Source organism: Curtobacterium sp. APC 4022 (assembly GCF_030407555.1).
GTDB lineage: Bacteria > Actinomycetota > Actinomycetes > Actinomycetales > Microbacteriaceae > Curtobacterium.
The window spans coordinates 57672-115342 of sequence record NZ_JASDDD010000005.1; the positions used below are offsets into that span (position 1 = coordinate 57672).

51 protein-coding genes, 1 tRNA gene and 1 riboswitch (2 of these 53 cut by a window edge) are annotated in these 57671 nt (G+C 71.5%); of the genes, 28 read left to right on the plus strand and 24 right to left on the minus strand.

What is annotated here, in order from left to right; genetic code table 11:
- The 4 genes in view from QL987_RS02705 to QL987_RS02720 are tightly spaced (at most 5 nt apart) and all read left to right on the plus strand, a layout consistent with a single transcriptional unit that may run on beyond the window.
- Positions 1 to 648, plus strand: partial view of an ABC transporter substrate-binding protein gene (locus tag QL987_RS02705; RefSeq protein ID WP_290156147.1) — the 3' portion only. 495 nt of this gene lie to the left of the window's left edge; 648 of the gene's 1143 nt are visible here — the last part of the coding sequence; its start codon lies off the left edge, out of view; it ends in the stop codon at positions 646 to 648.
- Positions 649 to 653: 5 nt separating this feature from the next.
- Positions 654 to 1664, plus strand: coding sequence for an ABC transporter permease subunit (locus QL987_RS02710; protein WP_290156148.1), 1011 nt, complete (start codon positions 654 to 656; stop codon positions 1662 to 1664).
- Positions 1661 to 2608: an ABC transporter permease subunit gene (locus tag QL987_RS02715; protein ID WP_290156149.1), complete on the plus strand. Its 948-nt coding sequence runs from the start codon at positions 1661 to 1663 to the stop codon at positions 2606 to 2608. The genes QL987_RS02710 and QL987_RS02715 overlap by 4 nt, the downstream gene beginning before the upstream one ends.
- Positions 2605 to 3684, plus strand: a complete 1080-nt coding sequence (locus tag QL987_RS02720) for an ABC transporter ATP-binding protein (protein WP_290156150.1) — start codon at positions 2605 to 2607, stop codon at positions 3682 to 3684. Before QL987_RS02715 ends, QL987_RS02720 begins: the two co-directional genes overlap by 4 nt.
- 43 nt (positions 3685 to 3727) lie before the next feature.
- Here the strand turns inward: QL987_RS02720 and QL987_RS02725 are convergent, their stop codons facing one another.
- Positions 3728 to 4207: an NUDIX domain-containing protein gene (locus tag QL987_RS02725; protein ID WP_290156151.1), complete on the minus strand. Its 480-nt coding sequence runs from the start codon at positions 4205 to 4207 to the stop codon at positions 3728 to 3730.
- 74 nt (positions 4208 to 4281) lie between these two features.
- On the opposite strand from QL987_RS02725, the gene nagB reads away from it, so the two are divergent.
- Entirely contained in the window at positions 4282 to 5067 is a 786-nt protein-coding gene (nagB, locus tag QL987_RS02730; RefSeq protein WP_111073850.1) for a glucosamine-6-phosphate deaminase, read from the plus strand.
- A gap of 3 nt (positions 5068 to 5070) precedes the next feature.
- Here the strand turns inward: nagB and QL987_RS02735 are convergent, their stop codons facing one another.
- Entirely contained in the window at positions 5071 to 6240 is a 1170-nt protein-coding gene (locus QL987_RS02735; RefSeq protein WP_290156152.1) for an aminotransferase class I/II-fold pyridoxal phosphate-dependent enzyme, read from the minus strand.
- Between the two features lie 159 nt (positions 6241 to 6399).
- On the opposite strand from QL987_RS02735, the gene QL987_RS02740 reads away from it, so the two are divergent.
- From QL987_RS02740 to QL987_RS02755, 4 genes are all read left to right on the plus strand, one after another.
- Positions 6400 to 8865: a GH92 family glycosyl hydrolase gene (locus tag QL987_RS02740; protein ID WP_290156153.1), complete on the plus strand. Its 2466-nt coding sequence runs from the start codon at positions 6400 to 6402 to the stop codon at positions 8863 to 8865.
- 34 nt (positions 8866 to 8899) lie between these two features.
- A complete protein-coding gene (locus tag QL987_RS02745; RefSeq protein WP_290156154.1) occupies positions 8900 to 9301 on the plus strand; it encodes an SRPBCC family protein in 402 nt (133 codons plus the stop codon).
- A 47-nt stretch (positions 9302 to 9348) separates the two neighbouring features.
- Entirely contained in the window at positions 9349 to 9579 is a 231-nt protein-coding gene (locus QL987_RS02750; RefSeq protein WP_290156156.1) for a hypothetical protein, read from the plus strand.
- Between the two features lie 171 nt (positions 9580 to 9750).
- Entirely contained in the window at positions 9751 to 10554 is an 804-nt protein-coding gene (locus QL987_RS02755) for a Sua5/YciO/YrdC/YwlC family protein (RefSeq protein WP_290156157.1), read from the plus strand.
- Here the strand turns inward: QL987_RS02755 and nagA are convergent.
- Genes nagA through QL987_RS02775 form a run of 4 tightly spaced genes read right to left on the minus strand, consistent with a single transcriptional unit; the run spans position 10548 to position 13453 of the window.
- Complete coding sequence (gene nagA / locus QL987_RS02760) at positions 10548 to 11702, minus strand: N-acetylglucosamine-6-phosphate deacetylase (RefSeq protein ID WP_290156158.1); 1155 nt, start codon at positions 11700 to 11702, stop codon at positions 10548 to 10550. The genes QL987_RS02755 and nagA overlap by 7 nt on opposite strands.
- Complete coding sequence (locus QL987_RS02765; RefSeq protein ID WP_221850039.1) at positions 11699 to 12106, minus strand: YrdB family protein; 408 nt, start codon at positions 12104 to 12106, stop codon at positions 11699 to 11701. The genes nagA and QL987_RS02765 overlap by 4 nt, the downstream gene beginning before the upstream one ends.
- An 8-nt stretch (positions 12107 to 12114) precedes the next feature.
- On the minus strand, positions 12115 to 12984 hold the full coding sequence (purU, locus tag QL987_RS02770; protein ID WP_111073844.1) for a formyltetrahydrofolate deformylase: 870 nt from the start codon (positions 12982 to 12984) through the stop codon (positions 12115 to 12117).
- 4 nt (positions 12985 to 12988) lie between these two features.
- Complete coding sequence (locus QL987_RS02775) at positions 12989 to 13453, minus strand: MarR family transcriptional regulator (RefSeq protein WP_290156161.1); 465 nt, start codon at positions 13451 to 13453, stop codon at positions 12989 to 12991.
- 103 nt (positions 13454 to 13556) lie between these two features.
- Here QL987_RS02775 and QL987_RS02780 point away from each other — a divergent pair, with 103 nt between their 5' ends.
- A complete protein-coding gene (locus tag QL987_RS02780; RefSeq protein WP_290156163.1) occupies positions 13557 to 14432 on the plus strand; it encodes an NmrA family NAD(P)-binding protein in 876 nt (291 codons plus the stop codon).
- Between the two features lie 96 nt (positions 14433 to 14528).
- Here QL987_RS02780 and QL987_RS02785 read toward each other — a convergent pair whose 3' ends face one another.
- Positions 14529 to 15005 carry a DUF2017 family protein gene (locus tag QL987_RS02785; RefSeq protein ID WP_290156165.1) on the minus strand — a complete coding sequence of 159 codons (477 nt, stop codon included), beginning with the start codon at positions 15003 to 15005 and terminating at the stop codon, positions 14529 to 14531.
- Positions 15002 to 15289 carry an ATP-dependent Clp protease adapter ClpS gene (gene clpS / locus QL987_RS02790; protein WP_111052343.1) on the minus strand — a complete coding sequence of 96 codons (288 nt, stop codon included), beginning with the start codon at positions 15287 to 15289 and terminating at the stop codon, positions 15002 to 15004. The genes QL987_RS02785 and clpS overlap by 4 nt, the downstream gene beginning before the upstream one ends.
- Positions 15290 to 15327: 38 nt before the next feature.
- A riboswitch (ZMP/ZTP riboswitch) is annotated at positions 15328 to 15413 on the plus strand.
- Positions 15414 to 15488: 75 nt separating this feature from the next.
- Between clpS and glyA the strand changes: the two genes are divergently transcribed.
- Together glyA and QL987_RS02800 are read left to right on the plus strand one after the other, a co-directional pair.
- A complete protein-coding gene (gene glyA / locus QL987_RS02795) occupies positions 15489 to 16772 on the plus strand; it encodes a serine hydroxymethyltransferase (protein WP_290156219.1) in 1284 nt (427 codons plus the stop codon).
- Positions 16769 to 17701: a tetrahydrofolate dehydrogenase/cyclohydrolase catalytic domain-containing protein gene (locus QL987_RS02800; RefSeq protein WP_290156167.1), complete on the plus strand. Its 933-nt coding sequence runs from the start codon at positions 16769 to 16771 to the stop codon at positions 17699 to 17701. Before glyA ends, QL987_RS02800 begins: the two co-directional genes overlap by 4 nt.
- 532 nt (positions 17702 to 18233) lie before the next feature.
- Here the strand turns inward: QL987_RS02800 and galK are convergent.
- Both galK and galT read right to left on the minus strand, forming a co-directional pair.
- On the minus strand, positions 18234 to 19376 hold the full coding sequence (gene galK / locus QL987_RS02805) for a galactokinase (RefSeq protein WP_290156168.1): 1143 nt from the start codon (positions 19374 to 19376) through the stop codon (positions 18234 to 18236).
- Positions 19373 to 20470, minus strand: a complete 1098-nt coding sequence (gene galT / locus QL987_RS02810; RefSeq protein ID WP_111073839.1) for a galactose-1-phosphate uridylyltransferase — start codon at positions 20468 to 20470, stop codon at positions 19373 to 19375. Before galT ends, galK begins: the two co-directional genes overlap by 4 nt.
- 63 nt (positions 20471 to 20533) lie before the next feature.
- On the opposite strand from galT, the gene QL987_RS02815 reads away from it, so the two are divergent.
- Together QL987_RS02815 and QL987_RS02820 are read left to right on the plus strand one after the other, a co-directional pair.
- A complete protein-coding gene (locus QL987_RS02815; protein ID WP_290156169.1) occupies positions 20534 to 21379 on the plus strand; it encodes a DeoR/GlpR family DNA-binding transcription regulator in 846 nt (281 codons plus the stop codon).
- The gene (locus QL987_RS02820) at positions 21376 to 22323 is read left to right on the plus strand and encodes an aldose 1-epimerase family protein (RefSeq protein ID WP_290156170.1); all 948 of its coding nucleotides are present in this window, start codon (positions 21376 to 21378) and stop codon (positions 22321 to 22323) included. The genes QL987_RS02815 and QL987_RS02820 overlap by 4 nt, the downstream gene beginning before the upstream one ends.
- Positions 22324 to 22349: 26 nt before the next feature.
- Here the strand turns inward: QL987_RS02820 and QL987_RS02825 are convergent, their stop codons facing one another.
- From QL987_RS02825 to QL987_RS02845, 5 genes are all read right to left on the minus strand, one after another.
- The gene (locus QL987_RS02825) at positions 22350 to 22670 is read right to left on the minus strand and encodes a hypothetical protein (RefSeq protein WP_290156171.1); all 321 of its coding nucleotides are present in this window, start codon (positions 22668 to 22670) and stop codon (positions 22350 to 22352) included.
- A gap of 162 nt (positions 22671 to 22832) precedes the next feature.
- Positions 22833 to 23471, minus strand: coding sequence for a hypothetical protein (locus QL987_RS02830; RefSeq protein WP_290156173.1), 639 nt, complete (start codon positions 23469 to 23471; stop codon positions 22833 to 22835).
- A 90-nt stretch (positions 23472 to 23561) separates the two neighbouring features.
- Positions 23562 to 24332 (minus strand): SGNH/GDSL hydrolase family protein, encoded by a 771-nt coding sequence (locus QL987_RS02835; protein WP_290156175.1) that lies wholly within the window; start codon positions 24330 to 24332, stop codon positions 23562 to 23564.
- A gap of 10 nt (positions 24333 to 24342) precedes the next feature.
- Complete coding sequence (locus QL987_RS02840; RefSeq protein WP_290156177.1) at positions 24343 to 25515, minus strand: acyltransferase; 1173 nt, start codon at positions 25513 to 25515, stop codon at positions 24343 to 24345.
- A gap of 72 nt (positions 25516 to 25587) precedes the next feature.
- Positions 25588 to 25660: transfer RNA gene (locus QL987_RS02845), tRNA-Lys, on the minus strand.
- A gap of 43 nt (positions 25661 to 25703) precedes the next feature.
- Between QL987_RS02845 and QL987_RS02850 the strand changes: the two genes are divergently transcribed.
- The 3 genes from QL987_RS02850 (at position 25704) to QL987_RS02860 (ending at position 28539) form a co-directional block, all read left to right on the plus strand.
- Positions 25704 to 26333: a DNA-directed RNA polymerase subunit beta gene (locus QL987_RS02850; protein ID WP_221851244.1), complete on the plus strand. Its 630-nt coding sequence runs from the start codon at positions 25704 to 25706 to the stop codon at positions 26331 to 26333.
- Between the two features lie 761 nt (positions 26334 to 27094).
- Positions 27095 to 27670, plus strand: coding sequence for an ECF RNA polymerase sigma factor SigK (gene sigK, locus QL987_RS02855; RefSeq protein WP_253464965.1), 576 nt, complete (start codon positions 27095 to 27097; stop codon positions 27668 to 27670).
- A complete protein-coding gene (locus tag QL987_RS02860) occupies positions 27667 to 28539 on the plus strand; it encodes an anti-sigma factor (protein ID WP_290156181.1) in 873 nt (290 codons plus the stop codon). The genes sigK and QL987_RS02860 overlap by 4 nt, the downstream gene beginning before the upstream one ends.
- Positions 28540 to 28823: 284 nt before the next feature.
- On the opposite strand, the gene pstB is transcribed toward QL987_RS02860, so the two are convergent.
- The 6 genes from pstB to QL987_RS02890 form a co-directional block, all read right to left on the minus strand.
- On the minus strand, positions 28824 to 29603 hold the full coding sequence (pstB, locus tag QL987_RS02865) for a phosphate ABC transporter ATP-binding protein PstB (protein ID WP_111073831.1): 780 nt from the start codon (positions 29601 to 29603) through the stop codon (positions 28824 to 28826).
- A 55-nt stretch (positions 29604 to 29658) separates the two neighbouring features.
- Positions 29659 to 30738 (minus strand): phosphate ABC transporter permease PstA, encoded by a 1080-nt coding sequence (pstA, locus tag QL987_RS02870; RefSeq protein ID WP_111073830.1) that lies wholly within the window; start codon positions 30736 to 30738, stop codon positions 29659 to 29661.
- 19 nt (positions 30739 to 30757) lie between these two features.
- Positions 30758 to 31708: a phosphate ABC transporter permease subunit PstC gene (pstC, locus tag QL987_RS02875; RefSeq protein WP_111073829.1), complete on the minus strand. Its 951-nt coding sequence runs from the start codon at positions 31706 to 31708 to the stop codon at positions 30758 to 30760.
- Between the two features lie 186 nt (positions 31709 to 31894).
- The gene (locus QL987_RS02880; protein WP_111073828.1) at positions 31895 to 33013 is read right to left on the minus strand and encodes a phosphate ABC transporter substrate-binding protein PstS; all 1119 of its coding nucleotides are present in this window, start codon (positions 33011 to 33013) and stop codon (positions 31895 to 31897) included.
- A 304-nt stretch (positions 33014 to 33317) separates the two neighbouring features.
- Positions 33318 to 34265: an NUDIX domain-containing protein gene (locus tag QL987_RS02885; RefSeq protein WP_221851235.1), complete on the minus strand. Its 948-nt coding sequence runs from the start codon at positions 34263 to 34265 to the stop codon at positions 33318 to 33320.
- Positions 34262 to 36427, minus strand: a complete 2166-nt coding sequence (locus QL987_RS02890) for an RNA degradosome polyphosphate kinase (protein WP_111073826.1) — start codon at positions 36425 to 36427, stop codon at positions 34262 to 34264. The genes QL987_RS02885 and QL987_RS02890 overlap by 4 nt, the downstream gene beginning before the upstream one ends.
- Before the next feature lie 227 nt (positions 36428 to 36654).
- Between QL987_RS02890 and QL987_RS02895 the strand changes: the two genes are divergently transcribed.
- The 9 genes from QL987_RS02895 (at position 36655) to QL987_RS02935 (ending at position 52770) form a co-directional block, all read left to right on the plus strand.
- On the plus strand, positions 36655 to 41997 hold the full coding sequence (locus tag QL987_RS02895) for a DUF6531 domain-containing protein (protein ID WP_290156183.1): 5343 nt from the start codon (positions 36655 to 36657) through the stop codon (positions 41995 to 41997).
- Between the two features lie 57 nt (positions 41998 to 42054).
- Complete coding sequence (locus QL987_RS02900; RefSeq protein ID WP_290156184.1) at positions 42055 to 42498, plus strand: hypothetical protein; 444 nt, start codon at positions 42055 to 42057, stop codon at positions 42496 to 42498.
- A 39-nt stretch (positions 42499 to 42537) separates the two neighbouring features.
- Positions 42538 to 42732: a hypothetical protein gene (locus QL987_RS02905; protein WP_253464950.1), complete on the plus strand. Its 195-nt coding sequence runs from the start codon at positions 42538 to 42540 to the stop codon at positions 42730 to 42732.
- Between the two features lie 106 nt (positions 42733 to 42838).
- Positions 42839 to 43213, plus strand: a complete 375-nt coding sequence (locus QL987_RS02910) for a hypothetical protein (RefSeq protein WP_290156187.1) — start codon at positions 42839 to 42841, stop codon at positions 43211 to 43213.
- A gap of 8 nt (positions 43214 to 43221) precedes the next feature.
- Complete coding sequence (locus QL987_RS02915) at positions 43222 to 43635, plus strand: hypothetical protein (protein WP_290156189.1); 414 nt, start codon at positions 43222 to 43224, stop codon at positions 43633 to 43635.
- Between the two features lie 30 nt (positions 43636 to 43665).
- On the plus strand, positions 43666 to 44115 hold the full coding sequence (locus QL987_RS02920) for a hypothetical protein (RefSeq protein ID WP_290156190.1): 450 nt from the start codon (positions 43666 to 43668) through the stop codon (positions 44113 to 44115).
- A 313-nt stretch (positions 44116 to 44428) separates the two neighbouring features.
- On the plus strand, positions 44429 to 47104 hold the full coding sequence (locus QL987_RS02925) for a hypothetical protein (RefSeq protein WP_290156192.1): 2676 nt from the start codon (positions 44429 to 44431) through the stop codon (positions 47102 to 47104).
- Positions 47101 to 48459 carry a hypothetical protein gene (locus QL987_RS02930; protein ID WP_290156193.1) on the plus strand — a complete coding sequence of 453 codons (1359 nt, stop codon included), beginning with the start codon at positions 47101 to 47103 and terminating at the stop codon, positions 48457 to 48459. Before QL987_RS02925 ends, QL987_RS02930 begins: the two co-directional genes overlap by 4 nt.
- A gap of 48 nt (positions 48460 to 48507) precedes the next feature.
- Entirely contained in the window at positions 48508 to 52770 is a 4263-nt protein-coding gene (locus QL987_RS02935; RefSeq protein ID WP_290156194.1) for an FtsK/SpoIIIE domain-containing protein, read from the plus strand.
- A gap of 218 nt (positions 52771 to 52988) precedes the next feature.
- Here the strand turns inward: QL987_RS02935 and QL987_RS02940 are convergent, their stop codons facing one another.
- The 3 genes from QL987_RS02940 to QL987_RS02950 are packed head-to-tail and all read right to left on the minus strand — an operon-like array spanning position 52989 to position 56636.
- Entirely contained in the window at positions 52989 to 55088 is a 2100-nt protein-coding gene (locus QL987_RS02940) for a serine/threonine-protein kinase (RefSeq protein ID WP_290156195.1), read from the minus strand.
- A 46-nt stretch (positions 55089 to 55134) separates the two neighbouring features.
- The gene (gene mshD / locus QL987_RS02945) at positions 55135 to 55956 is read right to left on the minus strand and encodes a mycothiol synthase (RefSeq protein ID WP_253464932.1); all 822 of its coding nucleotides are present in this window, start codon (positions 55954 to 55956) and stop codon (positions 55135 to 55137) included.
- Positions 55956 to 56636 carry a response regulator transcription factor gene (locus tag QL987_RS02950; RefSeq protein WP_111073815.1) on the minus strand — a complete coding sequence of 227 codons (681 nt, stop codon included), beginning with the start codon at positions 56634 to 56636 and terminating at the stop codon, positions 55956 to 55958. The genes mshD and QL987_RS02950 overlap by 1 nt, the downstream gene beginning before the upstream one ends.
- 98 nt (positions 56637 to 56734) lie before the next feature.
- On the opposite strand from QL987_RS02950, the gene QL987_RS02955 reads away from it, so the two are divergent.
- Positions 56735 to 57040, plus strand: a complete 306-nt coding sequence (locus QL987_RS02955) for a hypothetical protein (protein ID WP_146248056.1) — start codon at positions 56735 to 56737, stop codon at positions 57038 to 57040.
- 153 nt (positions 57041 to 57193) lie between these two features.
- Positions 57194 to 57671: the 5' portion of an FABP family protein gene (locus QL987_RS02960; RefSeq protein ID WP_221851208.1), read on the plus strand. 125 nt of this gene lie beyond the right edge of the window; 478 of the gene's 603 nt are visible here — the first part of the coding sequence; its start codon is at positions 57194 to 57196; its stop codon lies off the right edge, out of view.

Genomic DNA, 57671 nt, shown 5'->3' on the forward strand with positions numbered 1-57671 from the left:
GGGTACGACTCGTCGAAGATCACGGACGCGCCGAAGGACCTGAGCGACCTGCTCGGCTCCGAGTACAAGGGCAAGGTCTCGATCGCCGGTGACCCCACCCAGGCGAACCAGGCCGCCAGCGCCGTCTACCTCGCGGCGCTCGAGAACGGCGGCTCGGCGGACGACATCACCAAGGGCGTCGACTTCTTCGGCAAGCTCAAGCAGGCCGGCAACTTCCAGAACGTGCTGCCGTCGCAGGCCACCGTCGCCTCGGGTGAGACCCCCGTCGTCGTCCAGTGGTCCTACAACAACCTGGCCTGGGGCCCGGCAGCCGGCGCGAGTGGCAACAAGAACTGGAAGACCGTCGTCCCCGAGGGGCAGGCGCTCAGCTCGTACTACTCGCAGGCGATCAACAAGGACGCGCCGCACCCCGCGGCCGCCCGCCTGTGGCAGGAGTACATCGCCAGCCCGGACGCCCAGAACCTGTACCTGCAGGCCGGCGCGTTCCCGTCGACCCTCGCCGCGCTCCAGAAGTCGGGCAAGGTCGACGAGGACGCCCTGCAGGCCGCCGGTGGCGCACCGAAGGACTCCGTCGAGCTGACCGACGCCCAGGTGACCGCGGCCGCGAAGGTCCTGGCCGCCAAGTGGTCGTCGACGATGGGCTCCTGAGCAGCATGACCACCGCATCGGCCCCCGGCACCGCCGGGGTCTCCGCCGCCGGGGTGCCGGCCACCACGGTCCCGGCCGCCACGCTCGTCACGAGCGAGCAGGCGACCGCGGCCCGCGCGGGAACGCCCGCCGATGCCACCGCCCGCCGCGGCGCCGGACCCCGTGTCCGGCGCCGCGGCGGCGTCGCGTGGCTCGGCCTCACCCCGTTCGCGGCGTACGTGCTGCTCTTCCTCGCCGTCCCGGCGGTCATCGCGGTCGGCTCCGGGTTCTTCGACGCGTCGGGCCACCCGACGCTCGCGAACCTCGCCGCGCTGGGCGACCCCAGCGTGCTGCGGGCCTTCGGCGGCTCGTTCGGGCTGTCCGCGGCCTCCGCCGTGATCGGCGCGGTGGTCGGTGCGCTCGTGTGCTGGGCGCTCGCCGCGCTCCGGCCGGACGGCATCGTCCGCTCGATGATCGACTCCGCCGCCAGCGTGCTGGCCCAGTTCGGCGGTGTGATGCTCGCGTTCGCGTTCATCGCCACGATCGGCACGCAGGGCCTCGTCACGGCATGGCTCGTGTCCACGTTCCACTGGGACCTCAACGCCGACGGCGCCTTCCTGTACACGGTGCCCGGCCTGGTGATCCCGTACGTCTACTTCCAGGTGCCGCTGATGGTCCTGACGTTCATGCCCGCCCTGGAGGGCGTCAAGACCCAGTGGGGCGAGGCCGCCGCAACGCTCGGCGCCTCACGCCTCACCTACTGGCGCCGCGTGGCCCTGCCCGTGCTGGCCCCGGCGTTCTGTGGCTCGCTGCTGCTGTTGTTCGCGAACGGGTTCTCGTCGTTCGCGACCGCCGCGGCGCTCATCTCGCAGGGCGGCATCGTCCCCCTGACGATCCGCGCGCAGCTCACCAGCGAGACGATCATCGGCCTGCAGAACGTCGCCGGCGTCCTGGCCCTCGGCATGGTCGTCGTGATGGCGGTCGTGATGACGGCGTACTCGCTGCTGCAGCGTCGAGCAGCCCGGTGGCAGCGGTGAGCGCGGGAGCGCCGGCCCGTCCGGCAGGTCCGGCCCGTCCGGCAGGTCCGGCCCGTCCGGCAGGTCCGGCCCGTTCCGCACGCACGTCCCGTCCCGCCCGGACGGGAGGCCCGGCCCGCGTCCCGCGGTTCGGCACGGCTCCGTCACTGGGTACCGCAGCGGTCGTCCTGATCGTCGTCGGACTGGTCTTCGCGGTCCCGCTGGTCGCGTTGCTGCAGTTCACGTTCCGTCAGGGCACCGACGGCAGCCTGACCACGGCGCACTACACGGCCCTCGCCGACCCGGCGAACGCCGGCACCTACCAGCCGGTCTTCGACGGCCTCGGCGCCTCGCTCCTGATCGCGGTCATCGCCGTCGCGATCGTCCTGCTCGTGCTGCTGCCCGCCCAGGTCATCACCGCCCTGCACCACCCACGGCTCCGACGCATCCTGGAGTTCGTCTGCCTGGTGCCGATCACGGTGCCGGTCGTCGTGCTCGTCGTCGGGTTCGTGCCGGTCTACCAGGTCGTCGCCCAGGTGTTCGGCTCCGGCGCGTGGCCGCTGTCCTTCGCCATCGGCATCATCGCGCTGCCGTTCGCCTTCCGTCCGATCTCCGCCGCGATCACCGCGATGGACCTCATCACGCTGACCGAGGCGGCCCGGTCGCTCGGCGCCTCGTGGTGGACGGTGACCTGGCGGGTGCTCCTGCCGAACCTGCGGCGGGGCATCCTCGCCGCGTGCTTCCTCACGATCACGGTCGTCCTGGGCGAGTACACCCTGGCGTCGTTCCTCTCCCGCACCACCTTCCAGACGGCACTGCTGCTCGTGCAGGGCACCGACCCGTACGTCGCCGCGATCTTCTCGCTCGGCGCGCTGGTGTTCGGCTTCCTGCTGCTCGTCGCCATCGGCCGGATCGGGCAGCGCCGCACGCGCGTCCGTCGTCCCCACCCCAAGGACCCCGCATGACCACCACCGCTCCCACCGCACCCGCCGCCCCCGCGTCCCTGTCCGGCACCGGCGCCGTCGTCGAGCTCGACGCCGTCGAGAAGCGCTACGGCACCCACCGGGCACTCGCGGGCCTGTCCCTCCGCGTCGAGCCGGGCGAGTTCCTGTCGCTCCTCGGACCCTCCGGCTGCGGCAAGACGACCGCACTCCGGGCGCTCGCCGGGCTCGAGGCGATCGACGCCGGCGCCATCCGCATCGACGGCGAGGACGTGGCGAACACGCCCGCGAACAAGCGCGACATGGGGATGGTCTTCCAGCAGTACTCGCTGTTCCCGCACATGACGGTGCGGCAGAACGTGGCGTTCGGACTCGAGATGCGCAAGGTGCCGTCGTCCGAGCGGAAGTCCCGGGTCGTCGACGCGCTCGACATGGTGCACCTCGCCGACTTCGCCGACCGCTTCCCGCACCAGCTCTCCGGCGGCCAGCAGCAGCGTGTGGCCCTCGCCCGCGCACTCGTCACCCGCCCCCGCGTGCTGCTCCTCGACGAGCCGCTCTCCGCCCTCGACGCCAAGGTGCGGGTGTCCCTCCGCGAGGAGATCCGCCGCATCCAGAGCGACCTCGGCATCACGACGGTGTTCGTCACACACGACCAAGAGGAGGCGCTCGCCGTCTCCGACCGGATCGCGGTGATGAACGCCGGCGACATCGAGCAGATCGGGACGCCCGAGGAGCTCTACCGCTCGCCGTCGTCGGCGTTCACGGCGGACTTCGTCGGCCAGTCGAACCGGCTCGGCGGGGACCTGCGCGGCGGCGACGTGTTCGTCTACGGCTTCCGGGTGCCCGCGCTCGACCTCACGGTGGCGGACGGCCCGGTGCTGGCGTACGTCCGACCGGAGGACATCGCGTTCGCTGCCGAGGGCGTCACCGGACGGGTCGTCTCGTCGAGCTTCCTCGGGTCGATCCGGCGCACCACCGTCCGGCTCGACGACGACACCATCGTCACGGTCCAGCACGAGGTCGGCGACCGACGTGTGTCCGGCGACCCCGTCGCGGTCCGGTTGCTCGGCGCCCCGGTGGCCGTCGCACCCGTCTCCTGAACCGCAGGGGGCGGGGCGGACGCGGGTGGGGCCTCCCGTCCGGTCAGCGCTCGAAGCGCGCCGCGACCTCGTCCGCCAGGACCGCGTCGACCCGTCGGCGCATGTTCTCCGGCATGTCCGGGAGGCTCGTGATCGGTGCCCAGAACGCCTCGGTGTTCTCGCCGTCGGCCGGGTACGGGTCCCCGGAGACCCAGCGACAGGCGAAGACGAGGTCCATGTACTGGGCCCGGTCGCCGTTCGGGTAGGTCATCGGCTCCAGCGTCTGCACCCAGGCCAGGCGTTCGGCGACGGCGACGACGTCGGCCTCCTCGAGGACCTCGCGCTCGGCGGCGACGGCGGGTTCCTCGCCCGGGTCGACGATGCCGGTGACCGGGGTCAGCGCCCCGTTGTCGGCACGGCGGACCACGAGGAGCTCGCGGTCGTCGCCCTCGCCGCGGGTGACGACCGCGGTGACGCCGGTCAGCCAGAGCAGCTCGGTGCCGACCTTCTCGCGCAGGGACAGGACGAAGTCGGGGGTGGGCATGCCGCCACGCTACCGGGCTCGGCCGACGGGTCGGCCCCCTGTCGCCGACTGGTCATGACCAGTAGACTGCGCTCGTGGAGATCATCATCCTGCCCACTCCGGCGGAGGTCGGTCGCGTCGCCGCGGCCAAGATCGCGTCGGTCGTCACGGAGAAGCCGTCCGCGGTCGTCGGACTCGCCACGGGGTCGAGCCCCGAGGGCATCTACGCCGACCTGCGTCGACGCGTCGAGGCCGGCGAGCTGTCGTTCGCACAGGCCCGCGGGTTCGCGCTCGACGAGTACGTCGGCATCCCGCTCGAGCACCCGGAGTCGTACGCCAGCGTCATCGCCCGCGATGTCGTCGGACCGCTCGGCTTCGACCCCAGCCGGGTCCGCGTGCCGGACGGGCGCGCCGGGGACCTGGCGTTCGCCGCGAAGGAGTACGACGCCGCGATCCGTGCCGCCGGCGGGGTCGACGTGCAGATCCTCGGCATCGGCGCGAACGGGCACATCGGGTTCAACGAGCCGACGTCCTCGTTCGCGTCCCGCACCCGCATCAAGACCCTCGCGCCGTCCACGCGAGAGGCGAACGCCCGCTTCTTCGACTCGCCCGACCAGGTGCCGACGCACTGCATGACGCAGGGGCTCGGCACGATCCTCGAGGCCCGCGAGCTCGTCCTCGTCGCGCAGGGCTCGGCGAAGGCGGACGCGATCGCCGCCGCGGTCGAGGGGCCGCTGTCGTCCTTCGTGCCCGGATCGGCGCTGCAGCTGCACGAGCACGCCACGGTCGTCGTCGACGAGGAGGCGGCCGCGGGCCTCCGTCTCGCTGACTACTACCGCTACACGTACGCCAACAAGCCGACCTGGCAGCGCTTCGAGTAGGGGTCAGCGGGCGGCGGCCAGGCGGGACAGGCCCTCGCGGAGGGTCTCCTCGGAGCAGCCGAAGTTGAGCCGGGCGTGCCCGATGCCCTGGCGCCCGAAGTCCCGGCCGTTCGACAGCGCCACCTTCGCCTCGTCGACCAGCCGGAGCGCCGGGTCCTCGCCCCACGGCAGGGTCCGGAGGTCGAGCCACGCCAGGTACGACGCCTGCGGCTGCCGGTACCCCGCCCCCGGCAGCGCCGTGCCGAGCTCCTCGGCCAGGATCCGCCGGTTCGTGGCCAGCTCGGCGAGCAGGGACGCCAACCAGGGCCCACCTTCCGAGAACGCGGCGACGCTCGCGGTGTAGCCGAGGATCCCGGTGCGCTCGACGACCTCGACCGGCATCCCGTCGAACCACGCCCGAGCCCGGTCCGAGGCACCGATCATCAGGGCGCACTTCGTCCCGGCCGTGTTCCACGCCTTGCTGGCACTCGTCAGGGCCACCCCGAGGGTCGCGGCCTCCGGGCAGCAGTCGAGGAACGGAGTGAAGGTCGCGTCGGCGTGCACGAGCGGCGCGTGGATCTCGTCCGACACCACGACCGCGTCCCACTCCGCCGCCAGCCGGGCCAGCGCCACCAGCGACTGCTGGTCGTGCACCAGGCCGAGGGGGTTGTGCGGGTTGCAGAGCAGCACCGTCCGGGCACCCTCGGCGAACGCCTGCCGGACGCCGTCCAGGTCCATCCGCCACCCGGCCGTCGTGTCGTACGGGTCGGCGATGCCTGCGGGGGCCAGGAGCGGCACCTCGGTCACGGAGCCGCCGGCCTCGGTCACGTAGTCCCAGAACGGCGGGTAGACCGGCGGCATGACGACGACCTGGTCGCCGGGCTCGATCACCCGGCGGAGCGTCTCGACCGCCGCGACCGAGACGTCCGTCGTGGTCCGCACCAGGTCCGGGTCGACCGCCCAGTCCCACCGGTCGGCGGCGAAGTCGGCGAAGGCCTCGGGCAGCGCACGGCCGTGTCCGACGTAGCCGGTGTCCCCGTCGGTGACCGCGCGCACCAGTGCGTCCCGCACGGGTTCGGCGAGGGCGCAGTCCATCTCCGCGACGAACATCGGCAGCACGTCCGCGTCGTACACGGTGTACTTCTCGCTCGTGCGGGTCCGGCGGGCATCGAACAGCGAGACCATGACGCTCATGCGGGTCATCCTCGCAGCACGGGCGGCCGCCGACCAGGGGCAGCGACACACCCGGGTCGCCGCACAGGCCCGGCGCCCGGGCGACCACGACGTGAACAGCACCCGACCGCTCCGTGACACCGCGTGCGTCCCCCGTCCGAGGGGGCTACCGTCGCCCTCGTGAACCGCTCCCGCGTGCACCGTCGCCCGCCCTTCCGTCCGGTCCCGCTCGCCGCAGCGGCCACGATCGCCGCGCTGCTCGGCACCGGGGTGGTCGCGGCACCGGCCAGCGCCGCCACCGCGACCGGTGCTGTGGGGGTGACCACGGCCTCCCGGCCGGTCACCGACCCTGCCGCCTCCGTCGACCCGTTCATCGGGACCAGCCACGACGGCAACACCTGGCCCGGCGCGACCGCGCCCTTCGGGATGATGCAGTGGAGCCCGACCGGCACGAAGGGTGACCAGACCTCGACCTCGGTCGCGAACGGCTACTCGTACGACGTCAACCGCCTGCGCGGGTTCAGCCTGACCCACCTCAACGGTGCCGGCTGCGCCCCGGGCGCCGCGGGTGACGTGCCGATCATGCCGATCACGACGGCCGTGACCACCTCGCCCTCCGCGGACACCACCGACGCGGTCTACGCCGCCGGCTACTCGCACGACCAGGAGTCCGCCAGCCCCGGCCGCTACTCCGTCCAGCTCGACAACGGCGTCCGCACCGACCTCGCCGTCACGACCCGCGCCGGCATCGGCGAGTTCGCGTTCCCGGCCGGGCAGGCCGCGAACCTGCTGTTCCGCACCTCGAACTCGATCAACGGCAGCGAGGCCGCCGACACCCGCGTCGACGCCCGCACCCGCACGGTGAGCGGCAGCGTCCTGACCGGCGGGTTCTGCAGCCGCCGCGCGAACGGCGGCGGCGCCACCAACCCCGACCGCCGCAGCTACTACCGCCTGTACTTCACGGCCACCTTCGACCGCGACTTCACGAGCACCGGCACCTGGAAGGACGGGACCGTCCAGCCGGGAGGCACGCACGCCTCCGGTGGGGAGGGGTACCTCACCGGCTCCGACCGTGCCGGACGCGGCTCCGGCGCGTGGGTCGGCTTCGACGCGCGTCGCGGGGCCACCGTGCACGCCCGGATCGGCATCTCGTACGTCAGCGCCGCGGGCGCAGTCGCGAACCGGGACGCCGAGGTGCGGAAGCACGCGAGCGTCAGCAGCGTGGCGGCGGCGACCCGAGCCTCCTGGAACCGCGAACTGTCGCGCATCCGGGTCGGTGGCGGCACCGCGGACCGGACCACGCAGCTGTACACGTCGGTGTACCACGCGCTCATGCAGCCGAACACGCTGAACGACCGCGACGGCCGGTACCTCGGGCCGGACATGCGGGTGCACCGCATCGACCGGGGGCACGCAGCGGTCTACGGCACGTACTCCGGCTGGGACCAGTACCGGGCGCAGATCCAGCTGCTCGCCCTGCTGCGGCCGGACGTCGCCGGGGACATGGCGCAGTCGATGCTGCGGTTCGCGCAGCAGAACGGCGGGGTCTGGGACCGGTGGCTGCACCTCGGGGCACCGACCCACGTGATGACGGGCGACCCCTCGGCTGCGACCCTCGCCACCTGGTACGCCATGGGGGTCCGGAACTTCGACGTCCGTGCCGCCTACCAGTCGCTGCGGAAGCAGGCGACCGTGCAGAACGCCGATGCGCTGAGTGACATCGGGTGCCCGGGGCAGTGCCTCGCGCAGCGGCCCGGGCTCGACCAGTACCTGCAGCGCCAGTACGCGGCGAACGACGACTGCCACTGCTGGGGCGGCGCCGCCGAGACGCTCGAAGACTCGATCTCCGACAGCGCCCTCGGCTCGTGGGCCTCGTCGCTGGGCCTGCGGTCCGACGCCCGGATGTTCGCCGCCCGTGGCACGTACTGGAAGAACACGTTCAACCCGGCCGTCGGGTACCAGGCGGCACGCCAGGCCGACGGGTCGTGGACGCCCGGGTGGGCGCCGTCCACCGGCGTCGGCTTCGCGCAGGGGACCAGTGCGCAGTACACCTGGCTCGTGCCGCAGGACGTCAGCGGCCTGTCCGCTGCCCTCGGCGGTGACGCGGCCGCGGTGGCACGCCTCGATGCCTTCTTCCACGACGCGTCCGGTGCCTTCGCGGTGACCGGCGGCGACGCGACGAAGTTCGACCCGACCAACGAGCCCGACATCCACACGCCGTGGATGTACAACGCGCTCGGCCAGCCGTGGAAGACGCAGGAGACCGTCCGCCGGGTCGTCGACGACGCCTACGGCACCGGGCCGAGCGGACTGCCCGGCAACGACGACCTGGGCACGATGAGCGCCTGGTACGTGTTCGCCTCGATCGGGCTCTACCCGCAGACGCCGGGACGGGCCGAGATGCTCATCGGCAGCCCGACGTTCAGCACGGTCGACATCCGGCGGGCGAGTGGGCAGCGGATCGTCATCCGGTCGTCCGGCACCGACCAGTACGTGCAGGGTGCGCGGCTCGACGGTCGGACGCTGACGAAGTCGTGGGTGCCGGCGTCCTTCGTGAACCGGGGTGGCACGCTGTCACTCCGGGTCGGGGTGACGCCGGACACCGAGTGGGCGACCGCCCCGCGGGACCGACCGCAGGACCGCTAGCAGGGCACCCGGCCCCGTGTGCGAACATGCCGCCATGCGGAGCCAGCACGTCAGTCAGGTCATCCCGGCGGCGCCGGAGGTCGTCTACGAGTACGCGTCGAACGTGGACAACCTGCCGGAGTGGGCGGCCGGCCTCGCCCAGGGCGCCGTCGTCCGGGACGGGGACGAGCTGCTGGTCGACTCCCCGATGGGGCGGGTCGTGGTCCGGTTCGTCGAGCGGAACCACTTCGGTGTCCTCGACCACGACGTGACGCTGCCGTCCGGGACCGTGGTGCGGAACGCCGTCCGTGTGATCGGGCATCCGGACGGCGCAGAGGTGGTCTTCACCGTCCGACAGATCGAACTCGACGACGCCGCGTTCGCGCGGGACGTCGAGGCGGTCGCCGCCGACCTCGAGCGACTCGCACAGTGCGTCCGCCGCAAGCCCGGCAGCTGAAGTGCGGTCCGCGCGCTGGTCCTGCGCCGAGCGCTACTGTTCGTGCCATGCAGCGTCGCCGCCCCACCGCCCTGATCGGGATCGTCCTCGTCGTGTGCGGGGCCGTGATGCTCGTCGTCGGCGGCGTCAGCAACGCGAACAGCCCGGCGGGGGACGCGGACATCGGTGCCGGCGCCTGGATCGTCGGCGGGATGGTCGTCGTCCTGGTCGGACTCGTCGTCTGGGCGGTCCAGGGCCTCCTCGCGCAGCGCCGGGCAGCGCGCAGCCAGGGGCGCTAGCCCGCGGCCGACCGGCCAGTCGTCCGCGTCCGCTGAGCGCCCTCGCCGACCGCCGGGTCCGAGGCTCCGGAGACTTCCCACAGGAGTGCTCCGCGGCCCCCGAACGCTCTCTAGGCTCCCGCTGTCAGACGATCGTCTGGCGGAGCCAACTGCGAGCGGACGAGGAACCCGATGAGCGCTGAGACACCCGCGATCCCCACCACGACCACCGAGCACTGGACCGAGGGCGTGCCGCGCACCGCCGTCGACGCCCTGCTCCGCCCGGGCGGCCTGGCCGTCGTGCCGACCAAGGTCGGCTACATCCTGATGACCACCGACCGCGCCGGCCTCGAGCGCAAGTTCGACGCGAAGCAGCGCAACCGGAACAAGCCCGGTGTCGTGCTCGTCAGCTCGCTCGAGATGCTCCGGTCCATCGCCCAGCTCACCCCCGAGATCGACGCCCTGTACCAGCGGTGCTGGGACGAGGACGTCCTGCTCGGGTGCATCCTGCCGTGGAGCGACGCCGGACGTGCAGCGCTGCCCGAGGACGGTTCCGACGAGCTCATGACGGACACCCGCGGCACGTCCTGCTTCGTGATCAAGTTCGGCGTCCCCGGTGAACTCGCCGCCCGCGAGCTCTGGACGCAGCACGGCCGCTTCGCGTTCGCCAGTTCCGCCAACCCGTCGGGAACGGGCAACCGCGGTGTCGTCGCCGGCATCGGCGAGCGGATCGCCGAGTCCGCCGACGTCGTCATCGAGGCCGACGACTACGTGGCCTCGATCCAGCCGGAGGCGACCGCCGAGACCCGCTACGAACAGGGCGTGATGGTCTCGATGGTGGACGCGGCCGGTGTGCTCGTGCCGCAGCAGGACGGCCAGCGCTCGGTGACCCCGGCGCCGACGCTGATCCGGAAGGGCCTGGCCGTCGACCGGATCATGGGTCTGCTCGCCGACACGTTCACGAGCTGGGACTACCGGCAGGGCGAGTACTACTGATCGAGCGGCTGCCCGGCGCCCCACACCCGGAGCACCTCGAGCGCCGGTGACAGCGCGACCAGGTCCGCCGCGAACCCGGGCGCGAGCCGTCCGAACCGGTCGCCGAGTCCGATCGCCCGGGCCGGCACGCTGGTCAGGGCCGCCACGGCGTCGGGCAGCGACTGCCCGGTGAGCCGCACGGCGTTCCGCAGCGCGACGTCCTGCGTCAGCGTGGAGCCGGCGATCGTGTCCGTCCCGGTGACGTGCGCGACGCCGTCCGTGACGGTGACGTCGAGCGACCCGAGTCGGTAGGGGCCGTCGGCAGCGCCGGCGGCCCCCATCGCGTCGGTGATGAGGACGATCCGCCCGGGGGCGGCGCGGAACAGCGTGCGTGCGGCGGCCGGGTGCACGTGCACGCCGTCGAGGATGAGTTCGAGGGTCACCCGCTCGTCCTCGACGGCGGCTCCGATCGGCCCGGGTCGGCGGTGGTGCAGCCCCGGCATCGCGTTGAACGCGTGCGTCAGGACGGTCGCGCCGGCGTCGAACGCCGCGCGCGCCTGCTCGTACGTGCCGACGGTGTGCCCGACCGCGACGGTCACCCCGGCCTGGACGAACCGGCGGACCGCGTCGAGTGCGCCGGGCAGTTCGGGCGCGATCGTCACCTGGCGGATCACGCCCGCACCTGCGGCGAGCAGCGCCTCGACGGCGGCGGGTGTCGGGGCGACGAGGAAGTCCTCGTTGTGGGCGCCCTTGTTGTCCGGCGACAGGAACGGCCCCTCGAGGTGGGCCCCGAGCAGCAGCGGATCGCTCGCCATCACGTCGCGGATCCGGCCGAGCGAGCGCACCAGGTCCGGCACCGGGTTCGCCACGAGGCTGACGACCGAGCGGGTGGTCCCGTGCATCCGGTGGGCGGCCAGGGCCGCGCTGAAGTCGTCGTCCTCGTACGCCTGGGTCGCCCCGCCGTGCCCGTGCAGGTCGACGAATCCGGGCACCAGGGTCGCGTCGCCGAGGTCGACGACCTCGTCCGCGTCCGGTGCGACGCCCGTCCCGGCCTGGAGGATCGTGTCCCCGCCGACGAGCACCCACCCGTCCGTCACGGGGCCGGCCCCGTCGACCAGGCGGGCGGCGCGGACCAGGGTGGTGCGGGCCTCCAGACCGGCGTCGCTCATGCGGTCTCCCGCCGGGCCGTGACGATCCCGCTCACGGCGGCCACGACGACGAAGACGAGTCCGACGGCCGGGTGGCCGAGCGAGATCCAGGTGGCGCCGGCCGCGATGACGAGGGCGACCTCGACGATGGTCTTGCCGACCACGTCGGTCTCGATCGGCGAGCGCGGCGAGCGGAAGAAGTACCAGACCACCGCGGCGAACAGCGGTGCGCCGACGATGAAGAACAGCGCCGGGAACGGGTACGGCCAGGTCAGGTACCCCCAGTACGCCAGGGACAGCAGGCCGAAGGCGCAGACGACGAACCGGACGACGCTCCAGACGTCGATCCGTCGCTGCGGGACGGCCGGGGCCACCGGGACGTGGTCGTCACCGGGGTCGATCGGGCTGCGGGGTGCGTCGCGCATGACCGGCCCTACTTGAAGATGATCGTGCGCGCACCGTCGAGGAGCACACGGTCCTCGGCGATCCAGCGCACGGCCTGGGTCAGGGTGCGGGACTCCTCGTCCTGCCCGATCGACACGAGCTCGGCGGGTTCCTTCGTGTGGTCCACGCGGACGACGTTCTGTTCGATGATCGGCCCCTCGTCGAGGTCACTCGTGACGAAGTGCGCGGTGGCACCGATGAGCTTGACGCCACGGGCGTGCGCCTGCCGGTACGGGTTCGCGCCCTTGAAGCCCGGCAGGAACGAGTGGTGGATGTTCACCGCACGACCGGCCAGGGCAGCGCACAGTTCGGGGGAGAGGATCTGCATGTACCGGGCGAGGACGACGAGCTCGATGTCGTGCTCGTCCACCGCCTCGAGGATCCGGCGCTCCATGGCGGCCTTCGACTCGGCGTCGGTGACGGGCCGGTGCTCGAACGGCACCGAGTAGAACGACGCCAGCTCGGCCAGGTCCGGGTGGTTCGCCAGCACCAGGGGCACGTCGATCGGCAGCTGGCCGCCGCGCTGCCGGTAGAGCAGGTCGTTCAGGCAGTGCCCGGCCTTCGACACGAGCACGAGGGTCCGCATCGGACGACCGACGACGTCGAGCTGGACGCGCATGCCGTAGCGCTCGACGACCGGGGCCAGGGACTCCTGGAAGGTCTGCCGGTCGACCGGCGCCATCACCTGCAGGCGCATGAAGAACGTGTTCGTGTCGGCGCTCGAGAACTGCTGCGACTCGGTGATGTTGCCCTCGGCCGCGACCACCGCTCCGGACACGGCGTGCACGATGCCCGGCTGGTCGTCGCAGACCAGCGTGAGGGTCCAGTGCGTGGGGTTCTCGGGCGTGGGGTCGGTCACCGGTTCAGGGTACCGGGGCGTCGACCGGGTCGCCGGCGTCGCCGAGCAGCGGGCGCAGGGTCGCGACGAGGGCGGCGCTGCCGTCGGGGTCGTCGCCGAACCACCGGTTGCTGGCGTGCACGACCGGGTACGCCCGGCTCAGCAGGTCGCGGCCCGCCGGGGTCAGTCGGATCCGGGAGAGCCGGCCGCGTCCCCGCTCCGTGCCCCGGTCGAGCAGCCCGCGCTCGCCGAGTCCGGTGACGAGCGGCGTCATGCTCTGCGGTCGGACGCCCACCGCTCGTGCGAGGTCCGCCTGGCTGAGCCCGTCGGCCGCGGCGAGCTGCACGAGGACGCCGAACTCGACCGGGGTCAGGTCGAGCGGGTCCAGTTCGGCCGCCAGCCGTCGGGCGAGTTCGCGGGCGGCCCGGATCACGGTCCACGCGGCGATGGCGTCGACGTCGTCTCGCGTCGCTGAGAACTCCCGGGGCACACGTCGATCGTACGGCGTAGCGTTCGGTATCAGAAACCTGATACCAAACGCTGCGGGTCCGGCCCGCACCACCAGGGTCTGACCCGCACCACCAGGAGGAACCATGCGCGACACCATCGCAGTCACCGGCGGGACCGGCGACGTCGGCGGCAAGACCATCGAGATGCTGCACGCCGACGGCGCCGACGTCCGTGCCGTCGTCCGCCGCCCCGACCAGGTCCGGGCCTTCCGCGACCGCGGCATCGACGCCCGCCTCGCCGACCTGGACGACGGCGAGGCCCTGACCACCGCACTCGAGGGCGTCGACCAGCTGTTCATCGTCACCGCCGCCACCGAACGCCAGGCGGAGCACGGCATCACCGCGGTCCACGCAGCCCGTGCCGCCGGGGTCCGTGCGATCGTCCAGCTCTCCGGCGGGGACGCGGCGGAACACTCGCCGATGCCCTGGGCCAGTGCCATCTGGCGGATCGACCGGGCAGTCCGGGCGAGCGGCCTGGAACGCACGATCCTGCACCCGTCCGGCTTCATGACGAACCTGGTCCCCTCCGGACCGGCGATCCGCCGCGGGGTCTTCCCACAGACGATGGGCGACGGCGTCATCGGCTGGATCGACACGCTCGACATAGCCCGCGTCGCCAGCACGGTCCTGCAGGGCGGGGTCCACCACGGCGACGAGCCCGTCCTGACCGGGCCGGAACTGCTCGACGGCCGCGGTGTCGCCCGAGAGCTCAGCGCCGGACTCGGTCGGCCCGTCCGCTACCTGCACCTGCCGAGCCGGGTCTTCGGCGGCATGCTGCGCGTGACCGGCATGCCCGCCTGGCAGGCCGAGGGGCTCCGGCAGCAGTTCGGCGTGGTCGCGCGGCGGGGCCTCGACGGGGTCGATGTGCTCACGCACGAGGTCGAGCGGATCACCGGCACCGCGGCCACGCCGCTCTCCGGGTGGGCGCGGGCACACCGGCGGGAGCTACTGGGGCGGTGACCCGCCGGTTGCGGGACCGGGGCGGGACGGACGGGAGGCCCGTGGCGGCCGTGCTGCGTGCCTCCCGTCCGGTGGACGCACCGCTGGGCGGCCCCGTCAGCGTGCGGAGATCGTGACGACCAGGTGCTCCTGCACGTACCCGAGCCAGTCGTAGACGTCCCGCAGCCCGACGCTGCCGTCGTCCCCGTCCAGCCCGTTGTCCGCCGTCGCACGGTCGACGATGCCCAGCCGGTCCGCGATCGTCAGCCGCAGGTCCGTCAGCGACCGGAGCCACGCCTGCTCGTCCGACCGGCTCAGTGCGCCCTCGCGGGAACCCGTCAGCCACTCGTGGACGACGGCCGCGTTCGCGGACTTGGCGGTGCGCAGGTCCTCCTGCGTGTAGCGGCGGAACTCGGCGCTGGCCTCGTCGTCCTCGGGGTAGGCGTCCGGGAACATCCGGACCGCCACCGGGTCCGTCGCCAGGTCGTGGTCCAGGACCTGGCGCAGCTGCTCGACCAGCGAGGTGAGGACGGCGCGCTCGCCGGCGGCCAGTCCGAGGTGCACGCCGTCGGCGCGGCGGACGAAGGGGATCACGCGGCGGGGGCCCGGTCGACGGTCGCCTGCAGGCCGTAGCCATGCATGGCCTCCACGTGGCGTTCCATCTCCTCGCGGTGGCCGGTCGCGACGACCGCCCGACCGTCGGAGTCGACCTGGTGCATCAGCCGCTCGGCCTTCGCGCGCGGGAAGCCGAAGTAGGACTCGAAGACGTAGGTGACGTACGACATCAGGTTGACCGGGTCGTCCCACACCACGGTCGTCCACGGGACGTCCGCGCGCACCGAGGTCCGCTCGTCGACGTCCGGACTCAGCATGGTCATGGAGTCAAGGGTGACACGAACCGGTGGCCTCGGTACGATCGAGGGGTCGCGACTGGCGTTGGATGGGTCACCATCGGGAAGCGACACCTGACACGGTGCGCGGCCGTACGCCTGGGCCGCAACCAATCGTCCACCCCGTCGTGCGTCTGCTCGGCGGTGTCGCGCCCCGGCGCGCCAGACAACGAGGAGTCCCGTGTCCATCACCGACCTGTCGCCCGCAGCGACCCAGTCGTCCTTCAACGCCCCCCTCTCCGAGGTCGACCCGGAGATCGCCGCCGTCCTGCAGCAGGAGCTCGGGCGTCAGCGCGACTTCCTCGAGATGATCGCCTCCGAGAACTTCGTGCCGCGCGCGATCCTCGAGTCGCAGGGCTCCGTCCTGACCAACAAGTACGCCGAGGGCTACCCCAGCAAGCGCTACTACGGCGGCTGCGAGTACGTCGACGTCGCCGAGCAGCTCGCCATCGACCGTGCCAAGGCGCTCTTCGGTGCTGCGTACGCCAACGTCCAGCCGCACTCCGGCGCGACCGCGAACGCCGCCGTCCTGCACGCCATCGCCTCGGCCGGGGACACCATCCTGGGCCTCGAGCTCGCCCACGGTGGTCACCTCACCCACGGCATGAAGCTGAACTTCTCCGGCCGGATCTACAACGCCGTCTCGTACGGCGTCGACCCGGAGACCTTCGAGGTCGACTACGACGACATCCGCGCCAAGGCCATCGAGCACCAGCCGAAGGTCCTGATCGCCGGCTGGTCGGCGTACCCGCGCCAGCTGGACTTCGCGAAGTTCCGAGAGATCGCGGACGAGGTCGGCGCCAAGCTCTGGGTCGACATGGCGCACTTCGCCGGTCTCGTCGCCGCGGGTCTGCACCCGTCGCCGGTCCCGCACGCACACGTCGTCTCCTCGACCGTGCACAAGACCCTCGCCGGCCCCCGCTCGGGCATCATCCTGTCCAACGACGAGACGCTGTTCAAGAAGCTCAACTCGGCCGTCTTCCCGGGGCAGCAGGGTGGCCCGCTCATGCACGTCATCGCGGCGAAGGCCACCGCATTCCTGCTCGCCGGCACCCCGGAGTTCAAGGACCGCCAGGAGCGCACCATCCGCGGCGCCCAGGCCCTCGCGGCCCGTCTGACCCAGCCCGACGCCAAGGGTGCGGGCATCGACGTCCTCACCGGCGGCACCGACGTGCACCTGGTGCTCGTCGACCTGCGCGAGTCCGAGGTCGACGGCAAGCAGGCCGAGGACCTCCTGCACGAGGTCGGCATCACCGTGAACCGCAACTCGGTGCCGTTCGACCCGCGTCCGCCGATGGTCACCTCGGGTGTCCGCATCGGCACCTCGGCGCTGGCGACCCGCGGGTTCGGCGACGCCGAGTTCGCCGAGGTCGCGGACATCATCGCGCTGACGCTGATGCCGAACCCCGACGTGGCAGCACTCTCGGCCCGGGTGAAGACCCTGACCGACGCGTTCCCGCTCTACGCGTGAGCGACACGACGGTTCCCCTGCCCGCCGAGCGGTGGGCAGGGGAGGGCTCCGCAGTGCGCATCGACGGCACCGCCCTCGCCGCCCGGACGCTCGACGACCTGAAGATCCGCATCGACCGGCTGCACGACCACGGCTTCCGGCCCGGTCTCGGCACGATCATGGTCGGACAGAACCCCGGCTCGGTGTCCTACGTCGCCGGCAAGCACCGCGACTCGGCGCAGATCGGGCTCGACTCGATCCGCATCGACCTGCCGGAGACCGCCAGCGCCGCGGACATCCGCGGGGCGATCCTGCAGATGAACGACGACCCCCGGGTCACCGCGTTCATCGTGCAGCTCCCGCTGCCGCAGGGGATCGACCCGATCCCGATGCTCGAGCTGATGCACCCCGCGAAGGACGCCGACGGCCTGCACCCGACGAACCTCGGCGAGCTCGTGCTCGCCGTCCCCGGTGGTGCCGGCACGATCGACGCCCCGCTGCCGTGCACCCCGCGCGGCATCGTCGCGATGCTCGAGGCGTACGACATCCCGATCCGGGGCCAGCACGTCACGATCATCGGCCAGGGTCTGACCGTGGGCCGGCCGCTCGGTCTGCTCCTCACCCGCCTCGAGGCCACCGCCACGCTGACGCACTCGCTCACCGAGGACGTCGCCGCCGAGTGCCGCCGTGCCGACATCATCGTGGCGGCCGCCGGGGTCGCCGGGCTGGTGCAGCCGGACTGGGTGAAGCCGGGCGCGGCGGTCATCGACGTGGGCATCAGTCGCGTGCTCGACGAGGGCACGGGCAAGGCCAAGCTCCGCGGCGACGTGGCCCCTGCGGTCGCCTCGGTCGCCGGGTTCCTCTCGCCGACGCCGGGCGGTGTCGGTCCGATGACCCGCGCGATGCTCATGAAGAACGTCGTCGAGGCCGCCGAGCGCCACCTGCACTAGCCGCGCTGCCGAGCCTCGCCCCTGCGGACAGGTTGTGGCGCACGCGTGCCGAGTCGAGTCCGCCAGGCCGAGCCTCGGCCGTGCGGACAGAATGCGGCGCACGTGCGCCGAGTCGAGTCCGCCAGGCCGAGCCTCGGTCGGCGCGGCGGCCGGGAGGCGCGGCGTGCGCCGACGACGGCGGCGCCGGCCCGGCCGTTGTGCCGTTGGCACCCGCACAACGGCAACCGCCTCGCGCCACGGTTTCCCGTGGTGCGGCGCGGTTGCTGTTGTGCGTAGGTGCAGGCGCGGCCGGTGGCCGAGCCTCGCCCTGCGCGGCGCGGCGCTGGCCGCCGGCGTCGAGCCCGCCAGGCCGAGCCTCGGCCGGCGCGGCGGCCGGGAGGCGCGGCGCGCGCCGAGGACGGCGGCGCCGGCCCGGCCGTGGTGCCGTTGGCACCCGCACAACGGGAACCGCCTCGCGCCACGGTTTCCCGTGGTGCGAGGCGGTTGCTGTTGTGCGTAGGCGCCGCGGGCGCGGCGGCGGCCGGCCCGCGCGCTACGCGTCGCGGCGCGCGCCCTGCGCCGCGTGCACCGTGAACACGGTCGGCTCGCGGTACCCGGCGGCGGCGAAGGCGGCGGTGACGGCCGCGGCGATCCGGTCACGGGCCTCCCGGTCGACGAGCGCGATGGCCGCGCCACCGAACCCGCCACCGGTCATGCGCGCGCCGACGGCTCCGTGCTCGACGGCGGTCGACACCGCCAGGTCGAGCTCCGGCACCGAGATCTCGAAGTCGTCGCGCATCGACTCGTGCGAGGCGACGAGCAACGAGCCGATGGCCCGGGGTCCCTGCTCGCGCAGCGTCCGGACGGTGTCGAGGACGCGCTGGTCCTCAGTGACGATGTGACGCACCCGACGGAAGGTCTCGTCGTCGAGCAGCTCCTGGGCGCGGGGCAGGTCGTCGACCGACACGTCGCGGAGGGCCGGCACGCCGAGCACCTGGGCACCCTTCTCGCACGAGTCACGACGGGCCTTGTAGCCGCCGGTCGCGTGGGCGTGCTCGACGCGGGTGTCGACGACCAGGATCTCGAGGTCGTTCGCCTCGAGCGCCAGGTCCACCACGGCGGTGTCGAGCGTGCGGCAGTCGAGGAACACGACGGCGTCCTGTTCGCCGAGCAGCGACGCGGACTGGTCCATGATGCCGGTGGGGGCACCGACGGCGTGGTTCTCGGAGTACTGGCCGACGCGGGCCAGGGTCTTCCGGTCGAGCCCGAGCTCCCACAGGTCGGTGAACGCCAGGGCGACACCGCACTCGATCGCGGCACTCGACGACAGGCCCGCGCCGACCGGAACGTCCGAGTCGATGAAGACGTCGAACCCGGTGCGGCCGGACAGGTCCGCCCCGGCCTGTTCGCGCAGCGCCCAGGCGATGCCGAAGACGTACGCCGACCAACCCGTCATGCGGGCGGGGTCGAGCTCGTCGAGGGACAGCGACACCGGGCCGCCCTCCGGGTCGAACGACGACGCGACGCGGATGACCCGGTCCTCGCGCGGCGCGATGTCCGACGTGGTGCGGCGGTCGATCGCGAAGGGCAGCACGTACCCGTCGTTGTAGTCGGTGTGCTCACCGATCAGGTTGACGCGGCCGGGGGCGGAGTACCGCACCGCCGGCTCGTACCCGAACACCTGCTGGAACGTCATGCTCGCTCGATCCCTCCTCGGATGAACTCGGCGGCCTTCTCCGGGACGAGGTCCCCGATCCAGGCGCCCATCGCGGCCTCACTGCCGGCCAGGAACTTCAACTTGTCCGCCGACCGACGCGGGGACGTGATCTGCAGCATCAGCCGCACGGTGTCGCGGCCGGTGTGCACCGGGGCCTGGTGCCACGCGGCGATGTACGGGGTCGGATCGCCGTAGAGGGCGTCGAGACCGCGGGTGAGCCGCAGGTGCAGGTGCGCGAGCTCGTCCTTCTCGGCGTCGGTGAGCCCGGCGAAGTCCGGCACGTGGCGGTGCGGCAGCATGTGGATCTCGACGGGCCAGCGCGCGGCGAACGGCACGAAGGCGGTGAAGTGCTCGCCGGCGAGGACGACCCGCTCGGAGCCGCGCTCGTTCGCCAGGTGCTGCTCGAACAGGTCCGGGCCGAAGCGCTCGATCGAGGACAGCAGCCGCTGCGTGCGCGGGGTCACGTACGGGTACGCGTAGATCTGGCCGTGCGGGTGGTGCAGGGTGACGCCGATCGCCTCGCCCCGGTTCTCGAACGGGAACACCTGCTGGATGCCGGGCATCGCGGACAGTGCGGCGGTGCGGTCGGCCCAGGCCTCGACGACGGTGCGTGCACGCGACTCGGAGATGGACGCGAACGAGCCGCTGGTCTCGGGGGAGAAGCAGACGACCTCGCAGCGGCCGACCGAGCGGAGCTGCCGGTTCAGGCCGACGTCCGACAGTGACTCGAGGGACGACGGCGCGTCGTCGCCGACCAGGTCCGGCCCGAAGGACGGCGACCGGTTCTCGAACACCGCGACGTCGTACCGGCTCGGGATCTCGGACGGGTTCGCGGCCGTCTGCGGCGCGAGCGGGTCCTGGTCGGCGGGCGGCAGGAACACCCGGTTCTGCCGCGCGCTCGCGATCGACACCCACTCGCCGGTCAGGACGTCCTGGCGCATCCGGGCCGTCGCCGGCCGCGGGTCCAGGACGCGCTCGTCGATGCTGCGCTCGGCGGGCAGCGTCGAGTCGGCGTCGTCGAAGTAGAAGAGGTCGCGGCCGTCCGCGAGCGTCGTCGCACGTTTCGTGATCACCGCTGCACTCTACCCGCGCGCGAAGGGTTGCGAAAGCAAGTGGAAGCAGACGAAACTCGTGCTGTGACGTCTGACGAGCCTCCCGTCCTGCCCGCGCTGCTGCGGCAGGACCGCATCGTCGCGCTCCTGGACGGTGCCCCGGGAATGGTCCGGACCGCGGCGCTGGCCGCCGCCGTCGGCACGAGCGAGGTGACGGTCCGCCAGGACCTGGCTGCGCTCGACCGGGAGGCCCGGATCCGCCGGGTGCACGGCGGTGCCGTCCGCCTCGGGGCCGGGTCGCGCGAGCGCCCGCTCGAGGAGACCGCCGTCGAGAACAGCACCGCCAAGGCCGCGATCGGCCGTGCCGCGGCGGACCTGGTGCGCTCCGGACAGTGCATCGTCCTCGACGTCGGCACCACGCCCGCGGCCGTCGCCGAAGCGCTGGTCGCCCGCGAGGACCTGGTCGACGTCACGGTCGTCACGAACTCGCTCACCACCGCACTCGCGCTCGAACGGGCCGTCCCCCGGTTCACCGTCGTCGTCACCGGGGGCACGCTCCGGCCGTTGCAGCACTCGCTCGTCGCACCGTTCAACGCGACCGTGCTGCCGATGCTGTCCGCGGACCTGGTGTTCCTCGGCGGCACCGGGCTCGACGTGGCGCACGGCCTGACCAACGTGAACCTGCCCGAGACCGAGGCGAAGCGGGTCCTCGCGGCGGCGGGCAGGCGTACCGTCGTCGTCGCGGACGGGTCGAAGTTCGGCCGGGCCGACATCGGCGTGGTGAGCACGCTGCAGGACGTCGACGTCGTCGTCACCGCGGGCGTCAGCGCGGACGCGGTCGACCTGATCTGGGCGGCCGGCGTCCACGTGGTCGTCGCGGACGGACCAGCGGGGACGACCCGCGCATCGGAGAGGAAGCAGGCACCATGAGCACAGCGGCCAGCACAGCAGCCCCCACGGGCGGTCAGTACCACCTGCGGCACGCCGGACGGGACGGTGTCGTCGAGGCCGTCGTCACCGAGGTGGCCGCCGGCATCCGCGAACTCCGGGTCGCGGGCTTCGACCTCACCGAGCCGTTCCCCGCCAGCGAGGCTCCGGCCGGGGCGAACGGCATCGTGCTCGCACCGTGGCCGAACCGCGTCGCCGGTGGTGCCTGGCAGCTCGACGGGGCGACCCAGCAGTTGGACATCTCGGAGCCGAAGTACGGCAACGCCTCGCACGGGCTGCTCCGCTTCGCGCCGTACCGCGTGGTGGACCAGACCGAGTCGTCGATCGAGCAGCAGGCCACGATCCACCCGCAGCACGGCTGGCCGTTCACCCTCGAGACCCGCGTGCACCACGAGCTGGTCGAGGACGGCATCCGGATCACCCACACGGTGACGAACCGCTCGGGTCGCCCGGCACCGTTCGCCATCGGGTCGCACCCGTACCTGCGCGCCGGTGACACCCCGGCCGAGGACCTGGTCATCCGGCTGGACGCCGCGACGGCGTTCACCGTCGACGACCGGAAGATCCCGAACGGCACGCAGCCCGTCGCGGGCACCGACCTGGACCTCCGCGCGGGCCGCCGTGCGGGCGACTCCGACCTGGACACCGCCTACACGGACGTGACGCCCGACGACGAGGGCACCCGCCGCACGACCCTGCACGGGCCGGAGGGCGACGGTGTCGAGCTGTGGCAGGACGCCTCGTTCCCCTACGTGCAGGTCTTCACGTCGCGCGAGTTCCCCCGCGGTGACGGCAAGGGGCTGGCGGTCGCCGTCGAGCCGATGACCGCACCCGCCGACGCCCTGAACTCGGGCGAGGGGCTGCGCTGGCTGCGCGCCGACGAGTCCTGGACGGGCTCGTGGGGGATCCGCCGCGTCTGGTCCTGACCGTCAGCCGGCTTGCTTGCCTCCGGTCAGCCCCGGCGCATCCGCAGGGCCTCGACGGCGAGTGACTCGCTGGGGTAGCGACCGATCTCCTGCGCCCACGCCGGGTCATCGCCGCGCAGCGCGAGGAAGTCCTTGCGCTGGCGGACGACGTAGCCGAGCACGGCGGTGGCGGTCGCGACCTCGGTGAAGTCCTTGCGGATGTGGCGGACGCTGACCGCGGCCCCGCGCCGCAGCGCGTCGAGCAGCAGCTCGTCGCTCATGGTCGTCCCGGTGGCGGCCGCGAGCTCCACGAGGCGGCGCGCGTCACCGGTGGAGCTGGTCTGCGTGGCGTCGATGGGCTCGATCACGATGTACCCCGTTCGGTGTGGTTCGTTCAGTGCTGGTGTCCCGCGGTGAGCGGAACCAGGAACGACCATATCGAGGCGAATCCACCAGCCGGCTGAGCGGTGCACTGATGTGGACAGAGTGCCGGCCATGGATCACCTGGGGACGACTTGTACCCCGAGACGTCAGCTGGCGCGGCCCAGGTCCCACACCGGCGGCACGTACTCGCGGGACCATCCCTCGCGCAGACGCGTCACCGCACGGTCGAACGACTCGAGCAGGTCCATCTCCGGCCGGACCATGGACTGCAGCTGGAGCCCCTCGTACGTGGCCAGGAGCTGCTCGGCACCGCGGGACGGTTCCATCGTGTGCGGCTCCCGACCGGCGGCGATGTCCTGCATGAGGCTCTGCTGCACGAAGCCGTGGAACTTGCGCCAGCGGATGTGCAGCATCGGCGCGAGCGGGTGCTTCGGCGCTGCGGCGATGTTCAGCGTCGAGGTCAGGAAGCGCATCAGCGACGGGTCGTCGACGTTGGCGGTGACGATCGCGCGGAGGAACCGGATGGTCCCGAACTCGGCGGCGAGGGGCATCAGCGGCGTGGTGCGGCGGTCGTTCCACCGGTCGATCGTCGCCAGCAGCAGGCCGTCCCAGCTCGGGAACGACGCGCCGAGGGTCGCGATGGTGACGTCCGCCTCGTCGGCGACGCGGGCGGGGGTGACTTCGTGCAGGGGCAGTTCGTGGAGCACCCGGATCATCGCGTCGACGATCTGTGTACGGGTGAAGACGTCGTCGTGCGGTGCGGAGTCCATGGTGGGGCTGGGCATGTCAGCACCACATCACATCGTCGCCGTGCCGGGGTACCCCCACAACGAGCATCCTGTCCGCGGTGCGAACTGCCGATCGGGCCACGAGGTTCAGCGGGCGCGGCACTCCGGGGAGGTCGAGCCGACGGAATGCAACGCGGTGTCGATGCGGCGCGCGAGGTACCGGTAGCCGGCGTCGTTCAGGTGCTCGCCGTCCGACGCCGCGTACGCCGGACTGTTCACGGAGGTGAACCAGTGCTCCGCGACGGGGTCGATGTACGGCACACCGGCCGATCGCGCACCGGCGCGAACCGCGGCGTCGATGCTGCCCGTCGAGTCGGCGCGTGGACGTGGTGCCGACGGGCCGATGGCGACGAGCAGCGCGCGGGGCCACTGGGCGACCGCCTGCCCGAGTGTCTCCTCGACCCGTCGGCGGAGGTCGGCCTCGCTCACGGTCCAGTCGTTCTGGCTGCCCTGCACGATCACGAGGTCGGGATCGGCATCCGCGTCGGCGACGATCCGCGGCAGGTAGGTGTCGGACCGGGAACGACCGGGGCCGGGGTTCACGTACCCGGTGCCGGGACGCCCGTCGATCGTGCTGTCCCACCCGGAGTCGACGGAGAGCATCTGCGCCCACCCCGTCATGCCGTCGGACGAGCCGCGTCCCCGGGTGTACGAGTCCCCGATGACCAGGACCCGTGAACCCGCCGCCAGCGCCCTGGCCGTCGCGGCACTCGCGCGCTCCTGGTCCGGCGGACACGACGACCGCGGGGCCGAGGACGGCAGGGCGACCGAGACGGCGACCCCGAGCACTGCCAGGGCGATCGCGACCGTCCTCGGCCGCCGGGCACGGCCAGCACCGCCGTTGCTCCGAGTCGACACGGTGCGGAGCCTACGGATCCGTCGGTGTGGGTGTCCGGTGCCCGCCGGAGGTGCCCGTGGCCTCGGCCACCCCGGCGGCACGTCGTCCGCGAGCGGCCGAGGGATCACCGGAGAGACGCCGGGAGACCTGCTTCGCCAAGCGGTGTGCCGGCAGTTCGACGAACCGGGCGAAGAACACCGCCGCGACGAGTGCGAGTGGGACCGTCAGGAGCGGGGCGATCCACGGGTGTGCGTCCGGTACCAGCTCCGCGATGCTGACGGCGATCGGCTCGTGGACCAGGTAGAGGCTGAAGGAGATCCGGCCGAGCGTCCGCGGGACCGAGCCGAGCAGCACGCGCTCGGCGGGGAGCCACTTGCCCGCGAGCACGACCAGCACGACGGCGGAGAGCAGGATCACCGTCGACCCGAACACCGCGCCGGGGGCTTCCCGCGGGTACCACCACCCGCAGGTCAGCCCGAGCACGCTCGCCACGAGCAGCACCCAACCGACCAGCCGCCGGACCTGCCGGATGCGCTCCCAGCCGGCGGCCACGGCCGAGCCGACCAGGAACATCGACAGGTACGTCAGCCACTGCAGGCGGAGCGGGTGCCCGGCGGTCGACAGCAGCGCCGCGACGAGCGCCGTGATCCACCAGTGTCGGCGCGTGAGGGCGGCGATCGAGACGAACAGCGGCAGGAGGAGCGAGAAGGCGACCTCCCACGTGAGGGACCAGAGCGGGCTGTTCATCCGGGTCGGCGAGAGCAGCGTCAGGTCCCCGACGAGCCCGTGCAGGCTGAGGGTGTCCGCGTGCCGGGCCACCCAGGCGGACTCGCCCGGGTCGCCCGTCCGGGGGACGACGAGGAACAGGACCAGCGCGACGAGGACCGAGGCCACCACTGGGACGTAGAGCCGGACCAGTCGCGCGGGGAAGTACGCGATCCAGTCCTGGGTGCGACGGAGTGCCGGCAGCGTGAGCACGAACCCGCTGAGGACGAAGAAGACGAAGACGGCCTCGCCGCCAGCCCAGAAGACGTGCAGGGGTGTGTACACCAGCCAGGACCGGCTCTCCGGGACGGGCAGGTGGAGGTTGCCGTTCGCGAAGGACGGGATCGTCAGCAGTGAGTGGTGGATCAGGACGACGGCCGCGGCGACACCACGCAGGCCGTCGAGCGAACCGATCCGACCCGCTGGGCGATCGCGCATGCCTCGATCTTAGGAGGCTGCGAGCCGGAAGCGAACACTCGTCACCTTGGGGGAGTGCGGGGAGCAGAGAGGTGGGCCCCGTGGGGCTCGAACCCACGACCCTCGGATTAAAAGTCCGGTGCTCTACCAACTGAGCTAGAGGCCCTCGCCCCCAAGGGTATCGGGAGAGCAGCGCCTACACTGTCGCGGTGCCTCGCGAACACCACCGTCCCGTCCAGTTCACCGATGCCGAGTTCGCTGCCCTCCAGGGTGGTGAGGACCCGGCGCTGGTCAACCGCGTCGCCCACGACACCGCCAACGCCCTGCTGCACCGGGTGCGCGCGGACCCGGACCCGGCCGTCGTCGAGCGCCTGGTCACCTACACGGACGTGCACGGCATCGAGGCGATCGCGGAGCTGTGGGCCCGCGTGGGTCCGCACACCCTGCCCGGGGCGCTGTGGCGGATCTACCTGGTCCGCACCGTGATCCGGCAGAACCCGGAGGAGATCGCGTACCTCTTCGAGCGGGGCACGGAGCTGATCGGCACGATCGACCAGGCGGTCGCGGGTGCCGAGGAACCGACGGGTCCGGCGGAGATCCTGACCCTGTCGGACCGGATCCTGCATGGTCTCTACACCGGGGACTTCGCGGTGGCGCTCGAGCGCGGAGCGGCGTTCGCGCGGCTGACGGCGGCGGGTGCGACCTCGGTGGCGGACGACGCCGACGTCTCGGCAGCGGAGCGTGCCTCGGCGCTGACGACGCGCGCCTTCCGGCTGGCGGAGCTGGCCGAGGACCTGTCGGCCGCGGCGGCGCTGTGGCGTCGCGAGAGCCTGGACTGACGCGGCCGGCGCGGCGGGCACGGCCTGACACAGCCCCGGAGGGCACGGCCCGACACGGACGCAGCCACCCACGGCGGTGAGCCGACGGCCCGACCGCTGACGCGCCTCCCGGCCGTGGCGTGGGAGCCGTCCGGATCCGGACATGAGAAGACCGGGCCGCAGAAAGCGCCTCTCGGCGCGAGGCCGCTCGAAGCGGCGAATATTGGAGCCCGGGGCTTGCTGCGGCCCGGCGTCTCCAAGTGTACGAGACGTCCGCCGCGTCGTCCCCAGGTGTTCACTCTCGGTGGACAGATCCGACCCCCGGGCGCGCCGTCGCGCGCACCGGCACGTGGGCGCCGTCACCCGATTCGTCACGCGCGGAGCGACCGGCCGGGAGGCGCGTCCCGGCCCACACCGTCGGCCCACCCCGGTCCGACAGCGACCCACCTCGATCCGAAGCGTTCCTCACGCATTTCCGCCCCGACCCAATCCGACGGGGCGACGGTGCCGAATCATCACCGTGGGAGTCGCAAGACGTCCCACACGAGGTCCCCGGACGACCCGGGCCCGCTCGCGGGTCAATTCCCTGTGGGTCGTCCGGGGACCTCGTCACACCGACCGGCACCATCCGCGCAGCGACCGCTGCCGCGACCCGATCCGAACGGGACCAGCTGATGACCACCGCGACCGCAGTCGCCGAGCGCTCTGTCCAGAGCGCGCGGTGGACGCCGTACACACGGGAAGGAGGAAAACCTGCAATGCTCACTCTCGTGGAAGGCGACATGGATGGTTGGACTCCCGCCGCGCCGGAGCCGGTGTCGGCGGACGACCTGCTCAGTCGGGTCGCGACCGGTGACCAGGCTGCCTTCGCCGACCTGTACGACGAACTCTCCGGTCGGGTCCTCGGACTCGTGACGCGGCTCCTCAAGGACCGCGCCCAGTCGGAAGAGGTCACGCAGGAGGTCTTCCTCGAGGTCTGGCAGCAGGCCACCCGCTTCGACCAGGCCCGCGGCAGTGCCGCCAGCTGGGTCCTCACGATGGCGCACCGCCGAGCGGTCGACCGGGTCCGGGCGTCGCAGTCCTCCCGTGACCGCGACACCAAGATCGGCATCCGCGACTTCGAGACCGACTTCGACTCGGTCTCCGAGTCCGTCGAGATCCGACTCGAACACGAACGCGTCAGCCGGGCACTGTCCCGCCTCACCGAGTTCCAGCGTCAGGCCGTGCAGCTCGCCTACTACGGCGGGTTCTCGCACAGCGAGATGGCTGAGAAGCTCGGGGTGCCGATCGGCACCGTCAAGACCCGTCTCCGCGACGGGATGATCCGACTCCGCGACGAGATGGGGGTGACGTCATGACCGACCGTCACGACGACCCCGAGCTGATGACCGGCTCGCACGCGTTGAACGCACTGACCGACGACGAGCGTGCCTCCGTCGAGCGGGCACTGTCCGAATCCCCGGAGCTGCAGCGCGAGTCCGACTCCCTGCGCGAGACCGCGCTGGCCCTCGCCTTCGCGGTGTCCCCGATCGAGCCGTCCGCGTCGCTCAAGACCTCGCTGCTGGCGAAGATCCAGACCACGCCGCAGCTGCCCGCCCTGGACGACTCCCGCGTCATGCCGGAACCCGTCCGGGAGGCCCGCCACACGTCCGCCCCGGACGTCACGCCCGCCACACCGGTCACCGACCTGCGGCCCGCTCCGGGTCGCGCCGTATCGACCGCTCGGGCCCGCTGGTTCCAGCGTCCCGCCGCGATGCTCAGCATGGCCGCGGCCGGCGCCGTCGTGCTCCTCAGCGTCGGGTTCGGCGTCGGCGGCACGCTGATGCAGGACGACGGGGGAGCGCCGGCGACCACGCAGGCCGCCTCCGGCCTCGACCAGATCTACGCGGCCCCGGACTTCCAGCGCAGCACCGCCAAGGTCAAGGGCGGCGGCACCGCCACCGTCGTGTGGTCCGGGCAGCTGCAGCGGTCCGCGGTCATCCTCGACGGTGTCAGTGCGGCGCCGAAGGACAAGACGTACGAGCTCTGGTACATCGGGTCGCCGGACTCCGGCGGCACGATCACCGCAGCCGGCCTGATGGACGACGTCGACGGTGGCGTCCGCTCGGCCGTCCTCCGCGGCACCATGGGCAACGGCGACATGATCGGCATCACGGTCGAGCCGGCCGGGGGCTCGAAGCAGCCCACGACCAAGCCGGTCGTCGCCGTCCCCACGTCCGAGGCGTGACCGGCCCCTGACGGTTCAGGACGACGCCCCCGTGACCACATCGGTCACGGGGGCGTCGTCGTGTGCGGGGCAGTCTCGTCGGGGCCGGTGGCTCGTCGAGTGCGGTCGGCCTCGTCGGGTCCGGTCGGCCTCGTCGTGTCCGGTCGGCCTCGTCGTGTCCGGTCGGCCTCGTCGTGTCCGGCGGCGGGGCGGTCGTGGACGCAACGCAGGAGGCCCGGTGCCGTCCGTGGCGGACGTGCACCGGGCCTCCCGGCTGGACCGTCCGCAGACGGCCGTGGCGTCGATCACCCGAAGCGACCCGAGACGTAGTCCTCGGTCGACTTGACGGACGGGTTCGAGAAGATCGTCGCGGTGTCGTCGTACTCGATGAGGTGGCCCGGCTGGCCGGTGCCGGCGATGTTGAAGAACGCCGTCTTGTCGCTGACGCGCGAGGCCTGCTGCATGTTGTGGGTCACGATGACGATCGTGAACTCCTTCTTCAGCTCCTCGATGAGGTCCTCGATGGCGAGCGTCGAGATCGGGTCGAGCGCGGAGCACGGCTCGTCCATGAGCAGCACGTCCGGCTGCACCGCGATCGCACGGGCGATGCAGAGACGCTGCTGCTGACCACCGGAGAGGCCCATGCCGGGCTTCTCGAGACGGTCCTTGACCTCGTTCCACAGGTTCGCGCCCTGCAGCGACCGCTCGACGATGTCGTCGGCCTCGGAGCGCGAGACGCGCTTGTTGTTGAGCTTCACGCCGGCCAGCACGTTGTCCTTGATGGACATCGTCGGGAACGGGTTCGGACGCTGGAAGACCATGCCGACCTGGCGGCGGACGATGACCGGGTCGACGCCCGGGGCGTACAGGTCGTCGCCGTCGATCTTGACGGAACCCTCGACGTAGGCGCCGGGGATGACCTCGTGCATGCGGTTCAGCGTGCGGAGGAACGTCGACTTGCCGCAGCCGGACGGACCGATGAAGGCGGTGACGGTGCGGGGCTCGATCGTCATGTCGACGCCCTCGACCGCCTTGAACTTCGAGTAGAAGACGTTGAGGCCGTCGACCTCGATGCGCTTGGACACGTGGATCCTTCTGGGTTGGGTGGTCGTCGGGTTGCTGTCGCGCTGGCGGGGGAGGCTAGCGGGGGAGCTTGGGCGCGAAGAGACGGGTGATGAAGCGGGCCAGCAGGTTGAGCAGCATCACGATGAGGATGAGGAGCAGCGCCGCGGTCCAGGCCCGGTCGACGAACGGCACCGGGTTGGCGCCCTGCTGCGAGTACTGCGTGTACGCGAACACAGGCAGCGTCATCATCGGGTCCTTGAACAGGTCGTAGTTCATGCTCGACGTGAACCCGGCGGTGACCAGCAGCGGAGCGGTTTCACCGATGACGCGGGCGATCGAGAGCATGACACCGGTCGTGATGCCGGCGAGGCTCGTGGGCAGGACGACCTTGACGATCGTCAGCCACTTCGGCACCCCCAGGGCGTACGAGGCCTCGCGGAGCTCCATCGGCACGATCTTCAGGACCTCTTCGGTGGAGCGCACGACGATCGGGATCATCAGCACCGCGAGGGCGACCGAACCGACCAGGCCGAACCGGGCACCCGGGCCGAGGAACAGCGCGAACAGCGAGTAGGCGAACAGACCGGCGACGATCGAGGGGATGCCGGTCATCACGTCCACGAAGAAGGTGATGCCCCGGGCGAGGATGCCCGTGCCGTACTCGACCAGGTAGATCGAGGTGAGCAGACCGATCGGGACGCTGATGAGCGCCGCGAACAGGGTGATCTCGAGCGTGCCGATCAGCGCGTGCACCGCGCCGCCGCCCTCGGAGATGACCCCGCGCATCGAGTACGAGAAGAACTGCGCGTCGAATCGTGCCAGCCCGTCGGCCAGGACCGTCCAGAGGAGCGACACCAGCGGCAGGACCGCGATCACGAAGGCGGTGATGACCAGCGAGGTGATCAGCCGGTCGACGGCCTTGCGACCACCCTCGACGATGCGGGAGACCACGACGATGAGGACGTCGAACAGGACCGTGCCGAGGAACACCGCGGCGACGACGTTGAAGTCCTTCGTGGCGCCGCCCGCGTTGAGCAGGGCGAAGACCAGGGCGAGGGCGACCCAGCTGCCGAGGAGCAGCAGCCACGGGACGGACTTGTGGAGCTTGCCGTTGGCGAAGACGTTGCCGGTGGGCTGACGGAGTGCGAGGGACATCGGGGTGCGACCTTTCCCGTCAGGACACTCGCTTGCGGACGATGTACCGCGCGAGCATGTTGATGACCAGGGTGATGACGAAGAGGATCAGGCCGGACGCGATGAGCGCGTTCAGGGCCGTCCCGGAGGCCTCGGCGAACTGCAGGGCGATGTTCGCCGCGATGGTCGACGGGTTCAGCGGGGTGAGGAGCTGGAAGGTGATGTTCGTCGACACGGACAGCACCAGGGCGATCGCCATCGTCTCGCCGAGCGCACGACCCAGGCCGAGCATGATCGCCGACACGATGCCGGACTTGGCGAACGGCAGGACCGACATCCGGATCATCTCCCAGCGCGTCGCGCCGAGGGCCAGGGCCGCTTCCTCGTTGAGGGTGGGCGCCTGCAGGAAGATCTCGCGCATGACCGCGGTCATGATCGGGATGGCCATCACCGCGAGGACGATCGACGCGGTGAGGATCGTGCGACCCGTGCCGGACAGCGGACCCGAGAACAGCGGGATCCAGCCGAAGTGCTCGTTGAGGAACGCGTAGAGCGGCTTCACCAAACGGGCCAGGACGACGATGCCCCAGAGGCCGTAGACGACCGACGGCACCGCGGCCAGCAGGTCGATGACGTAGCCCAGGACGGGTGCCAGGCGACGCGGTGCGTAGTGCGAGATGAAGAGCGCGATGCCGATCGCGAGCGGGACCGCCATGATCAGCGCGAGGAACGCGGACCAGACCGTGCCGAAGACCAGCGGGCCGACGTAGGTCCAGAAGTTCGCAGCGCTGTTCGGCAGGGTGCCCGCTTCGGCGTTGAAGGCCGGGATGCTCTGCCAGACGAGGAACGCCGCGACGAGGACGAGGACGAAGAGGATCAGGCTGCCGGCTGCGACGGAGGCGGCGGAGAACACCCGGTCGCCGATGCGGACGACGGCCTTCGGCTTGGACGGGGTGGCGATGTCCTGGTCTCGGACCGGTGCGGTCGTCATGGGGCTCCTGTCGGAGGATCGCGCCGGGTGAGCGCGAGGGGTTCGGGGGAGAGGTGGAGCGTCAGGGCCGTGACCGGTGCGGGAGGCCGCCGGTTCCGGCAGCTCGCTCCGGCGACTCGCGTCACGACGGGCGAGAGCCCGGACGCCGGTCAGGTGGGTGGGACCGGCGTCCGGGCGCTTGCGGACTTACTTGATGGACTTGACCGCCGCGGCGGCCTTCTCGCCCAGGTCGGACGACAGGGCGGCCGACTTGGCCTCCGTCGCCGCGGCCTTCTGCGCGTCCGCCGAGACGACGTACCCGAGGTACGCCTTCACGAGGTCGGCCTTGGCGCTGTCCTTGTACTCCTGGCACGCGATGGCGTAGGAGACGAGCACCAGCGGCCAGGCGTTCTCGGCCGTGTCCTTGCGGTCGATCTGGATGGCGAGGTCGTTGGTCTCGCGACCCGACGCGACGTCGGAGTCGGCGACGACCTTCGCAGCGCCCTCGGCCGAGATCTCGGTGGCCTTGTCGCCGACCATGAGCTTGGCCTTGTCCAGGTCACCGGCGCCGGAGTCGTCGATGTAGGTGATGGCGTTCGAGGCGCCCTGCATGGCCGAGGCCACACCGGAGGTCTTCGCCGCCGCGTCACCGACCTGGAACGGGAAGGTCTGGCTCGGCTCCTTGCCCCAGGCGTCGCCCGCGTTCTCCGACAGGTACTCGGAGAAGTTCTCGGTCGTGCCGGAGTCGTCGGAACGGTGCACGACGGTGATGTCGGCGTCCGGCAGCTTCACGCCGTCGTTGAGCGACGCGATCTCCGAGTCGTTCCACTTCGTGATCTTGCCGGAGAAGATGCCCGCGATGGACTTCGCGTCCAGCGTGAGGTCCGAGACGCCGTCGACCTTGTAGGCGATCGCGATCGGGGAGATGTAGACCGGGATGTCGATGGCCTTCGAGTCCGCGGCGCAGGCGGCGAACTTGCCGCCGAGCTCGTCCTCGGACAGGGCCGCGTCGGAGCCGGCGAAGTCCGCGGCACCCGAGATGAAGTTCTTGCGGCCAGCGCCCGAACCGTCGGGCGAGTAGTTCACGGTGACGCCGGAGGCCTGACCCTGGAAGCCGGAGGCCCAGGTCGCCTCGGCGGTCTGCTGTGCGGAGGAGCCGGAGCCGGTGAGCGTTCCGGAGAGCTTCGAGTAGTCGACACCCGAGGAGGCGGCGGGCGACGACGAGTTGCCGCCGTTGCCAGCATCCTCGTTCGCCGCGCAGGAGGAGAGCACGACGGCGCCGGCGATCGCGATTGCCGCGATCGAGCCGATTCGCTTGATGTTCACAGGGGTCCCTTCGGGAATGTAAGTGCAGTGGGACCGCTGTGTGGTCCCCGGGCCGGTGCTGACCCGGGAGTGACTGTAGGGACGAGAGGTGACCGGGATGACGCTCCCCGGTGAACGGGAGGTGAACGCGACGTTCACTCGGTGCGGGTCGCCGGACACCGGGGAGGGCGCAGGAGCAGGATCGGGGCACGCTGCCCACCGGCCGGTGCTGCTCGGCGCTGTTGCTCCGCGCGGTCGCTCCGGCGCTGCTGCGCCGCGCTGTTGCGCTGCGCTGTTGCGCTGCCGGTGTTGCTGCGGCGCGGCGTCAGACGCTGACGGAGTTGCGGTGCGTCTCGACGGCCACGAGTTTGCGCCCGGCGATGTGCATCACCGCGAACTCTCCGACCGAGAGCATGGCGGCACGCCGCAGGTCGAACGCCGTCGTGTCGTCGGCGGTGTCGGTGGCGATCCGCGCGACGATGTCGGGCAGGACCGGACCGTGCGAGCAGAGCACCGCGGTCTTCGCCTTGTCGAGGCGCTTCCGCACGACGCCCTTGACGTCTGCAGTCCCCCGCTCGTGGGCGTCCTGGGAGATGTCCGGGGTGTCGGACACCCCGACCTTCGTCCGCGCCGACAGGGGTTCCACGGTCGCCAGGCACCGGGCCGCGGTGCTGCTGACGATCTTCTTCGGGCCGAACGCCGCGACCGGGGCAGCGGCTGCCTTCGCCTGGGCGCGACCGAGGGGCAGGAGGGGCCGGGTGGCGTCGGGACCGTCCCAGTCCGAGCCGGGGACGGTCTTCGCGTGCCGGAGGGCGATCAGGGCGAACGTGTCGTGTTCGTTCGCGGCGGCACGTTCGGCGAACCGGTCGAGGATCGCGACGTCCCGTTCGTAGGTCAGACGTGCTCGGGCGTCGTCGATCGACACCCACTCGACGGCGGCGACCTCGTCGTTCGGGCGGAACGCTCCCGCGCGCTCGGCCTCTTTCCGGGACACCCGGGCCGACCAGTAGTGCACGACCTTGTCGCGACCGCTCGGCAGCACGTACTCGGCCAGACCGAGGGGAGCGCCGAGGTGCACGCGGTACCCGGTCTCCTCGTCGATCTCACGGACGGCGGCCTCGGGGATGCTCTCGCCAGGGTCCACCTTGCCCTTGGGGAACGAGACGTCCTTGTGGTGCTCGCGGTGGATCAGGAGGACGAGCGGTTCGCCGTCCTGGTCACGCCACACCACGGCGCCGGCCGCGAGGACCGGGCCCGACTGCCCACCGCTCACCGAGTGGAACGCTTCCGTGCCGAGATGGTCCGCATGAGGACATTCTGCACGTCGGCGAGCGGGCGTCCGTCGTCGTCGGTCGAGTGGCGGCTCCACTCGCCGTCGGACTCGAGGTGCCAGGAGCTGGTCGTCTCGGCCATCGCCAGGTCGAACATCTCCTGCACCTCGGTGATGTGCGCCGGGGTGGTCAGGCGGACGAGGGCCTCGACGCGGCGGTCGAGGTTGCGGTGCATCATGTCGGCGCTGCCGATGAAGACCGCGGGGTCGCCGTCGTTGTGGAACGCGAACGTCCGGGAGTGCTCGAGGTACCGCCCGACCACACTGCGGACCCGGATCGTCTCGCTCACGCCTTCGAGCCCCGGCTTCAGCGAGCAGATGCCGCGGACCCAGATGTCGACCGGCACCCCGGCCTGGCTCGCCAGGTACAGGGCGTCGATGATCTGTTCGTCGACCATCGAGTTGACCTTGATGCGGATCCCCGAGGGCTTGCCGGCGCGGGCGTTCTCCGCTTCCGTCTGGATGCGCTTCACCAGGCCCTTGCGGAGGTGCAGCGGCGCGACCAGGAGACGCTTGAACTTCTTCTCGATCGCGTACCCGGACAGCTCGTTGAACAGACGGGTCAGGTCCTTGCCGACCGTGTCGTCCGAGGTGAACAGCCCCATGTCCTCGTAGATGCGCGAGGTCTTCGGGTTGTAGTTGCCCGTGCCGATGTGGCTGTAGTGCTTGAGCGTGCCACCCTCTTGCCGGATGACGAGCACCAGCTTCGAGTGGGTCTTCAGCCCGACCAGGCCGTAGACGACGTGCACGCCGGCCTTCTCGAGCTTGCGTGCCCACGTGATGTTGTTCTGCTCGTCGAAGCGCGCCTTGATCTCGACGAGGGCCAGGACCTGCTTGCCCGCCGCGGCCGCGTCGATCAGCGCTTCCACGATGGGGGAGTCGCCGGAGGTGCGGTACAGCGTCTGCTTGATCGCCAGCACGTTCGGGTCGGCGGCGGCCTGCTCGAGGAACGCCTGCACGCTCGTCGCGAAGGACTCGTACGGGTGGTGGACCAGGACGTCCCGAGCGGCGATCGCGCGGAACAGGTCGGGCTTCGTGTTCGGCTCGCCCGGCTGGAACTGCACCGGGGTCGTCGGCACGTGGCGCGGGTAGTGCAGGTCCGGGCGCGGCAGCTTCGCCAGTTCGAACAGTCCGCCGAGGTCGAGCGGCGACGGCAGGCGGTAGACCTCCTGCTCGGTGATGTCGAGTTCGCGCACCAGCAGGTCGAGGGTCACCGGGTCCATGTCCTCGGTGATCTCGAGCCGGATCGGCGGTCCGAACCGGCGGCGGAGCAGTTCGCGCTCCAGCGCCTGGATGAGGTTCTCGGCCTCGTCCTCTTCGATCTCGACGTCTTCGTTGCGGGTGATGCGGAACACGTGGTGCTCCAGCACCTCCATCCCCGGGAACAGGTCGGGCAGGTGGTTCGCGATCAGGTCCTCGAGCGGGATGAAGCGTAGGCGGCCGGAGTTGTCGTCCGGCAGCTTGATGAAGCGCGGGTAGTTCTGCGGCACCTTGAGGCGCGCGAACTCCTGACGCTGGGACTTCGGGTTCCGCACCCGGACAGCCAGGTTCAGCGACAGACCGGAGATGTACGGGAACGGGTGCGCCGGGTCGACCGCCAGGGGCATGAGCACCGGGAAGATCTGCTCCGAGAAGTACTCGCGCATCCGGAGCCGGTCGTCCTCACCGAGGTCAGACCAGTGCTCGACGTGGATGCCGGCAGCGTCGAGGTCGGGCTTCAGCGACCCGATGAACGCCTTCGCGTGGCGTTCCTGCAGCTCGTGGGCCTTCATCGCGATGTCGCGCAGGACGTCGCTGGGCGCACGGCCGACGTTGGTCGGGACGGCGATGCCGGTGTCGATGCGGCGCTTCAGGCCGGCGACGCGGACCATGAAGAACTCGTCGAGGTTCGAGGCGAAGATCGCCAGGAAGTTCGCGCGCTCGAGCAGCGGCTGCGTCCGGTCTTCTCCGAGCTCGAGCACGCGCTGGTTGAAACGGAGCCAGCTCAGTTCGCGGTCGAAGTAGCGGTCGGAGGGCAGCGACTCGTGCTCGATCTCCACGACCTCGTCGAAGTCGTCGAGGTCGTTCGCGACGGAGTCGCCGTCGAGCTGCGGTTCGGTGTCCATGGCGACATCCTGCCACCAGCGCCCTGCACCGGGGGCTGCCCGGGTAGCGCCTGTGGAGACAGCGGGTGAACGGGCGGTGATGTGGAAGACGGTGCGGGTGTCCACAGGCAGCGCCGAGCGGGTGGACGAATCGGTATGTTGGTCGAGGTCACGGCCTCCAGGGGGATCCGCTGCGGGGGCTCGTCGACCATCACGACCAGCACCATCTCTCCGGGGGACGAATCAGCATGGCTGACCAGCTGCACGCCAACACCGATCCGATCGAGTTCGACGACGCCACCGCTGATGCGCTCAGCAGCGCCATGCGCGGCGCAGCCAGTGCGATCGACGGGCAGGTCGGGAGCCGTCAGTCGTACGTGTCGACGGCGTCGCAGGAGTTCCGCGGACACTTCTCGGACCTGTTCACCGAGAACGCGAGCATCGCGAAGAGCGACGGCTCCACCATCTCGGACATGATGCGCACCGTGGCGGGCTGGGTCGACAAGATGAAAGCGGCCGCCGCGGAAGAGCGCGAACGCCGCCGCAAGGCGCGCGAGTGGCAGGAACAGCAGGCCGACCGCAACGGCTTCGAGAAGTGGTGGGACGACACCTTCGGCACCGGGAACCCGCCCGACATCGAGAACAAGCCCGCGCCTCCCTTCGGTCCGGCCGACGTCCAACCGAAGCCACGGCAGACGCCGTCGCCGGGCGCCGGTGGCGGGGGAGCCGGCACGTCGTCGGCCAAGCCCGAGGACCTCCGGTCCTTCGCCACCGGTTCGACGACACTGAACACCGAGTTGTCGGGCAAGCCGGCACTGCTCCGCGGCAAGCTGGCCGACTTCGCATCCCGGTGCTCGTGGGGCACGATCAACGCTGACGGGCTGGTCACCGGGTTCGAACGGTGGCTCGCCGCCAACGACCAGGACGTCGCGTGGGCGACGACCATCGCCGATGCCTTCGCCGCCGCCGGGGGCGAGGGAACGGTCTCCACGGTCTCGGACGCCGCGCTCGGGGCAGCGCTCCAGGCAGCGGGAGTGTCCGCCAACCGGACCGACCTGCAGATCGATCCGCCCACGGCGTACGGCGCACAGCCGACGACGGGGTACTCGATGGACCCGGTGAACACGACGACCGGCAACTTCCTCGAGCCGGAGCTCGACCTCGCACACGACGGTGCGTCCGCATCGCTCCGGTTCACGCGCATGTACAACTCCCTCGACCGGCGGGTCGGGCTCTTCGGCCCCGGTTGGGCGTCCGTCCTCGACACCCGGCTGCTCCTCGACGACGAGGGGGCGTCCTTCGTCGGCGCCGACGGTCGGCTCGTCCGCTTCCCCCGCGCCGGCAGCGGCTGGGCACGCGGCGTCGGCGAGGACCGGTGGCTCGCCGCAGAAGACGACCTGCTGGTCGTGCGGGACAACGAGGGCGGCCGCATCGACTTCACGCCGGCCGGACTCTGGCTCGGCGAGAGCGCCGGACCGGGCACCGCCGTCCACGTGGAACGGGACGCCGACGATGCCGTCCTGCGGCTGCGACACGAACGAGGACGCTCCGTGGACGTCGAGTACGTCGACGGCCGTGTGGCCCTGCTGCGTGCCTCCGACGGACGCCGGGTCGAGTACGGGTACGACGCCCGGGGACGACTGCTGTCGGCGACCACGGCGCTCGGGACGAGGACGTACGGCTGGGACGACGACGACCTCGTCGTGACGGTCACGAGTGCGGACGGCGTGCTCGAGGTCGACAACACCTACGACGCGCACCGTCGCGTCGTCCAGCAGATCAGCCCCCACGGTCGACGGGTCCGCTTCGCCTACCTGCCCGGTCGGGTCACGGTGGTGTCCGACCACGACGGCACGCGGTCGAACAGCTGGATCGCCGACCCGAAGGGACGCCTGGTCGGGGTCATCGACTCCGACGACCGTCGGCAGTCGATGAGCTACGACCCGCACGGCAACCTCGTGTCCGCGACGGAACGCGACGGTTCGGTCACCGTGCACGCCTACGACGGGCGGGGTCGACGCATCCGGACGGTGACGCCGACCGGCGGGGACCTGACCTACGGGTACGACGACGCCGACCGGGTCACCACCGTCGTCACCGAGAGCGGCAGCGTCGTCACGTACGAGTACGACGGCGACGAGCGCGACCCGGCCGTCGTCACCGACCCGATGGGTGGCCGCACCGAACTGCGCTGGCAGCACGGCCTGCTCGTCCGCGTCGTCGACCCCACGGGCGTCACCCTCGACCTCGACCACGACGCGGCCGGTGAGCTCGTCGCGGTCACCAACGCGGTCGGGGACACCGCACGGATCGAGCGGGACGACGCCGGCCGCGCCGTCGCCTCGGTCAGCCCGACCGGTGCCCGCACCGAGTACCGCCACGGCGCGTCCGGGCAGGTCATCGCCCGCCGGGACCCCGACGGTGCGACCTGGACGGCCGAGTACACCGTCGGCGGGCGCGTCAGCGCCGTCACCGACCCGACCGGAGCGCGGACCGCCCTCGCCTGGGGCGCCGACGGCGAACTCGCCGCCACGACCGATGCACTCGGTCGGACGACGCGCCGGACGTACGACGACCAGGGCAACCCGCTGCAGGTCACCCTGCCGAGCGGCGCGTCCTGGACCTTCGCGCACGACGCCTTGTCGCGCCTCCAGTCCGTCGTCGACCCGACCGGCGCCGTCTGGCGGCGGGAGTACGGGGTCAACGGCGACCTGCGCGCGGTGACCGATCCCACCGGCGTCCGGCGTGAGTTCTCCGACGACCCGGCGACCGGCATCGCCACCCTCGCGGATGCGTTCGCGACGACGACCGTCCGTTCGGACGAGTTCGGGCGCCCCGTCGAGGTCACCTCGGACGAGACCGGATCCGAGCTCGTCACGTACGACGCCTGTGGTCGGCCGGTCGAGCTGGTCGACGGCGAGGGCGGGCTCACCCGCCTCGAGCGGGACCTGGCTGGTCGGATCATCGCGATCGTCGCACCGAGCGGCCAGCGGACGACCTACGAGTACGACGCCTGCGGCCGTCCGTCGGCTGCCGTCGACGCCCTCGGGAACCGCACGACGGTCACCTACGACGCCGAGTCGCGCGTCATCGCGCGGACCCTGCCCACGGGCGACGTCGAGCGAACCGAGTACGACGTCGTCGGGCGCGTGGTCGCGCGCACCACGCCGGGCGAGGGCACGGCCCGCTGGCGCTGGGACGCGGCCGGGAGGCTCGTCTCCGTCCACGACACCCGTCACGGCCGACGTCGGTTCCGCTACGACGCCGCCGGTCAGCTCGTCGAGGCCGAGAACGGCCTGGGCGGGGTCACGACCTACACGTACGACGCCGACGGGCACCCGGTCGGCGCGACCGACCCGCTCGGCGGGGTCACCCGGTACGCGTACGACCGGTCCGGCCGGTTGACCGGGATCACCGACCCGCTCGGCCGGAGCACGACCGCGCGGTACGACGCCGCCGGCCGCCGGACCGAGCAGACCGACCCGGACGGCCACGTGCTCCGGTGGACCTACGACGCGGCGGGGCGTGAGGAGCAGCTCTCGGTCGACGGAGCGGTCGTCGCGGACACCGCGTACGACACCGCTCGCCGAGCGGTCGTCGTCACTGACCACACCCGCGGCCCCGGGCTCGACACCGAGCACGAACTCTGCTTCGACCGACGCGGTCTGCTCGTCCGGCGCAGCCGCGGTGGACGGGCGACGTCGTGGCAGTACGACGCCGACGGACGCCGCACGGCGCGCACGGACCCCGACGGGCGGCGCACGACGTGGCGTCGCGATGTCCTGGGCCGGATCGTCGCCGTGGAGCGGGACGGCCTCACCCCGGCCGTCTTCAGCTCGGACGCGCTGGGCCGCATCGTCCAGGCGTCGACCGGTGACGTCATCCAGTCGTGGTCCTACGAGCGCGGGTCGCTCGTGGAGCACACCGTGACCACGCCGAACGGCAGCACGACGACCCGGATCGAACGCGACGAGGACGACCGCATCAGCGCGATCGCCGGATCCGACGGCCGCGTCGTCTACGGTCACGACGCCGCGGCGCAACTCGTCAGTGCCCTCGACGACAGCGCCCTCGACGACAGCAGCTCCGGACGCACCTGGCAGTACGACGCGGGCGGCCGTCTCGTCGCCGAGACCGTCGACGGCGCCGAACAGCGGCACGAGTACGACGCTGCCGGTCAGCTGCTCGTCACCACCAAAGCCGACGGTTCCCGGACCGAGTACGTCCACGACGGGCTGGGGCGGCGCGTCCGGAGGACCACTCCCGACGGGTCCACCACCGAGTACGCCTGGTCGGACCTCGGCTTCCTGGCCGGCGTCGTCGAACGGGACGCGTCCTACGGCGAGACCGGCCGGATCGAGGTCTGGACCGACGCCCTGGGCGAGGTCGCCGAGGCGGGCGGGGCCGAGGTCTGGTGGGACACCGCCGCGGGCGTGCCGTCCCTGACCTCCGTCGGAGCGACGCCTGTCCTTGAGTTGCCGGGCGGCATCGTCGCTCTCGACGGTGACTGGACGGCGTCGGGATGGCGCGGAGAACGGGCCACCGATGCGGCCGATCCGTGGGCGCTCCTGGCGTCGACGGTCGGGGCTGCCGGTCGAGCGGAGCTGCCGGCGGGCATCGGGCTGACCCCCGGTGGGAGCCTGAGCATCGGCGGCATGGAGTGGCTCGGGGCCCGGGTGTACGACCCGGTGGCCAAGGGGTTCCTGTCGACGGACCCGCTGGCGCCGATCGTCGGCGCGGGCTGGGCGGGGAACCCGTACTCCTACGCGGGGAACGACCCGCTGCACGCGATCGACCCGCTGGGGTTGCGGCCGGCGACGGACAAGGACCTGCAGGCGTACCGGGATGCGCACCAGGGGGGCCTCAAGACATGGGCCGACGAGCACGCCATGTTGATCGCGGGGGTCGCGATCGTCGCCGGCGTTGTCCTGATGTGCACCGGTGTCGGCGGACCCGCAGGCGTCGCCCTCATGGCGGCTTCCGGAGCCCTCATCTCCGGGGGCATCTCGGTCGGGACCCAGAAACTCCAGAACGGATCCGTCGACTGGAACAAAGCCGGAGTCGACGCGGTGATCGGCGGCGTCGGTGGCGCAGCCGGAGGCGGCGCGGCTCTCGGGCTGTCGAAGCTGGCGCCAGCGGTCGGCAACGTCGGAGGGCAGGTGGTGCAACGCGCCGCAGCGCCGATCTTCTCGACGGTGGGACGATCGACGATCGCTGCGGGGACTTCCGGCGCAGCTTCCAACATGACCGACTACGCCTTCAACGGCGAGAACCAGACGGTCGGCGGGTACGTCCAGAACGCTGCGGTCGGGTTCGGTACCGGAGCCGCGTTCAACTTGGGGGCCGGAAAGGCGAGCAGCACAGTCCTCGACCGTCTGGACATCGAGCCGCGGTTCCCGACTGGACGCCATGTGCGGCTGCCCGAAGGCGGCGTCGCCCCGAACATCGCTCGCTGGAACAGCGCGGTCGACGGGGTCGTGGACCACGTCGCGGGTGGAGCGGCCAGCGTCGTGAACGACGTCCTCGTCGGCAAGGATCCTGGAGACTACCTCCAGGACGGGATCAACGGCACCGTCTCCGGTGTCGGCTGATCGACGAGACCGCTGCACTAGCGCCCGCCGCTGATCGGAAGGACGAGGAGAATGACCGTGGCTTCATCGAAGACCGATGCCCGTACGAAGCCGAGGCGCTCGAAGCGCCGTGATCGTCTCGTCGCGATCGGGATCCTCGTGCTGGTGGTCCTGGTGCCGGTGCTCGTGATCTTCGTCGGTCCGATCACCCTGAAGGCGTACGACGCCTCCCACCGCACCGAGGTGACCTGCGAGGTGCGCTCTGCCCACACCGGCGTGGGGTCTTCGCGCTCGGTCAAGGGTGTCGGTTCGTCCAGCAACCAGGTCGTGATCGAGACGTCGGACTGCGGGACGTTGACGCTGCGCTGGGGTGTGACGGCGGACAACAAGGAATCCATCGCTGATGGCTTCGCGGCCGGGACGACGTGGAAGTTCGAGGTCGGGGCAGGCTCGTACCAGCTGCATCCCTTCCTGAACACCATTCGGCAGGCAGTGTTCGTGAAGGAGTTCCGACGCGCCTGAGGTCGAGTTGAAGGCGTGGGGTCCTCGAGCAACCAGGTCGTGATCGAGACGTCCGATTGTGAGACGTTGACGCTGCGCTGGGGTGTGACTGCCGGCAACAAACACTCCATCGCTGATGGCTTTGCGCCCGGGACGACATGGAAGCTCGAGGTCGGGGCGGGCTCCGACCAGCTGCATCCGCTCCTGAACGACATCCGTCAGGCAGTGTTCTTCACGGAGCGACGACGAGCGTGAAACCCATCTGTTTCTACGCCCACGTGTCCGTCGAGGAGTTACCGGGACCGGCGGCAGACAACCGTTCGGACGCAGCTCATGACGGTCCAGGTACAGGAGGTGCTCGATGAAGTCGACAACTGATCGAGGTACGGCTCAGCAACCGATCGCCCTGGTGGTCTCCGTCGCAGGGGTGATCATGGGAGTCGTCTTCCCCGTCGTCTTTGTCGGAGACCGAGTTGCGGGGGTTCTGCCCATCGCTCTCATCGGCACCGCTGGTGGGCTGTTGATCATCGGCGGAGTCTTCTGTCTCTGCCCGGCGAGCGTCGGGTCGCCGGTGCTGGTGATACTGATGCTCGCCGTGATCTTCACCAGTCGTCAGATCGGTGGGACATGGCTGATCCTCATCCCGAGTTTCATCGCGAGCGCCTTCGGAAGCGCGGTTCTCGGCGGTCACTTGCGTTTCCTCCGCTTGCGAGCTGCGCGAGATCGGCGATCATGATGCCTGGCGTGAAGCGCAAGATGTCGAAGTCCACGGCATGGGTGTTGTTCGTGCTGTGGGCCTTCGTAATCGTCTTCGTGAGTTCGTTCTTCCTCGCCGGGCCCACGGTGCTCCGGTCCTACGACGACGCACACCGCCTGCAGTTGGTATGCGTGGTCTCTTCCGCGAAAGCGAGCACCGGATCTTCGCGCTCGGCGAAGGGCGTCGGCGCATCGACACCGCAGGTCGTCATCGAGTCACGCGAGTGTGGCAAGTTCGTCCTGCGTGAGGGAGTCACGAAGGACAACAGCCGTGACGTCGCATCGAGCTTCAAGAGCGGAACCAGGTACGACCTCGAGGTCGGCGACGGATCCTTGACGCTGCGGAGTCTGCTGCGAGTGTTCGGCGCATCTCCGGAACTGCTCGGGTACCGACCCGCATGATCTGTCGAAGGTCATCATGGAAGGTGCGGCATGGCTGAGCGCGTCGTGAGTACCGCAGCCGGATCTGACGCGGAGCCCGAACGACGACGAGGCGGAGTCCTCGTCGTCGTGATCCTGGTCGCGATGGCTCTGATCACGGTGCTGGTCCTCGGCGGGTCGTACGCGTTGCATGCCTACGACCGGTCCCACGTGATCTCCGTCACGTGCACCGTCACAGCCGCCGAGGGAGACGTCGGATCGAGCTCGTCTGGCAAGGGGATCGGATCGTCGTTCGAGCAGGTCGAGATCTCGACGAGGGAGTGCGGACCGCTCGTGCTCCGGCGAGGGGTCACGGCTGAGAACAAGGAAGCGATCGCTGCTCGGATCGAAGGAGGAGGCCGGATCCGCTTCGAGATCGGCGCAGCTTCGTTCCGTTTCCGCGAAGTCCTCGTCAGCGTGCGTGAGCGAGTGGTCGTCTTCGGGTTCCGCGAGCAACCCTGATCCAGGGTGCCTCCCATCCGGGACGCGTCGGCAACGGCGAGGGACCGCGGAGCGTGGTCGTCACCCGACGTGGCCCGAACGGGGGAGGCCCGAGCCTGTGGAGAACGGAACCCGGGAGGTGCGCTGCCCGGCTAAGATCAACACGCTTGTCGGTTCTTGAGGGGGACGGTCGTCAATGTCGTTGCGCATGCTGCATCCAGGGGTACGAACGAGGAACGGCCGCGCGCTCGCCGTTGTCGCGGTGGCGGGTGCTGCTGCACTGGTGCTGTCAGGGTGCACCTCGTCGGACCAGACGGTCGAGAAGCCGTCGCGCGTGCTGCAGACGGTCGACACGAAGCTGGCGGCGGACGGGTCGATCACCGCGATCTCCGACACTGCCATCTCGGTCGGCAAGGACGGATCATCGTCGTCGGTCACCGAGCACGACACCGCGAAGGCCGCCACCGACCTGCCGCTCCGCGTGACGACCCAGTACACGACCGCCAAGAAGAGCGGTACCGACCTCGCGGACCTGGCGGGCTACTCCGGACGGGTCGAGATCGACCTGACCGTCGAGAACCTGACCGTGCGGTCCCGCAACCTCACGTACGACGTGGCGGGCGCCTCCCGGACGACCCCGGCCCTCGTCGGCGCTCCCTTCAGCATCGCGGCGTCGACCGTCCTGCCCGGCACGAAGCCGAGCAAGATCGTCACCGACACGTCCGACGACGCCACCGCGACGGACGGTGTCGTGAGCGCCAACGGCGACGGCGACGCGGTCGTGCAGTGGGGACGACTGCTCGCTCCGCCGACGTCGGGAGCCAGCACGACCCTGCACCTCGTCGCGAACGTCGACGACTTCGCAGCACCGTCGTTCGACATGGCCGCGCAGCCGGGCATCTCGACGGACCTCTCCTCGACCGGCGTGGTGAACGCGGCCTTCGGGTCCGACACCGACTCCGAGCTGGCACTGCAGCGGCGGACGATCGACCTCATCTCCCAGGTCAACGAGGTCCTGGCGCGCGCCGGCAGCACGATCACCGAGGTCCGATCGAATCTCGAGACGACCTCCGCGACCCTCGGTGTCCGGACGGCCGAGCGGCTCAAGGAGAGCAGCTCGTCGCTGGCCAGCACGATGAAGTCACTGTCGGGGCAGCTCGGCTCGCTCAAGGGCGACCTCGGGTCGACGGTGAGCGGCACCCAGTCGACGGTCCTGCAGCAGCTGCAGGAGACCACCGGCAGCCTGGACGCGCTCCTCGGTGACACCTCTGCGACCGCGCCGACCCCCGCGATCGACGGCAACGGCTGTGCGGCGGAACCGCGGCAGGCGACCGGTGGCGCCAGCGTCTACGGCAACCTGCTGCGCGTGTCCGCTCAGCTCGCCGGGTACGCGGATGCGAGCGAGGCCTGCAAGCAGCAGGTCAGCGCGCAGCTGGCATCGTCGGTCGGGCCGCAGAAGCCGGACGCGACGAACTGTGCGGTGCCGGCGAACAAGTCGTCGCTGACGTGTGCGCTCTTCGCGTCCTCGACGACGATCACGCAGGCGCTCACCGAACTCGTCTCCACGGGTGACTCCCTGGCCGAGAGCCTCCGCCCGCAACTCGCAGACGACGCGATCGCCAGCTACGGGAAGCTCGACGGGCAGCTGGCGGGGATCGACCAGATCCTCGCAGAGCTCTCGCAGAACTCGGGTGAAGGGGCCGACGGCACCCGGACCGCGCTGCAGACCCTCCAGGACCGGATCGCGGCGGCACGGAGTGGCGTCCAGCCGATCACCGATCGCCTCCGAGCGGTCCACAGTCAGGCCGACGGTGCTCGTGACGTCATCGGTGGTGTCGGTGACTCAGGGCTCTCTCGTTCGATGCAGGCGCAGAACGCCGCACTCGCGCAGCGGATCTGTCAGATGATCGCTCCCTCCGAGTCCGACGACGGCGGCGTCCTGCCGACGTTGCCGACGCTCCCGGGCCTGACGGAGCAGCAGGCGGACGAACTCCGCTCGTACCTGACCACGACGCCGTGCGTCGACGAAGGCGACGGACGAAAGCTCACGCCACCGGCGCTCTACGGCCAGACGATGGAGCAGCGACTCGCCGACCAGACGACCCGCTGGGACAACGTGCTCCTCCTGACCGACGTCGACGACCAGACGACGCCGATCGGCCGCGCCGTGAACTCCCTCAACGAGACCCTCAAGCAGGTCGACGACGCCCGCGTCGCGGTCCAGAACAGTGTCGACTCCGGACAGGGGACCGTCACCGGAGCCCTGCAGCGCCTCAAGGACGCGTCTGCAGCGGCCAACACCGCGGGCGACGACATCAAGCTCAAGCTGGACAACCTGAAGGCCGACCAGGACGCGCTCGCACAGAAGGTCAAGGACGCCTTCGCTGACGCAGACGCCGAGACCTCGAAGAAGATCGACGCCCTCATCGACCAGCAGGTCCGCGACGTCTCAGCGCAGGCCACCACGAGCAACGCTGCCGTCATCAAGGCGTTCGACCAGTCCGTCGCCGGCCTCCGCTCCACCTCGAAGGACGTGACGGCGGGCGCGAAGGGCACGATCGACGGCCAGAAGGGCAAGCTCGAGCGCGAGAACGCCGCCCTGGCGAGTGCGGTCGACGCCCAGACGAAGCAGAGCCTCGCGCAGATCGACGCGAGCACCACGGCATCGACGCGCGACGTCGAGGGTGCGAGCACGCTGCTCACCGGCGACCTCAACCGCGTGATGCTCGACCTCGGCGACCGCAAGGTCAACGGGTCCGGCATCCTCGGTGCGATGGCGACCAGCGCGGCGAAGTCCGACTCCGCCGACTACCAGCTGGCCCTCGCCTCGCAGAACGCCGCCGGGTACGCCAACGTCCGTGCCGAGGACGTGGCAGGCATCCTGCTGCAGCAGGAGCAGTTCCGCGCCTCGCTCGACGCGGCGACCGCCCTGCCCGCGTTCCGGATGGACGTGCCGAAGGGCGCGACCTCCACCACGCTGTACGCCTTCAGCATCGGAGCCGCACGATGACGCACCAGGCCGCCGAGGACACGCAGGACGCCCGCGGCCCGCGGCAGCCCCTCGTCATCGTGGCCCTGGCGGTGCTCGTCATCGCCGTTGTCCTGGCCGTCGTGGTCTTCGTGATCGACCGGAACACCCCGGCGGCCGAAGCCGTGCCGGCGACGATCCCGGTGCCGATCCGGGTCGCACACGTTCCCGACGGCACGAAGATCGGCGTCGTCGTGACGCTCGGCGACGGCGAGGGGTCCGAGTGGGACGAAGCCGCGCAGGGCGCCCTGGTGGCGGCGAAGCGCCTGACCCTCGGTGGGACCGACGTCGAACTCGTCACCCGCAACGACGGTGGCAGTGCGAGCGGGGCGAAGCGTGCCGTCCAGCAGCTCGTCGACAGCGGCGTGGCCGGCATCGTCGTCGCCTCCTCAGGAGCGCACGTCTCGGGCGCACTCGACGCGGCCTCCGATGCCGGCGTCCCCGTGGTGCTCCCCTACGCGGAGGGCGGTGACGGGTCCTGGTCGACCGCACCGTCCCGGAGTTCGGTGAGCGCAGCGACGCAGCGCGCGATCCGCGGCGCAGACTCGCCGCTGCTCGTGGACCTGGGTGGCGGCGCACCGTCCGGCATCCGGTTCGCCCACGTGATGGACGCCGCCGACTCGGCCGACGACGCCGCGCTCGCGACGACCGTGGCCGAGCGGACCGGTGCCACCCCGACGACTGCGACGTCGAACGCCACCGCCGCACCGACGGACACCGACACCACGAAGCCCGACTCCGACGCGGTCGTGGTGAGCGGTCCCGCCGCCCGCCAGGGGGCGTTCGTTGCTGCCCTCCAGTCCGCCGACGTCACCGTCCCGGTCGTGCTCACCCCGGACGCGACGAGCCCGGCGTTCGGCACCGCCCTGGCCGAGGCGAACGGCAGCCTGTCGGGCACCTTCGTCTCGACCGGGGTCGCGACGGACGACGCGCGCGCCCTGACCTCGGATGCGCAGGGCCGCTCGATGTCCGCGTTCCTCGGCGGGGTCCGGGTCCTGGCCGACGACGCGGACGCGCAGAACCTCACCGCCGACCAGCCGTTCAGCGCGGTCGCGTGGGCCGCTGACTCGCGCAGTCACGATGCGGTCGTCGCGCTCGTCCGCGCCGTCGGTGCTGCCCGCAGCGTCGAGCCGTCGAAGGTGGCGGACTCGCTGTCGACGTTGCGTCTCGACTCGTCCGACGGCATCGCCGGTCCGGCGCTGGACTTCCGGCAGCAGCAGGCCCTCCGCACCGATGCGACCGTGCTCGCGGCCTCCTCGCAGACGCTCGGGCTGCGCCCGGCGACGACCGAGCAGACCGCGTCGCTCGTCTGGTTCCAGGACTCGACGGCTCGCTGACCTCCGGCAGAGCAGTACCCACCACCCCACGGACGAGGAGGACCGCGCATGCGTCTGCTGATCGAGCTCGACGACCGACGTGAAGCGGTGGAGGTCGACGGCTGGGCGAACGCCAGCTGCCTCGGCGAACTGATCGCGTCGGCGATCGGCCTCGCGCTGGAGCCCGGCACGACCCTCGCGGTCGACGGGCACCGGACGAGCGTCGACACGCCCCTCCGTGACCTGGTCCTGCTCGAGGGCTCACGCATCGCCCGCACGCCCGAGGAACGCCCGCAGCTCGTGGACGGCTGGACGGTCACCCTGGCGGGTGGGCTCGTCACCGGTGCGGTGGTGTCCGTGCCACGGTCCCGGAGGCTCGTGGTCGGCCGCGCCCCGCAGGCGGACCTGGTCCTGCCCACCGAGAGCGCCTCGTGGGAGCACTGCACGATCGAGCGGGAGGACGACGGCGTCCGGATCCGCGACGCCGGTTCCACGAACGGCACCGTGGTGGCGGGGGAGCGGCTCGACGAGGACGGCGTGCTCGTCACCGTCGGCACGAGCGTCATCGTGGGCGGGGCGGTCCTGCTCGTCCGCCCGGACCTGCACGAGACACCGGTGCCCGCGCCGGGCTCCCTGCCGAACCTGACCCCGGCGGCGACGGCTCCCTTCAACCGCCCGCCCCGTCCCGGCCGCAACACGGCGGTCGAGCCGGTGTCCCCGCCGACGAAGCGCGACGTGCCGCCCGCGTCGAAGTTCAGCTGGATCACCGTCGCGGCTCCGCTGGTCCTCGCCGGCGCGATGGTGCTCCTGCTCGGCGACGCCCGGTTCGCGCTCTTCGCCCTCCTCAGCCCGGTCACGGCGATCGGCATGTGGTTCGAGCAGAAGCACCGCCGGGCCAAGAACCTCAAGGAAGAGGACGAGCGCTTCGCCGAGGCGGTCCGTGGCTTCAGCGGTGAGATCACCGCGGCCGCCGCCATCGAGGCCGCTCGACGGCAGGAACTCGTGCCCGATCCGGCGAGTGTCGTCCGTCGCGCGCTCCTGCCCTCCACGACGCTGTGGCAGCGTCGCGCCGATGACGTCGACTTCCTCAGCCTGCACGCCGGCACCGGGGACGCACCCTGGCGGCCGGAACTGGACTCGCGAGCGACGCAGACGAAGCTCGAGGACGACGCGAAGGCCGCGATCGAGTCGAGCAAGCTCACCGCCGCGCCGGTCGTCGCCGACCTCAGCGACGCCGGTGTGGTCGGGATCGTCGGTGACCGCGAGGGCGCCCTCGCACTGGCCCGCAGCCTCCTGGTCCAGGCGACCGTGCACTGCGGACCGGCCGACCTGACCGTCGGCGTGTTCTGTGACCGGGGCCGCGAGGACGACTGGTCCTGGGCCTCCTGGCTGCCGCACGCCCGCGTAGCCGGCAGCAGCACCGGCCAGCGCTGGATGTCGGCGCAGCGCGACCAGGGTGCGGCGGTCCTCCGGGGTCTCCGCGAGTCGATCGACGAACTGCCGACGCCGGAGCTGCTCGTCCTCATCGACTCCGAGGTCCTCACCGAGGGCCGCGACGCCCCGGCCCGCAGCTTGCTGGGCCACGGTCGGAGCGCGCTCGGCCAGGTGCGCCGTCCGGGCGAACGTCCGCGCCGGGTGAGCGGCATCGTCATCGCGACGAACGAGCAGCAGCTCCCCGCTGCCTGCACCACGATCATCACGGTCGGCGCGGACGCCGCGGCCACCGTCTACCGACCGGAGGACCGGACCCGCGTCGAGGACGTCGTGCTCGCCGGACTGTCGCCCGAGGCCGCCGAGCTCTGCGCCCGCCACGTCGCCCACTTCGACGACCCGGAACTCCTGGTGCCCGGGGCGTCGCTGCCGGCCCTCGTCCGCCTGCCCGACCTGCTGACCGACGCGGCCAGCGCGAGCGAGCCGTCCGGTGCCGCCGCCATCCGAGCCGCCTGGGAGGCCCGCACCGGCTTCTCGACGCCGATCGGCTCGTCGGAGAGCGGCGTCCTCGAGATCGACTTGGTCCGCGACGGCCCGCACGGCCTGGTCGGTGGCACGACGGGCTCCGGCAAGAGCGAGTTCCTGCGGTCCTTCGTCGCCGGGCTCGCCGCCCGCAACGACCCGACGCGCCTCAACTTCCTGCTCGTGGACTTCAAGGGCGGCGCCGCGTTCGCCGCCTGTGAGCGGCTGCCGCACACGATCGGCACGATCAGCAACCTCGACGAGCAGCTCGCCGACCGGGCGATCCGTGCCCTCGAGGCCGAGCTCGGCCGTCGGCAGCGGGTGTTCGCCGCCGCCGGTGCGGACATCGACAACCTCGACGCGTACCTGGCGACGAAGCCAGCGGAGCCGATGCCGCGCCTGCTGTTCGTGGTGGACGAGTTCGCGATGCTGGCGAAGGACTTCCCGGACGTCCTCACCTCGCTCGTGGCGATCGCTGCCGTCGGTCGTACCCTCGGCGTCCACATGATCCTCGCGACCCAGCGGCCGGCCGGTGTCGTGAGCGAGGACATCCTCGCGAACACGAACATGCGCGTCGCCCTGCGGGTGCAGAGCCGCGAGGACTCCACGAACGTCATCGGCGTCCCCTCCGCGGCGGGAATCGGTCGCCAGCAGACCGGTCGCGCCTACGTGAAGCTCGGGCAGGACGACATCACGCCGGTCCAGACCGCGCTGGTCACCGGCCGTGCCCGCGACCTCCGCGCCGAGCAGCCGGTCACCGTCCGCCCGACCGACGTCTTCGGTGTGCCGGCCCCGATCGCCTTCAGCGCTCCGGCGGCCTCGGACCTCACCGACCTCGACGTGCTCATCGACGCCATCTCGGCCGCCAACGACGAGGCCGGGTACGCCCCGCCCCGCCCGATCTGGCCGGAGGCCCTGGGCACCTCCGTCCCGCTCGACACCCTGGTCCCCGCCCACGGCCAGGCCGGCGGACCGAGCACGGTCCCGGTCGCCCTCGCCGACGACCCGGACAACCAGCGCCAGGTCACGACCGGCTGGGACCGCAACGAGGGCAACCTCATGCTCATGGGCATCCCCGGCAGCGGCACGAGCACCGCGCTGGCGTCGATCGCCCTGCAGCTCGCGCGGACCACGAGCCCCGAGGACCTCGACCTCCTGGTGCTCGACATGGGTGCCGGCGACCTGGCCCCGCTCGCCGACCTGCCGCACACCAGCGCCTACGTCGGGTCCGGAGCCGGTGCCGGTGAACTGCAGGCCCGCATGCTCCGCTACCTCCGGACCGAGCTCGACCGTCGCCGTTCCGCACCGGGTGGTCGCCGCGCGGTCGTCCTGCTCGACGGTCTCGCCGCGCTCCGTGACGAGTACCAGGACTTCGAGGGCCAGCAGCTCCTCGACGCCCTGTACCGCGTCTACGCCGAGGGCCCGGCGCTGGGCATCTCCTTCGCGGTGACGACGACCCGCGCGAAGGCGGTCCCCTCGGCCATGGACGAGGTCACCACCCAGAAGTGGCTCTTCCGCCTCGCCGACCCGTACGACTACGCGACGATCGGTGTCCGCCCGAAGGACGTCCCGCCGCCGGTCCCGGGCCGCTTCATCGACTCGATCAGCAAGCTGCAGTCCCACGTCGGCACGCCGAGCGGCAGCCTGACCGAGGCCGTCCGTGCCGTCGCCGGGCAGTGGCCCGGCACCACGCCGAAGGCCAGCGCGGTCGGCCGGCTCCCCGGAGCCGTCTCCGTCGCCGACCTCGGCGTACCGGCCCGCTTCGACACCGAACCGTGGCACATGCCGGTCGGCATCGCCGAGGACGACCTCGGTACCGCCGTCCTCGAGGTCTACGACGGCGAACACGTCCTGGTGGCCGGTCCGGCGCGCTCCGGCAAGTCGTCCGTGCTCCTCGCCCTGGCCGAGTCGGCGCGGAACGCCGACGGCGTCCGACCGGCCGTCTGGGCCATCTGCGACCGACGCTCCCCGCTGGCCTCCGGCTCGTTCGACCGCGTCGCCGTCGGCGCGGACGAGGTCCCGGCGCTCCTGGCAGGCCTCCGCCTCGAGCGGGGTCCGGTGCTGTTGCTCATCGACGACGCCGAACGGTTCGACGACGCCGACCAGAGCATCGCGTCGGTGCTGTCGACCGAACGCCCCGGCCTCTGCGTCGTCGCGTCCGGCCGGTCCGCCGACCTCCGCTCGATGTACAGCCACTGGACGCGCGCGGTCCGGAAGTCCCGGTGCGGCGTGCTCCTGCAGCCGGACGTCGACTACGACGGCGAGCTCCTCGGCGTGACCCTGCCTCGCCGCTCCCCGGTGGCGCTGACCGTCGGTCGTGGCTACGCCGCCTCGGGAGGCGCGGTCCGCCTCGTGCAGACCGCCTCCGCCGCCAGCTGACCTGCTGGCGCGCCGTCCGCCGTCGACGCGGCTTCGTCCGGTCCTCGGAATCGACGGACCTGCGCCGACGGCCTGCGCGCCGATCAGCCGCTTCCGCGTTGCACACGGGCGGACGGGCGGGCCGCCGGACGGGAGGCGCGTGGCGGCCCCGCCACGCGCCTCCCGTCCGGCGACCAGCCGGCCCCGACAGCCCAGCCGGACCGCACCCGGCACCGACCTCAGTCGCGCGTGGTGATCCCGAACGGGTCGCTCTCGAGGTTCGTGAAGTTGCCCACCGTGGCCCGCACCGTGCAGGTCGGCGCCACCGACAGAGCGGTCACGACCAGCCCGTCGGACGACACCGCCAGCGCGCCGGAGCAGCCGTCGGCGAACCGGACGCCGGACTCGCCGCCGGCGACGTCGACGAGCATCTCGGACGGCCGCCCGGTGCTCGGACTGCGGTACAGCGGGTTCAGCTCGTCCGCACCGCTCGGCCACACCGGCACCAGGGTGACGGGCAGCGTGGTCTGGCTGACGCTGCGGTCCGGGGTGCGGACGTCGATGCCCTGCAGTCGCTGCACCGGGTACGCGGTCCCGCTGACGGACTGGTCGGTCACGGCGGCGGTGGTGGCGGTGCCGACCGCGTCGAGCCACTCCTGCAGCGGAGAACCACCCGCACCGGAGCCCGACCCAGCAGAGGATCCGGACCCCGACCCGGACTCGATCGCGTCCGCCGGCACCGTGGCCTGCACCGTGACGGAGCCGCCGGCCTCGATGTCGACCCCCGACACGCTCCACGCGCAGGCGGTGTCGACGCCGGTCAGCGACGGCTGGTTCCGCTTCGCGCTGATGCCCTCGCCGCTCCAGGTGACGGCGGGGCAGTCGGCGCCCTTCGCCGCGGCGGGCAGGACCTCGAGCAGGGGCCCGGTCAGCGGCGCTGTCTGCGCGGCGTAGGTGATCGAGAGCTCGACGGTGCCGGCGGAGGCGTTGACCACGGCCTTGCGCGTGGTGGTCAACCCGGTCGGGAGCGGTCGGTCCTGCTGGTAGGCACTGGCACTCTGCGCGCCGGTCGCGCTGCCCCCGGGGCGTTTCTTCCCGGCGCCGGGCAGCCAGACGACGGCCGCGATGACGAGCACGACGACCAGGACGAGCCCGACGACGCCGAGCAGCAGCATCCGGTTCGTCAACCAGTCGGGTCGGGTGAAGCGGCGGCGGGTGGTCTCGACCTCGGCCGGTGCTGCCGGCAGGACGGGGCGTGCCAGCGGTCGGATGACGGTCTGCGAGCCGGCGGTGCCGAGCTCGGGACCGGGTTCGACGGGTCCGTCCTCGGCCGCCACCACGGCGGACGAGTCAGCGTCACCCGAGTCGGTCGCGGCGAGGGCGCTCCCGACACCGACTCCGCCGCGCACGACCGTCGCGGGCCGCTCGACCTCGTCGAATGCGTCCGGGTCGTCGACGCGCTCGAGGGCCGGGGTGTCCCGGAGCGACCGGGCCAGACGACGGAGGGTCGCGGCGGCGTCGACCGCGGACGGCCGGGCAGCGGGGTCCTTCGCCAGCAGCGACGACAGTGCGGCCCAGAGGGCGTCGGGGACGTCGATCCGCGGCGGGGTGGAGGTCACGTGTCGGTAGGCGACGGCGAAGTCGGTGCCCGGCCCGGCGAACGGCGTCCGCCCGGACAGCAGCTCGTAGAGCATCACCCCGGCGCCGTACACGTCGGCGGCCGGACCGGAGCGCCCCTGGCTGATCGACTCCGGCGCCATGTACTGCGGGGTGCCGAGCAGGCCGGTGGTCTTGCGGTCCCGTTCGGCCACGACCGAGGCGATCCCGAAGTCCGACACCCGGACATCGCCCGTGCTGCCGGTGGTCCACTCGTGGTCGAGCAGGACGTTGTCGGGCTTGACGTCCCGGTGGCTGACGTCGCGTTCGTGCGCGACGGCGAGGGCGTCGAGGGTCTCGGCGGTGATGGTCAGGGCGTCGCTCGGCGGCAGGGTGCCGACGGCGAGCAGCAGGTCGCGGGCGGACCCGCCGCCGACCAGGTCCATGACGATGGCGAGCCGGTCGCCCTCGACGACGAGGTCCCGGACGCGGACGATCGAGGGGTGGTCGAGCGCCAGGAGCACCGAACGCTCGCGGACGAACCGTTCGACGACGTCGGGTTCCGCGGCGAGTTCGGCTCGCAGCAGTTTGGCCGCGAACTGCTCACCGGTCGCGGTGTGCTCGGTCCGCCAGACCTCGCCGGACGCTCCGGTCCCCAGGAGCTGCACCAGCCGGTAGGACGCGCCGAGCGGCTCCCCCTCGCCGTACTGGGAGCGCTGCGCGTGCTGCCCGTACTCCGCCACAGATCCCCCGAACCCACGAACGCCGGTGCGTCACCGACGCTCCATGTTACCGGCCGGTCGTCCGCGCCGCGTACTGGACGTCGACCGTGTGGTCGGCGAACCCCTGCCGGCGGTAGAGCGCCAGTGCGGGCGCGTTGTCGCCCTCGACGTAGAGCGACACAGCGTGCAGGCCGCGGTCGACCAGCCGGGCCGCTCCGGCGCGCATCAGGACCCCGCCGAGGCCCCGGCCCTGCAGGTCCGGTCGGACGGCCACCGCGTAGTACTCGCCGACGCCGTCCTCGACCTTGAGCCAGCACGAGCCGGCCAGTGCGCCGTCGGCGTCGCGCAGCAGGACCAGGTCGTCGCCGGAGAACCAGGCGTCGGACTCGCGGGCGCGCAGGTCGTCGAGCGTCATCCGCCCCTGCTCGGGGTGCGACGCGAAGGCCGCGGCGTTCAGGGCGAGCCAGTCGGTCTCGTCCTCGGTCGAGCCGGCCCGGAACGCGTCGAGTCGGTACCCGTCCGGGAGGCCCGGATCACCTGCCGACGTCGGCACCGGTGCGCGCAACTGCAGCAGCGTCCGCTCCGCGGACCAGCCCACGCGGGCTGCGAGGGCGCGGGCGGCGGGGTGGTCGCCGTGCGCCCAGGCCCGCGACGGCGGGTCCGCGAGGGCGAGCACCTGCTCGACGAGACGGGTCCCGATGCCCCGGCCACGGGCCTCCCGGCGGACGAACACCTCGACCTCGCCGTCGCGGACGACCGCGACGCCGGTGTCGTCACCGAGGACGTCGGCGCGGCCGGCGCGCAGGTCGACGAGGGTCTGGTCGGAGAACGGGGGAGCCTCGCCGTCGGCGACCGCCGCGTCGGCGAGCTGTTCGACGATCGCGAGCACTACTGGCCCTGCCCGCGGTCGTCGTCGTCGTGCACGTTGAAGCGGTAGCCGACGTTGCGGACGGTGCCGATGAGGGACTCGAGGTCGCCGAGCTTCGCGCGCAGTCGTCGGACGTGGACGTCGACCGTGCGGGTGCCGCCGAAGTAGTCGTAGCCCCAGACCTCGCTGAGCAGCTGCTCGCGCGTGAAGACCCGGGCCGGGTGGGTGGCGAAGAAGCGGAGGAGTTCGAACTCCTTGAAGGTGAGGTCGAGCGGCCGGCCGCGGACCTTCGCGGAGTAGCTCGCCTCGTCGATGACGACACCGGAGGCCTGGATCTTCGAGCCGGTCTGGTTCTTCGAGGCGCGGCCGGCGTTCAGGCGGATGCGGGTGTCGACCTCGGCGGGGCCCGCGGACTCGAGCACGACGTCGTCGATGTTCCACTCGGTCGTCACCGCGGTGAGGCCGCCCTCGGTGACGACGAGCACGACGGGGGTCGTCGAACCGCTCGTGGCGAGGATCTTGCAGAGGGCCTTCGCACTGACCAGGTCGGTGCGGGCGTCCACGAACATCAGGTCGCTCTGCGGTGCGTTGACCAGCTGGGCGGCCTCGGCGGGCACGTGCCGGATCCGGTGGCTCAGCAGGCCGAGGCTCGGCAGGACGTCGCCGGGCGCGGCCGAGGTGAGTACCAGGAGCTGTGCCACAGGACCTCCAGAGGGAGAAGACGTCGTTGCGCCATCCTAGTGAGCCCGGGGCGCTCACCCCGACGGACGGTGCAGCACGTGGCTGTCATGATGGGGACGTGAGCGAGACGACGCCCCCCGTGGGCCCCGACCCGGAAGTCGTGCCGAGCCAGCGGCGGCTGCGGCTGACGTCGGTCGTGCCGGTGTGGTTGCTCGCGGTCGTCGGGTCGGTGCTCGTGCTCACCCTGACGCAGAAGGACTCGTTCGCCTGGCTGCTGCTCGTCTTCGTCGCGGCGGTGTTCGTCAGCTTCGTGCTGCAGCTCGCCACGCAGACGAAGGACGGCCTGGTGGAGCGGATCAGCATCGCGTCGTCGGGGTCGTTCGTGGTCGTCCTCGTGACGGCGCTGATCCTGCTGGCGCGCTGAGCCTGCTGGCTTCTCGGTCCGGTCCGCGTAGACTTCCGGCATGGATTCGCTGCTTGCGCTCGAGCTCTTCTACGTGGGCCTGCTGGGCCTGGCGTCGCTCGCGATCGCCTTCATCTCGGTGACCGTCGTCGTCAAGCTCTTCAAGGGCCAGCGGTGATCGAACTCCCCGAGGGCCTCTCCGCCGAACTCGTCCCGCTGTCGTGGCTGGTCGGCGTCTGGGAAGGCACCGGAGTCGTCGAGTACCCCGTGGGCGAGGACGACGACGTCCGGACGTACGAGTTCGGTCAGCGCATCAGCTTCAGCCACGACGGCCTGCCGTACCTCAACTACTCGTCCACGACATGGCTGCTCGACGACGACCACACCCCGCTCGCTGCCGAGATGGGCTACTGGCGGCTCGACCGGCCGTCCGAACCGGGGGATCGCGGTCCGGCGCTGCTGCTCGGCGACGGCCCGGTGCCGTTCTCGACGACGCAGAGCGTCGAGACCCTACGCAACCAGACGAACGGCTTCGACGTCGAAGCGGCGATCATCCACCCGACCGGCGTCAACGAGCTCTACGTGGGCCGCGTCAAGCAGGGCCGCATCGACCTGGCGACCGACGCCGTGATGCGCTCCGCCAACGCCAAGG

Coding starts and splice junctions, on each gene's coding strand:
- sigK (WP_253464965.1), top strand. CDS start 27,095: ATGGATGGTTGGACTCCCGCCGCGCCGGAGCCGGTGTCGGCGGACGAC.
- QL987_RS02820 (WP_290156170.1), top strand. CDS start 21,376: ATGAGCACAGCGGCCAGCACAGCAGCCCCCACGGGCGGTCAGTACCAC.
- galK (WP_290156168.1), bottom strand. CDS start 19,376: ATGACGTTCCAGCAGGTGTTCGGGTACGAGCCGGCGGTGCGGTACTCC.
- nagA (WP_290156158.1), bottom strand. CDS start 11,702: ATGAGCGACGCCGGTCTGGAGGCCCGCACCACCCTGGTCCGCGCCGCC.
- pstC (WP_111073829.1), bottom strand. CDS start 31,708: ATGACGACCGCACCGGTCCGAGACCAGGACATCGCCACCCCGTCCAAG.
- QL987_RS02860 (WP_290156181.1), top strand. CDS start 27,667: ATGACCGACCGTCACGACGACCCCGAGCTGATGACCGGCTCGCACGCG.
- clpS (WP_111052343.1), bottom strand. CDS start 15,289: ATGACCATGCTGAGTCCGGACGTCGACGAGCGGACCTCGGTGCGCGCG.
- QL987_RS02930 (WP_290156193.1), top strand. CDS start 47,101: ATGACGCACCAGGCCGCCGAGGACACGCAGGACGCCCGCGGCCCGCGG.
- QL987_RS02755 (WP_290156157.1), top strand. CDS start 9,751: ATGAGCGCTGAGACACCCGCGATCCCCACCACGACCACCGAGCACTGG.
- QL987_RS02840 (WP_290156177.1), bottom strand. CDS start 25,515: ATGCGCGATCGCCCAGCGGGTCGGATCGGTTCGCTCGACGGCCTGCGT.
- QL987_RS02750 (WP_290156156.1), top strand. CDS start 9,349: ATGCAGCGTCGCCGCCCCACCGCCCTGATCGGGATCGTCCTCGTCGTG.
- QL987_RS02830 (WP_290156173.1), bottom strand. CDS start 23,471: ATGCCCAGCCCCACCATGGACTCCGCACCGCACGACGACGTCTTCACC.
- QL987_RS02725 (WP_290156151.1), bottom strand. CDS start 4,207: ATGCCCACCCCCGACTTCGTCCTGTCCCTGCGCGAGAAGGTCGGCACC.
- QL987_RS02720 (WP_290156150.1), top strand. CDS start 2,605: ATGACCACCACCGCTCCCACCGCACCCGCCGCCCCCGCGTCCCTGTCC.
- QL987_RS02710 (WP_290156148.1), top strand. CDS start 654: ATGACCACCGCATCGGCCCCCGGCACCGCCGGGGTCTCCGCCGCCGGG.
- QL987_RS02745 (WP_290156154.1), top strand. CDS start 8,900: ATGCGGAGCCAGCACGTCAGTCAGGTCATCCCGGCGGCGCCGGAGGTC.
- QL987_RS02735 (WP_290156152.1), bottom strand. CDS start 6,240: ATGAGCGTCATGGTCTCGCTGTTCGATGCCCGCCGGACCCGCACGAGC.
- QL987_RS02895 (WP_290156183.1), top strand. CDS start 36,655: ATGGCTGACCAGCTGCACGCCAACACCGATCCGATCGAGTTCGACGAC.
- QL987_RS02890 (WP_111073826.1), bottom strand. CDS start 36,427: ATGGACACCGAACCGCAGCTCGACGGCGACTCCGTCGCGAACGACCTC.
- QL987_RS02920 (WP_290156190.1), top strand. CDS start 43,666: ATGGCTGAGCGCGTCGTGAGTACCGCAGCCGGATCTGACGCGGAGCCC.
- QL987_RS02935 (WP_290156194.1), top strand. CDS start 48,508: ATGCGTCTGCTGATCGAGCTCGACGACCGACGTGAAGCGGTGGAGGTC.
- QL987_RS02765 (WP_221850039.1), bottom strand. CDS start 12,106: ATGCGCGACGCACCCCGCAGCCCGATCGACCCCGGTGACGACCACGTC.
- QL987_RS02780 (WP_290156163.1), top strand. CDS start 13,557: ATGCGCGACACCATCGCAGTCACCGGCGGGACCGGCGACGTCGGCGGC.
- QL987_RS02910 (WP_290156187.1), top strand. CDS start 42,839: ATGAAGTCGACAACTGATCGAGGTACGGCTCAGCAACCGATCGCCCTG.
- pstA (WP_111073830.1), bottom strand. CDS start 30,738: ATGTCCCTCGCACTCCGTCAGCCCACCGGCAACGTCTTCGCCAACGGC.